Below are 55,247 nucleotides of genomic sequence, written 5' to 3'. Positions count from 1 at the left end.
CTCTGCCGGAGCCTGGACATTCCCTTCCCGGGCACCGTGGTCCACGACTGCGCGGACCACGCCGACATCGAAGCTCTGCCAGCGCGCCTGGCCGAGGCCAGCGTTCCGCTGCCCGCCATCGTCAAGCCCTCCGACGGGGTTGCCTGGGGCCAGCTTGAATTCGCCGGCAAGAAGAAGGTCCACACCGTCGCAACGGAAGCCGAGCTGAAGGACCTGATCTCCAAGGCCACGGAGGCCGGGTACGCGGGAACACTGGTCATCCAGGACCTCATCCCCGGCGGGGACAGCGGCATGCACATCGCCACGTTCTTCAGCGACCAGGACGGCAAGGTGCGCTTTGCCTCCTGCGGGCGGGTCATCGTCGAGGAGCACGCGCCGGGTGCACTGGGGAACTCAGCGGCCATCGTGGCGCAGCCCAACGACGTGGCGATCGAGGCCGGAACGAAAATGCTCAACGAGCTCGGGTGGACCGGGTTCTCCATGTTCGACATGAAGCTGGATCCGCGCGATGGCAGCTACAAGTTCTTTGAACTGAACCCGCGGCTAGGGCGCAACCACTTCTACATCTCCGCGGCCGGGGCAAACGTCTCGCGCTTCTACGTGCAGGAGTTCCTTCAGGACGGACTGCCGGAGGAGCCGGAATTCGAGGAGTTCCAGAACGAGCACCTCTACACCATCCTGCCGCTGCGTTTGCTGCGCCGCTATGTCCCCGAGGACATGAAAGAGAAGGTGGAGAGGCTCATTTCCTCGAAGTCCTACAGCCACCCGCTGTTCTACCGCAAGGAAACCGACCCGCGCCGCTGGTACTACATCCTGGTCAGCACCATGAACCACTACCGGAAGTTCAAGCGCCACTACCCGGCACCCTAGGGTTCGCCTCGCCGGAGGCTTCCCCTCGGCGAGTGAGGAACTTCAGCCCCGCGTGAGGTAGTTCAACGGGCGGGCCACCGGCCGCATTTGGGTGTCACCTCGGCACCGTTCCCCGGCGGGCGGGGCGCAACCGGTACTCGGTTGTTGAGTCCTGCGCCGTCCCGGTTTCCAGGAAGTTGACGAGCGTCCTGACCGCGAGCTTTCCGGGGCTGACCTCATCCGTGGACTCAATGTAGTTCACGCGTGGATCTTGCTTGGCCTGTGTTGACGTGGCCGCCGAGGAAAGGATTACGTCCTCGGGAATCCCCAGGCCAAGCGCGGATGCCGCGTCAATGACCGCGGTTGAGTAACTTTCGTTGAGGCAGTAGACCGCCTCCGGCCTGTTTTCCGCAAGGATGCGCCGGGCCACGTCGTTGACATCGTCTCCCGGGCTTACCGCGGTGGAACGTGGCAGGATCTGGTTTTCTTCGCACCATTCGGTGAAAACCCTGCCGGTATCGGCCGTGTATCGGTCGATGACGGAGCCGGTGAACAACCGGATGTCCGCGAGTTTCCTGCCGGTGCGCTCGTGAAATTGGCGGGACGTCTCATCAAGGATTTCCCGAAGGTAGACCTCGACGTTGCCGCGGATCGCGATTTGTTTTTCGCCGCGTTTTTCGCCGACAAACCCGCCATCCGCGACGAGTGGAATGCCGCGGGCAGCGCAATATTCGACGATGACGTCGTCTTGAATCGGGTCAACGACGATCACTCCGTCAAGGTTTGCCAGCGCTCCTTCGAGGTTGCGACTCCCCGGTGCTGCTGCGGCCACTGAGTACCCGTGTTCCATGGCTTCGATGGCTGCGTCGGCGATGATCTCGCGGTAGTAGGGGAGGTAGGTTTCCTGCCAAACGGGGGAGTCCCGGTAGCTGACGAGTACGCCAAGAATCCGGCTTTGACCTGTGCGGAGTGCCCGACCCAGCGGGTTGGCCCGATATCCCAGGTTCTTTCCTGTCTCCAGGACCTTCCTGCGCGTTTCCGGGGCGACTTCGCCCTTGTTGTTGTAGACGAGGGATACCGTCGCCGGCGAAACTCCCGCCGCTGAAGCCACGTCCTTGATGCGAACCGCTTTGGCCCGAGTGGGTGAGTTTTTTTGATCCGGCATGTGCTCGAGGTCTCTCCCTTGTGTGACGTACTTGACACAATCCTACTGGTGCGTCGTAGAATTCCATCCTAGCCGCCTAAATCGATTTAGGTAATGTTGAAAGGATCCACATGCGCCACACTCGCTTTGTCGCAACCGCCGGTGTAATCGCCCTGGCCATGGGTTTGACCGCCTGTGGTTCAGGCGGAAAAGACTCCCCGGCCGCGAAGGCCGATTCCGCTCCATTTGGGGATTGCGTGATCACGGGTGAAGCCGGCAGCCACCCGCTGGAACTCATCAAAGACGGGGTCGTAACGGTCAAGGCCGATCTCCCGTCTCCGGGTTGGTACAACGGCGACACCGTCGAGAGCATCAAGAGTGGATTCGATTACTGCCTGCTGGCCAACATTGCCCACCGCGGCGGAGCCAAAGGCCTGGACCTGCAGAATTCCTCGTTTGACGGCCTGGTTGCCGGCAAGTCGGGGTCGTTCGACTTGACCCTCAACCAGATCACCATCACCCCGGAGCGCACGAGCGTGATGGACTTCTCGAAGCCCTACTACGAGTCGACGGCAGGCGTCATGGTCAAGAAGGGGACGGCCATGACCCAGGGCGACCTCGCGAATTCGCACCTCGGGGTTAAGCAGGGCACCGTGGGCCAGATGCTGGTTGCCAAGACCATTAAGCCTGCCAAGGATCCGTCGGTGTTCCCGGGTGACCCTGAGCAGCAGGCGGCCGTGGCGGCGGGCCGCATCGATGCCGGAATCCAGGACCTGAGCATCGTCCTCGGAGCTGCGGCAAAGTCTAAGGGCGCGCTCGAGGTTGTCGGCCAGATTCCGACCAATGAATCCTACGGCGTGATGATGCCCAAGGGGTCGGCCAACGTCAAGGTCGTCAATGCGATGCTTGACGAAATGAAAAAGGACGGCACCCTGGACAAGCTCAGCTCGGCCTACCTGACCGACGCCTACGGAATTGACCCGACCACGATTCCGGTTTGGAACTTCTAATGGCAGACCTTCTCACCACCAAGCCGTCGGTGCCCGTCAGCGGCAAACCAAACACCGGTGAACACCCCGACGCAACCAAGACGGTGCTCCTGGCCGCCACGATTGTCTTTGCCCTCACGCTTAGCCTGACGATCTACACGGGCACGTTGCTCGTCGTTGCGGCCAACCCCGGCGTATGGACAATCCTGCTGGGTAGCGTGGCCGTACTGCTCGTGCTCATGTCGCTGGGCACGGCCGTCCCGCTCATCAAGGGATTCAATGCCGCCCGGGCCGGCGACGAAGCACTCAAGGCGGGCAACACCGTCGAAAGCCGGCGCCTGCGTTTCCGCGGAGCGAACTCCGGATGGATCACGCTGGGCTCGTCGTTGCCGATCAGCATCCTGTCGGTGTTCGTGCTCTTCCTGCTGGCAAACAACCACGCGGTGCAGACCACGTTCTTCGACGTTTCCTTCATGGCCAAGAGCCTGGGGGACGTGGCGAAGGCCTTTACCAACAACATCATCATTGCCGTCACGGCAGAGCTGTTCGTGCTGGTGTTCGGTCTGGTCATTGCGATTGCACGCATGGCGCCGGGCGCGGCCGGCAGGCCAATCCGTTGGCTGGCAACGACCTATGTGGACATCTTCCGCGCCGTTCCCTCGATCATCGTGATCTACCTGGTGGGCTTTGGCCTGCCGCTGGCAAACGTGCCGGTCCTCAGCGAGATGAGCCCGATGTGGGCGGCCATCTTCGCCCTGACGTTGACCTACAGCGCCTATGTCGCGGAGGTGTACCGGGCCGGAATCTCCAGCATCCACTGGTCCCAGGTCTCGGCTGCGCGCTCGTTGGGTCTCAGCTACGGCAAGACGATGCGCTACGTGGTGGTTCCCCAGGCGTTCCGCCGTGTTTCGCCGCCTCTCCTCAACGACTTCATTGGCCTGCAGAAGGACACGGCATTGGTGACCATCATCGGAACCGTCGATGCCTTCACCCAGGCAAAGACGTACGCGAGCAACTACTTCAATCTCTCTTCCGTCACCGTCGTGGCCCTCCTGTTCATCCTGATCACGATTCCGCAGACCAGATTCGTTGACCGGCTGCTGGAAAACGACGAGAAGAAGCAAAGGCTACAAGGCTAACCATGTCATTTCTTGAACTGAACAACGTGACCAAGTCCTACGGATCAAACACGGTCCTGCGCGGCATCAACCTGCACGTTGAAAAGCACGAAGTCGTTTGCCTGATTGGTGCCTCCGGTTGCGGCAAGTCAACATTGCTGCGCACCGTAAACGCCCTGGAGCCAATCAACGGCGGCGATATCCGTCTGGAGGACGACGTCGTTTCCGGCGAAGGCGTCAACGTCAACGCACTGAGGCAGAAGGTCGGGATCGTCTTCCAGAGCTTCAACCTCTTCCCCCACATGACGGTTCTTCAGAACGTCACGTTGTCGCCGGTGAAGGTCTTGGGGATTGCGAAGGTCGAGGCCGAAGAGCGCGCGATGGCACTGCTGACGCGAGTGGGGCTTGACCACAAGGCCGCGGCATTCCCCGACCAGCTCTCGGGCGGACAGCAGCAGCGTGTGGCAATCGTGCGCGCTCTGGCAATGAACCCCGAGGTGCTGTTGCTGGATGAGATCACCTCTGCGCTCGACCCGGAGTTGGTGGCCGAGGTCCTGAACATCGTGCGTGAACTTGCGCAGGAGGGCCTGACGATTCTCATGGCCACCCATGAAATGTCCTTTGCGCGCGAGGTCTCGAACCGCGTTGCGTTCCTTCACGAGGGGCGTGTGCTGGAAATTGGCGAGCCGGAGCAGATCTTCGGCAACCCACAGGAAGAACGAACCCAAGAGTTCTTGCAGAAGATTGTTGCGGCAGGAAGGCTCTAAAAAGTGACACTGAATCAGGAAAATGCAGGGTTGCGGGTTCTCGTCGTTGAACACGAACGCACGGCCGACGCCGCGTTGGTGGGCGAGCAGCTGGATGCCGCGAACATCGACTACACCGTGGTTGGCCCCGAAATCGGGGTCCAGGTTCCCGACTCCCTTGAAGGTTTCGACGGGCTGATCGTGCTTGGCGGGTCCCCGGGGCCTATGGAAGACGACGCGGCTCCTTGGCTGCCCGGCGTGCGGGCCTTGATTGCGAACGCGCTAAACATCCAGATGCCGTACCTCGGGATATGCCTTGGCGCCCAGATGTTGGCACATGTCGCGGGTGGAAACGTTGAAACCATGGAGGCCGGTCCGGAGATCGGGTTGGTTGACATGAAGCTGACCGAGGCGGGCCGCCGGGATGAACTTCTTGGCGGTCTCGATGGGGATTTGTCGGCCCTCCAGTGGCACTGGCTCGAAATCGTTGCCCTTCCTGCCGGCTCCGTGACATTGTGCTCAAGCGAGAACTGCGCGAACCAGGCATTCAAGGTCGGTCCGAATGCCTGGGGGGTGCAGTTCCACATGGAAGCCGTGGCCCGCACCGCGCGCCAATGGTGCGATGAAAGCGTTGACCGGCTTGCCGAGCTGAAGATCGATCCGCAAACGGACATTATTGATCCCTTCGACGGCATCGAGCCAAGCTTGAAGAGCCGGTGGTCGATGGTCACGAACCGCTGGATCGACGTGGTCAGGGAAAATTCCCGAATCCCCGTCTAGCCGTGCGGAAGATGGGATCGCCTCACTGGCCCTGTCAGCAGGCGGTCCCGTCGGCCCACGGCCCAACTTCGCGTAGTTGGTTTGGCAGGCTTTTCCCCGGCGACGACCGTTCATGTGTGCGGGCGCAACAAAAGCCGGTGCATTGGCTCGGGACCCTAGAGTTCCCCCGGCGCCCCGGCGTAGAGTGTTGCTACCGCCGTCGGGGAACGCTAAGGAGAACGCCATGGGCGAGTACAAGATGTACACGGATGCACAGAAGGCCACGTACCTGGCTCCTGCCTGCGAACGCTGCGGCCAGCACCGGCATATTGTCTGGGAGGACCGCGGCGAGGGCGAAGCCCACTGGTCGCCGAGGGATGCAGGTTGTTCCAACGAGGCCTGCACCTCCTGACTTAAGCAACCAATACGCACGCCAAAAGTGCGCCGGGGGATTCAAGAATCTTGAATCCCCCGGCGCACTTTTGCGTGGTGCAGAGTCGCGACGCCGAGCCTGGCTTGCCGAGTGGCGGCTTGTTGCTCCATCCGGATGCACGGGCTGCGAGCGATTTTTTCTCCGGAGCATTTCTCGGGGTGATTCTCCGCCCGGCGCGCCCGATCTGACCCTGGTTGCGGGCCCGGCAGGATCACGGCGGGCAATGTTCAAACTTAACTATGTTTGGGATGTTGAAAGACCGCTTCACAATGTCAGCTGCCGGGCATTCCCGGAAGTCGATTTTCCTGCCGGATCTAGCCACTTTGATGGAGGAAATAGCGACGCGCGGGCCCTGACGAAAGCTGCGCGTGGGCGAGCCCGGGTAATGTGATCTTGATTGCTCAAAAGTATAGACAAGTTTATCCATTCAAGTTTATGCTGACTGAAATGCCCCACCCGGACCTAGGAAGGAATTTCAACTCGTGAGCAATCTGCTGAAAAAGGGCGCCCGTCGCCGCAGTCTTCTCGTTGCCGGCGGCATTGCCGCGGCGCTTTCACTGAGCGCCTGCGGCGGTGGTGCACCCGCTGCGACGAAGCCATCCAATGCCGAGACGGTCCTCGACGACGCGGCCTGCCAACGCAACAAGGACGCCGGAAAGATCACCTACATTTCCGGATACGGCTACTCGGCCAGCGCCGGCCAGCTGGACGTATTCCTTGCGAAGGAACTCGGCTACTTTGACGCATTGTGCCTCGACGTTGAGATCAATGCCTCCGGGGCCAACGGCCAGCAGCTGGTCTCCTCGGGCCAGGCCCAGTTCACCGCGCTTGGCTCCGCCTCGGACGTGATGCTCGCGGCGGCGAACAGCAAGAACCTGACGGCCGTCGCCACCTACGGCAGCGTCTCCCCGTTCTCGATCTTCGCCAATGAAAAGGTCGCCAGCCTCAAGGACCTCGAGGGCAAGAAGCTCGGCTACTTCATCAACCTCACCCCGATCGCCTCCGCCATGCTCGACGCCGCAGGCGTGGATGTTTCCAAGGTCGAACTGATCAAGATGACCAACTACGACCCCACCGTCGTGACTCGCGGCCAGGTCGATGCGATCGTTGGCTACGCCTCCAACCAGCCGCAGACGCTCAAGGCCATGAACCTTCCGTTCAAGGAATTCCTCCCCGCGGACCTCAACGTCAAGGGCACCTACAACGTGATGGAAGCCAACACCGAGTTCCTGACCAAGCACCGCGAAACCGCCTCCGACTTCATGCGCGCCTCGCTCAAGGCCCTGGACTACTGCCTTGAGAACGATGCCGACTGCCTGGATAGGATCAGCAAGCTTGCGGCGGACAACAACCAAGGCTCGGCCTTCCCGCGCGAGCAGCTCGAGCGCACCTGGAACGTCGAATCCACGTGGGTCAAGAGCGATCCGGCGCTGAGTCCCGGCATGCAGACCGCCGACCAATGGTCCTCGGAGTACGAACTGGTGAAGAAGTACGGAAAGGTCGCGGCAGTTCCGCCGGTCACCGACATGATGGACACCACCTTGGTCGCGGACCTCTACAAGGACGGCAAGCTGGTCTGGCCGGCCGAGAAGGCCGCGTCGTGAGCCTCGCGCCAGGGACCCCCGAGCACGCGGGCGTGCAGATCAGCAACGTCTCCAAGAGCTTCGGCGCCGTGGGATCCAAGACCCTGGTGCTGGACGACGTCAGCATCACCATCAAGAAGGGCGAATTCGTCTCGGTGATCGGCCCCAGCGGCTGCGGCAAGTCGACGCTGCTGAAGATGATCGCCGGCCTGGGCGAGGCCGACTCCGGCGACGTCCTGGTGGACGGAACCTCCATCAAGGCCGCCACCAAGAACAAGATGATCGGCCTGGTCCCGCAGTCCCCGGCCCTGCTGCCGTGGCGCACCGTGCTGGACAACGTCACCCTGCCGATGTCCGTGAACCGCAAGGCCAACGCGGGGCGCACGCTGCGCGACCCCAAGGAAATCCTTGACTCGTTCGGGCTGGGGCACGCGCTGCACAAGTACCCCTCGCAGCTCTCCGGCGGCATGCAGCAGCGCGTCGCGATCGCCCGGGCCTTCGTCTTCGACCCGAGCGTGCTGCTCATGGACGAGCCGTTCTCCGCGCTCGACGAGATGAACCGCGACCAGCAGCGGCTGGGCCTGCTGGATTTCTGGCAGTCCAACCGCAAGACCGTGCTCTTCGTGACCCACTCGGTGCCCGAGGCCATCATGCTCTCGGACCGCATCATCGTGATGCAGGCCCACCCGGGCCGCATCGCCGAGGTCATCGACGTGGACCTGCCCCGCCCGCGGGATGCCCACGTCTACGCCACCGACGAGTTCCGCGACCTCGAGGGCCGCGTCCGCTCAACCCTGCACAACGTCATGGAGGTTGCCCGTGTCTGATGTACATACGGCCCCGGCCGCAACGAGAAGCGCGCCCCCGCTCTCCGAAGGCGCGCGCGCCGGAATCCTGAAGGCCGACCCGCAGGCCGGGCATCCGTCCGCCGGCGCGAGGTTCTCCAAGGCGAGCAGGTGGCGGCTGTGGGTCCCGCCGGCCATCACCTTCGTGGTGGTCGGGGTGCTCTGGCAGGTCGTCGCGCTGGCCAACCCCTACGTCATCCCGACCATCGGCGACATCTGGGCCAGCCTGGCCGGCGACCCGGAGATGTACTGGAGCAACATGCTGGTCACGCTCCAGGAGGTTGTCGTGGGCGCCGCGGCCGGCATCCTGATCGGCTTTGCCATCGCCGTGGTGATGGCCGAGTTCGAGATCATGGAACGCGCCGTCATGCCGCTCTTCGTGGTCATCATGGTCACCCCGATCGTGGCGATCGCCCCGGCGCTGGTGGTGGCCTTCGGCTTCGGCATGACGCCGAAGTACATCGTCACGGCCCTGGTGGTCTTCTTCCCGATGCTCGTCAACGCGCTGGCCGGCCTGCGCGACGTGGATCCGCGGACCATGGACGTCATGCGCACCCTGCACGCCAGCCGCTGGGAGATCTTCCGCGACCTGCGCCTGCCCGGCTGCATGCCGTTCGTCTTCGCCGGGCTGCGCGTGGCGCTGCCGCTGGCGATCGTGGGCGCCGCGGTGGCCGAGTTCGTGGCCGCCGGACAGCAGGCGGGCCTCGGCTCGCTGGTGACGATCTCCGCAGCACAGGCCAACCTGCCGGTCGTCTGGGCCAGCATCGCGCTGCTCTGCCTCATGGGCGTCGGGCTGGTCGCCGTCCTGGCATTGGTGCGCAAGAAGGTCCTGTGGTGGAGCGACGGGAACGTCATCGCCCGCTAGGAACCATAACCCGCTAGACCACCCCCTCTTTAGAAAACACCCCCCTATAGAGCGCCGCCCGGCAGAACTTCATCTGCCAGGGTTCCCTTCCCGTGCCATCGGGATCCAACAAATTTCTTGATGAAGGGTAATGACATGAAACAGCTTCGCTTCGGCCTGTTCGAAAACGCCCAGGCCAACGACTCCGGAACGGCCACCTGGCGGCACCCGGAGAACGAGCGCGACCACTTCGACAACCTGGACTACTGGAAGAACATCGCCCGCATCTGCGAGGAGGCCCGGCTGGACTTCGTCTTCCTGGCCGACGCGTGGGGCTGGTCGGAGGTCAACGGCGAACGCCCGGAGATCTGCACCGTCGAATCCCTGGACCTGCCGCGGCTGGATCCGGCGATCGTCGCCGCCGCCATGGTCTCGGCCACCACGGAGCTGGGCTTCGTGATCACCGGTTCGACGCTGATCGAACAGCCGTATTCCTTCGCCCGCCGCATGTCCAGCCTGGACCAGCTCTCCAACGGGCGGCTGGGCTGGAACGTCGTCACCACCGGCACCGCGGAGACCGCCGCCGCCGCGTTCGGCATCCCCATGGTCGCCCACGACGACCGCTACGACATGGCCGACGACTTCATGGAGGTCGTCTACAAGCTGTGGGAGGGCAGCTGGGAGCCCGACGCGCTGGAGCGGGACAAGGCCGGCCGCTTCGCCGACCCGGCCAAGGTCCACCGGATCAGCCACGAGGGGCCGTACTTCAGCTCCGAGGGCTACGGGAACACCTCCTATTCCCCGCAGGGCACCCCGGTGCTTTTCCAGGCCGGGTCCTCCGACCGCGGCCGCCAGTTCGGCGGGCGCCACGGCGAATGCATCTTCCTGGGCGGGTCCTCCGCGGCCAAGATGGCAGGCCAGGTCAAGGCGATCCGCGACGAGGCCGTGGCCTCGGGCCGCAAGGCGGATTCGGTGAAGCTGATGGCCGCGTTCTCCTGCGTCGTCGCACCCACCCGCGAGGAGGCGCAGGCCAAGTACGAGTCGGTGCTCGCGGCCCAGGATCCCGCCGTCGCGGTGGCCTCCTACGCCATGTTCACCGGCCTGGACCTGTCCGCCTACGCCCCGGAAACCCCGATGGCGGAGCTGCGCACCGAGCTGTCGCAGACCCAGATCTCCCGCTTCGCCGACCTCACGGTGGGCGACGTGCTCAAGGACTGGCACGCCCACGGCGTGCGCAGCACCCCAGTCGTCGGGTCCCCGGAGGACGTGGCGGACGCGATCTGCGCGCTGGCCGAGACCGCAGACCTCGACGGGTTCCTGCTCACCCCGGTGATCCAGCCCGGGTCGACGCTCGACTTCGTCGAACTGGTCCTGCCGATCCTGCGCGAACGCGGCGTCGCCGCCTCCGAGTACGGGGGCTCCACGCTGCGCGAGCGCCTCTTCGGGACCGACACCCCGGTACTGGGCGCGAACCACCCGGCCGCGGGCCACCGCGTGCAGCCGGCCGACGCGCTGAACGGCTAGGGGGAGCACGGCGTGGGAGTGGTGTGCGTGGTCGGCAGCATCAACCTCGACGTGATGGTGCGGGTCGACCGCAACCCCGAGGTCGGGGAGACGGTGCTCGGCGAGGCAGTCGCCCGGCTCCCCGGCGGCAAGGGCTTCAACCAAGCCGTCGCCGCCGGGCGCAGCGGCGCCGAAACGCTTTTTTGCGGGAGCGTGGGCGAGGACCCCGACGGCGCTTTCCTGCGCCGGGCGCTGCTCGGTGCCGGGCTTGGCGACGCGCTCCTGTCGGTGAGCAAGGACCTCCCGACGGGCATGGCCCACGTGGCCATGCTGCCCGAGTCGGGGAACTCGATCATCGTCTCGCAGGGGGCCAACGCCGCGCTGTCCGCCCGTGCCGCGGCAACCGCCGTCGACGGCGCGGACGTGGTGCTGGCCCAGCTCGAGGTTCCCGCGTCGACGGTGGAGGCGGCGCTGGCCGCCGGCCGCGCGGCCGGCGCGCTGACGATCCTGAATGCGGCGCCGACCAACGCCTTCGCCGAGTCCCTGCTGGCGCATGTGGATGTGTTGGTGGTCAACGAGACGGAAGCCGCGGCGCTGGGCGGCGTCGATGCGCTGCTGGACGCGGGCCCGCGGTCGGTCATCGTGACCCTGGGATCCCGGGGGTCCCGGTGGAAAAGCCGGGCGGGCGACGACCTGCGGGTGCCGGCGTTCGCCGTCGACGCCGTGGACACCACCGGGGCCGGGGATGCCTTCTGCGGCGCACTGGCTGCGGCCCTCGGCGACGGGGCCTCGATGCCGGAGGCCATGGAGCGGGCCTCGGCCGCCGGGGCGCTGGTGGCCATGGACCTGGGCGCACAGACGGATCGGCTGAGCGTCGAATCGCTCGCCGAACTGGTGGCGACCCGCTAGCCAGGGGGCGTTGTGAAGGATCCTAGGCGGGTCCGTTGCACAGCAGAAATGCCGGGGTTGCCGCTTCGAGAAGTGAAGCGGCAAGCCCGGCATTTTTGGCTGCCGAGGCGGCCAAGCCTGTGGTTCCCTAGGAAGTTGCGTCCGCGGGCTCCGGGGAAGCGTCCCCGGCCGGAGCTTCCTTGGGCTGAACGACCTTGGGCTTTTTGGTCTCCCCGGCGAAGGTGTACTCACCCGCGCGCATGCGTTCGGAGAGTCCCCGGACCCACGTCTGTTCCCCGCGGAGCCGGCTGATGGAGAGCTCGAAGATCTCCCGGACGTAGGCGGGGGTGGACGTCGACCGGTGGACATCCTCGATGCTGTATTTGTTGCTGGCGATTTTTGCGTCGATCTCACGCACGCGGTGGTCCAGCGCCGCCAGGACTTCCTCGCGGCTGAGCGCATACATGAACGACGTCAGCGCCATGACCGGGCCGATGTCGAAGGTTTCGACCGTCCACAAGGCCCCGCGGAGCAGGCGCAGGAACTCGACCTCGCCCTCCGGGGTGATGCTGTAGGTGGTGCGCTCCGGCCGCTTGCCCTCGGACTCGGTCCCGGTTTCCTCGACGTAGCCGTCCTTCTTCAGGGAGCGCAAGGCGTTGTAGATCGACCCCGGCTGGATGTTCGCCCACTCGTCCACATGCCACGTGAGCAACTCACGTCGTAGGAAGTAGCCATGCACTGGTTGGAACTGGTGCACCGCACCCAGCACCAGGAGACGCGTTGTGGTTGACATGGCTCCCATCGTAGTCAAAAAAGAAGCCAAAAAACATCGAAGGCGCACTTGTTAGGACGACAAATGCACAATAGTATTTTTCTAACTAGTCAAACTTGAATACGAGTCCCGAGCATTCGTTGGATCGAGAAGGAGCCAGAAAATGTCAATACAGACAAACACCGAGGGCGCACCCGACCAGCTTGCCCTGCGACAGGCATTCTCGCTCTTCCCGACGGGTGTCGTTGCCGTCTGCTCGGTCGTCGACGAAACCCCGGTGGGCATCGCGGTCAACTCCTTCACTTCCGTTTCGCTCGACCCGCCCCTGGTGGGGATCTGCGTTGCCAAGTCCTCCGCAACCTGGCCGGTCCTTGCCGACAGCAACCGACTGGGCCTCAGCGTGCTCGGTTCGCACCAGGGGAAGCTGTGCCGGAGCCTGGCCTCGCGCAACACCGACAGGTTCCTTGAGGCACCGTGGCGCGCCACCGACGCCGGGGCCGTGGTCATGGAGGGAGCTGCGCTTTGGCTCGAATGCGAGGTGCGCTCGACCTTCGACGGGGGAGACCACGTGGTCGTCCTGCTGGAGGTCGTCAAGTCCGACCTGTTCCCCGACGTCACCCCACTGGTGTTCCACCAGAGCAAGTTCCGCGAGCTGCAGATTGCCGAATGACCTTCCAGACTCCGCCGCAGCGCGGGATGCGGCAGTGAACCGGATGCTTGCCGCCCCGGCCGGCGTGCCGACCCGGTTCGCCGGGGTCGTGGTCGGCGGCAACAGGCGCGGCCGGGTTTTGGGTTTCCCCACCGCGAACATTGAGGTGGATTCCTTGGCGGGGGAGCTGGAGGACGGCGTCTATGCCTGCCTCGTCTCCTTCCCGCCAACGACCGAGACGTTCGGGGCAACCGTCAGCGTGGGGAACAACCCCACGTTTGGCGACGTCACAGAAAAGCGCGTGGAAGCATACATCCACGACTTCGACGCGGATCTCTACGGCCGAAGAATCGGCGTTCATGTTGTCGCGTTCCTGCGCGCCATGGAGCGATTCGACACCGTGGAGGAGCTAATCAGGCAGACAAGCGACGACGTCGAGTGCGCGCGATCCTTCCTTGCGAACCTGCCGGAACGCTAGACGAGGGAACGCCAACGTGGCGGTGGACAGGGCGATGCCCGGGGCCCGGGAAGTTTGCCGGTGGTTCCGCACCCCTCGAAACCACCGGCGCCCCCCAACCACGCGGGAAAGCGCCTCCGCTACTCCCCGTCAGCGCCAAAGGCCGACATGTCCATCCAGCCGACCTCCCACTCGTGCCCGTCGGGATCCAGGAACGCCACCGAGTACATGCCGGGGAATTCCTCGGAAGCCTCTCTGTAAATCGTGCCGCCGTGCGCGAGCGCAAGGCTGGCGAATTCGTCAACCTCGGCGCGGCTCTCGCCACTGATGGCGTTGAGCACTTCGCGCCCGCCCGCACCGAACGCGGGGGTGTCGCCGTTGCGCAGGAACGATTCGTAGAACCCGGTCGTCAGAATCATGATCCAGCTGGTTTCCGTGATCATCCACGCGCTGGCCATGTCATTCGAAAAATCGTCATTCTTCTTGAAGCCGAGGCCGGAGTAAAAGGCATCCGAGGCCGCGAGATCCTTCGTTGGAAGATTGATGAAAACCATGCGGTCCATACGACCGTTCCCTTCTGTCAGGCTTGTGCCCTCGGCCGGGCAGCAAAGTGGCCCGACACATACTCTGGCATGCGGGCGGGTCGCTGCCAAGGGTTCAAATGGGCGGGGATCTCACCTAGGCTGGGCTAAACATTGCGATGGAATCGTGTTGACCTTGTCTCCAGACGACCGCCATGAACCCTGCCTCGAAAGGTAGAGAATGCCGCTGATTTCCCCGGCTTCGCAGTCGCACCAGCGGCATGCGATGAAAGCCCATGAAATTTTGGGTAAGAACGACCTTCGAAATTCCGTCTATCAATTGCGTGACGTGGTCAGGGATTCGTGGCTGCGCTCCATAGGGTTCCAAGCGGACTCGAGATCCAATGAACACACGGTGCTGGCCGACGGGGACCTGCAGCAATTGCGCTCCGACTCCCCGATTCGTCTGATACTTCCCGTATTTGACAGGCTTTTGCTGGAACCCGCCAAGGACGCGGGGTTGATCCTTGCCGTCGGGGACCATGCCGGGCGACTGCTCTGGGTCAAGGGTGAAAGCCAAGTGCTTCGGCAAGCCGAATCCATGGCCTTTGTTCCGGGGGCAGACTGGTCCGAGCGCACGGTGGGAACTTCCGCCCCTGGAACGGCACTGGCCACGGGCGAGGGCGTGCAGGTCTCGGGCGCCGAACATTTCAACGAAATTGCCCACACATGGAGTTGCTCCGCCGTTCCCATCCGCGCGCCCGGCACCGGTGAAGTGATCGGGGTAGTCGACCTGACCGGCGGGGAGGAAGCTGTTGCCCCTTACTCGCTGGCCTTGCTCAAGGCCGCCGTTGCCGCCGCGGAATCCGAGCTTCGCTGGCAGCAGGAAAGGCAGGAAAGGACTGAGCCGCCCGCCGCAAGACGTAGCATTTTCGCTGCCCCGAACCGGCGCGCCCGTGGTGATGACGATTCCCTGCTGCGACTCATGCCGGCCACCGGCCCCGTGGCGGTTCGCGGGGCCAAGCAGTTGGAGCTCAGCACCAGGCATGCGGAACTCCTGACCTTGCTGAGCTGGCATCCACGAGGACTCACCGGCGAAGAACTCGTGGACCTGCTGCATGTGAACCCGGATGCCGCAGACCTTGGAACCCTGCGCGCGGAACTGGTGCGGTTGCGCAAGGCGCTTTCCGGTTTTGACGATTCCCTGGTGCCGCTCTCACGCCCGTATCGCTTGGCGAGGGTCCCGCGCAGCGACGCACGCGAAGTGCTTAAGGCCATCGAGTCCGGCGACCTGGACGCCGCCCTAGCGCACTACGGGGGACCGGTGCTTGAGCGTTCGAGCGCGCCGGGCATCGAGGCGATCCGCGTGGAAGTTTTTGCCGCGCTGCGGCAGGCGATGCTGCAGGACGGCAACGAGGAGCAATTGCTGCAATTCCTGCAGACCCCCGAAACAAGCGGTGACGAAGAGTTGCTGAGCACCACCTTGCAGGTGTTGCCGGCCCGATCGCCACACCGCGCCCTGATCGTTGCCTCGCTCGAGCGATTGGAAGCGAACGGGTAGCTGTCCGTGGTGCGCCACCGGGGAACCCTCGGACAATGCCTTTTAGAGGTAGGTCAACCCGTCGCTGACCAGCACAACGCCCAGCACCAGCAGTACGACGCCGACAACGGTTGACTGGTGGCGCAACAACCACCTCTGGGCCGACCCCAGAATGCTTTGGGCACGCTCGGGAGCGACGAGGTGCATCAGAACCGGTGCCAGGACGGTGGTGCCTGCAATGAATACATAAAGCAGACCCAAAACAACGATGGCCCCGGGCTGTTGGTGGGCGGCACCGATTGAAATGGCGGCGCCCAGAGTGAACGCCAGCTCCTTCGGGTTGATGGCAGTCACCAGAAGCCCCAGGCCGAAGGCGCGCGGGGTTGAGATCGTGTCGAGCCCCGCTACCCAACCGGGCATCGGGGGTTCGGTTTCCCCCTGCGGCCGTTTGCGCCATTTGCGCACCGCAACGTAAACCAGTCCAAGGCCCAACAGGATCTTGATAAGCCCGCCCAACACCGTGGTTTCCCGCGTTTCCGGCATGGCCTCGGCGGCAAACGTCAGTACGGTCAGCATCACCGCGATACCCAGCAAGCGCCCGGCCATGAAGCCTACGCTGCGGCCGGTCCCGTTGGCCGAGAGCACCAGGAAGACGATGGCGATCAGCGGCAGCGGACTAAGAGCCGTGCCGAGTGCCAGGGGCAGGAATTCGCCGATTGCGGCAAGCATGTATGGCGCTTCGCTTTCATTGTCCGGTTTGAAGGTGACTCTTGATGATCCACCCGTGGCGGGTGGAGTACAAGCCGAGGTTGCACAGCGATACGAAGTGGCGTGTCCGTCGAGACGCGAGGCCCCCTTCGGCACTTCGATTCACGGCAGGCATCCAGTCACGGCAGCGTTGCAACCTTGCCCGCGAAGGCATGCAACGTTGCCGCAACGTCGGTGTGAGTAGGCTCACACATGGTAGTGAAAACCCCCGAAATCCAAGGAGACACCATGACTGTCTACGTAAACCCGAACACCGAAGGATCCCTCGTTCACTTCAAGACCCGATACGACCACTACATCGGTGGGCAGTGGGTGGCCCCGATCAAGGGGCAGTATTTCGAAAACGTCACCCCGGTCACCGGGAAGGGGTTCTGCGAGGTCGGCCGCGGCACCGCGGAGGACATCGAGGCGGCAATCGACGCGGCAGAGGCAGCGGCGGGCCCGTGGGGCAAGACCAGCCCGGCCGCCCGCGCGGTGATCCTGAACAAGATCGCCGACCGCATCGAGGAAAACCTGGAAATGCTCGCCGTCGCCGAAACCTGGGACAACGGCAAGGCGGTGCGCGAAACCATCAACGCCGACCTCCCGCTGGCCATCGACCACTTCCGCTACTTCGCCGGCGCCATCCGCGCCCAGGAAGGCGGCCTGTCCCAGCTCGACGACAACACCACCTCGTACCACTTCCACGAGCCGCTCGGCGTGGTCGGCCAGATCATCCCGTGGAACTTCCCAATCCTCATGGCCGTCTGGAAGCTCGCCCCGGCGCTCGCCGCGGGCAACGCCATCGTCCTGAAGCCGGCCGAACAGACCCCCGTCTCCATCCTGGTCCTCATGGAACTGATCGGCGACCTGATCCCGGCCGGCGTGCTGAACGTCGTCAACGGCTTCGGCGTGGAGGCGGGCAAGCCGCTGGCCTCCAACAAGCGCATCCGCAAGATCGCGTTCACCGGCGAAACCACCACGGGCCGCCTGATCATGCAGTACGCCTCCGAGAACCTCATCCCGGTCACCCTGGAGCTGGGCGGCAAGTCCCCGAACATCTTCTTCGAGGACATCGCGGCCAAGGACGACGCGTTCTACGACAAGGCCCAGGAGGGCTTCACCATGTTCGCGCTGAACCAGGGCGAGGTCTGCACCTGCCCGTCGCGCGCGCTGGTGCAGGACTCCATCTACGACACGTTCCTGCCCGACGTCATCAAGCGCACCGAGGCCATCAAGCAGGGCAACCCGCTGGACACCGACACCATGATGGGCGCCCAGGCCTCCAACGACCAGCTGGAAAAGATCCTGTCCTACCTGGACATCGGCAAGGCCGAGGGCGCCAAGGTGCTCACCGGCGGCGGCCGCGCCGAACTCGGCGGGGACCTGGAGGGCGGCTACTACGTGCAGCCGACCATCTTCGAGGGCCACAACAAGATGCGCATCTTCCAGGAGGAGATCTTCGGACCCGTCGTCTCGGTGGCCCGCTTCACCGACTACGACCACGCCATCGAGATCGCCAACGACACCCTCTACGGGCTGGGCTCGGGCGTGTGGAGCCGCAACGGCAACACCGCCTACCGCGCGGGCCGCGACATCCAGGCCGGCCGCGTCTGGGTCAACCAGTACCACGCCTACCCGGCGCACTCGGCGTTCGGCGGCTACAAGTCCTCGGGCATCGGACGTGAGAACCACAAGATGATGCTCGACCACTACCAGCAGACCAAGAACCTGCTCGTCTCCTACTCCGAGGACAAGCTCGGATTCTTCTAAACCGCAATTTTCCCCCGGACGCAGGCCAACAACCTCATCCCTTGCCCGCCTGCGTCCCGGGGGACCACACGCCATTTTCCGATCCACACCCTCAAGACCACCGGGCGCGACGCCGGCGCAACGACGCTTCCCCTGGCGCGCCCGAAAACGACAACGACTCGAGCAAAGGAACATCTCTATGGGCACCATGCGAGCAGCCATCGTCAACACGTTCGGCGAAGAACTTGAAGTCGGCACCGCGCCGATCCCGGAGCCGGGCCCGGGCCAGGCACTGGTCAAGGTCATCGCCTCCGGCGTCTGCCACACCGACCTGCACGCCGCGCACGGCGACTGGCCGGTCAAGCCGTCCCTTCCTCTGATCCCTGGCCACGAGGGCGTGGGCAACGTGGTCAAGATCGGCCCGGGCGTCACCGAGGTGAAGGTCGGCGACCTGGTGGGCAACGCCTGGCTTGCCAGCGCCTGCGGCAGCTGCGAATTTTGCCGCACCGGCTGGGAAACGCTTTGCGAGTCCCAGCAGAACGGCGGCTACTCGGTCGACGGCTCCTTCGGCGAGTACATGCTGGTCGACGCAAAGTTCGCCGCCCACATCCCGGAGGGTGCCGACCCGTACGAGATCGCCCCGGTGCTCTGCGCCGGCGTGACCGTCTACAAGGGGCTCAAGCAGACGGAAGTGAAGCCGGGCCAGTGGGTTGTCATCTCCGGCATCGGAGGCCTGGGCCACATCGCCGTGCAGTACGCGGTGGCGATGGGCATGCGCGTTGCCGCCGTCGACGTGGCCGACGAGAAGCTCGACCTGGCCCGCTCCCACGGCGCCGAGGTCACCGTCAACGCGTTCGCCGAGGACCCGGCCGAGGCCATCCAGAAGGCGACGGGCGGCGCCCACGGCGTGCTGGTCACCGCCGTGCACCCGGCGGCGTTCGGCCAGGCCATCAACATGACCCGGCGCGGCGGGACCATCGTGTTCAACGGCCTGCCGCCGGGGGAGTTCCCGGCGCCGATCTTCGACATCGTGCTCAAGGGCCTGACGATCCGCGGATCGATCGTCGGCACCCGCCAGGACATGATCGAGGCACTGGACTTCTACGCCCGGGGCAAGATCAAGCCGACCATCCAGACCCGCCCGCTCGAGGACGTCAATGCGGTCTTCGACGAGATGCTCCACGCAAAGATCGACGGCCGCGTGGTCATCGACTACGTCGGGCAAAAGTAGGACACTTGGCCTGACACGGGCCGAGCCACCAGGTCAGCATCGAGGTCCGGCACCACCGTCATGGAGCGGCGCCGGGCCTCGGTGCTTGGGAATGCCGTTCCGCCTCGGCGGACACAAGGGAGCACATCATGGAAACCGTCATCGAATCAGCGGCGGCCATCCCCGGGGAGGAATTCTCCCGGGTGGCAATGAACGAGGAAGCCGCGGACCTCCTGCGCCTGCTGTGGCACCGGCACGGGCCGCTGATGTTCCACCAGTCCGGAGGCTGCTGCGACGGCTCCTCGCCCATGTGCTTCCCGGCCGGCGAATTCAAGACGGGGGATTCGGACATCCTGCTGGGCGTCTTCACGCTGCCCGATGCCGACGGCAGCGCGCTGGGCACCCTGGACTTCTGGATGAGCAGGGAACAATTCGAGTACTGGAAACACACCAAGCTGACCATCGACGTGGTGCCCGGGCGCGGATCCGGCTTCTCCGTGGAGGCGCCGGAGGGCAAGCGCTTCCTGATCCGCAGTGAGATCATCGAGTTCCCTGCCGTCTAGTTCGCGGGTCGTTCCCAAGACTCGATGTCCCCGGGAGCCGCCACGAAGAGCGGGTGCAGGGTCGGCGGATTGTCGTCTTCCAGCACTGCCTCGCGCTGCGGGTCGCGCATCGCGAGCTTGGCCAGCAGGTGCTCCCGCTCGTAGGCAACCTGGCCGACGGTCACGGCAAGCGTGGGTTCTTCGCATCCAGCCGGCGGGCGCAGGATCAGGCCCCGGTTGAAGTTGTAGCCCCGCGCATCGGCCTCCAGCGCCAGATGCGCCAAATAGATTCCGACGGTCGCCAGCGGGTCGGCCGTGGCGCGGAAGCGCTGCAGCTGCGGGTGGTTCCGGTATCCGGTGGTCCCGCCGTCCAGCACTTTTTGTGCCAGCAGGGTTTCCCGCCAACAGGCCAGCAGCCCCTTGGTGTCGAGGTAACGCGGGTGCAGGCTCCAAAGACGCATCTGCCCAGCCTATCGGCGCGATGCGGCCGCCACGTGCTTAATCTACTGCGCGCTTGGCCCCGGCTCTGGTGCAATGGGGTTCATGAGTGAAAACAACCCCGCGGGCGCCGGAGTGCCCATCGACATGGAATTGCAGTTGCGCTGGTCCGACGAGGACGCGCTGGGGCACGTGAACAACGCCCGCGTCGTCACGCTGATGGAGGAGGCCCGCATCCGCTGGACCCAGCCCCGGGGCAAGTCCGGCCGCTTCCCCTTCGGCACCGTCGTTGCCTCGCTGCAGCTGAACTACTTGCGCCCGCTTCACTACCAGCCGACCATGACCATCCGGCTTTCCGTGGTGCGCATCGGCACCAAGTCGTTCTCCCTGCGCCACGTGGGGATCCAGGACGGTCAGCCGGTCTTCGACGGCACCTCGGTGATGGTGCCGCTGGCCGAGGACAAGGTCTCCAGCCGTGCGCTCAACGAGCTCGAACGCGCCTGGCTCGAGGGTGCGTTTGTTGAGGTCGAGGCCAAGGCCCGGGCCTAGCCCGGATCAGCCCAGGTGCCCGGCCATGCGTTCGTGCATGGCGGCACTTGCCTCGTTCATCCCGACGATGTCGACCGTCTTGCCGCGGCCCGCGTACTTGGCGGTGATCGCCTCCAGCGCGGCGATCGTCGAGACGTCCCACAGGTGGGATTCCTTCATGTCGATCACGACGTTCGCCGGATCCAGCGCGTACTCGAACTGCGTGTAGAGGTCGTTGGACGAGGCGAAGAACAGCTCGCCGTGGATCTTGTAGGTGACGGTGTCGCCGCTCGGATCCAGGCGGCGCTCCACCGTGGCGAAGTGGGCGACGCGGCGGGCGAAGAGCACCATCGCGGAGAGCACGCCCAGGCCCACGCCGATAGCCAGGTTGTGCGAGAAGACGGTCGCCACCACGGTGATGACCATGACCGCGGTTTCGCTCTTGGGCATGCGGCGCAGGCTCGAGGGCCGGATGCCGTGCCAGTCGAAGGTCGCCACCGACACGAAGATCATCACGGCCACCAGCGCGGCCATGGGAATCAGCGAGACCACGTCGCCGAACACCACCACAAGCACCAGCAGGAAGACGCCGGCCAGGAACGTGGAGATGCGCGTCCGCGCCCCGGAGCCCTTCACGTTGACCATGGTCTGGCCGATCATCGCGCAGCCGCCCATGCCGCCGAAGAACCCGGTGACCAGGTTTGCCACGCCCTGGCCCCAGGCCTCGCGGGTCTTGTTCGAGCGCGTGTCGGTCACGTCGTCGACGAGTTTCGCCGTCATCAGGGATTCCAGCAGCCCCACGAAGGCCACGGCCAGCGCGTAGGGGGCGACCACCTGGAGGGTCTCGAAGTCGATCGGGATCCGGGGCAGGAAGAGGGATGGCAGGCTGCCCGGCAGCGACCCCTTGTCCCCGACCGTGGGAACCACGGCGCCGCTGAGCACCGTGATGAGCGTGAGCACCACGATCGCCACCAGCGGTGCCGGGACCGCGGTGGTCAGCCTCGGCAGCCCGAAGATGATGGCCAGCGCCAGGGCAAGCAGCGGGTAGACCAGCCACGGGACTCCCACCAGCTCGGGGAGCTGGGCGATGAACACCAGGATCGCGAGCGCGTTGACGAAGCCGACCATGACCTGGCGCGGGATGAAGCGCATGAGCTTGGCGACGCCGAGGACCGCCAGCAGGATCTGGAAGACCCCGGCCAGCAGGATCGCGGCCACCAGGTAGTGGATGCCGTGGCTTGCCACCAGCGGGGCGATGACCAGGGCGACGGCACCGGTCGCCGCGGAAATCATTGCGGGGCGGCCGCCGGTGAAGGCAATGGTCACGGCCATGGTGAACGCCGAGAACAGCCCCACCCGCGGGTCGACCCCGGCAATGACGGAAAACGCGATGGCCTCGGGTATCAGCGCGAGCGCCACCACCAGCCCGCCCAGTACCTCGATGCCGAGCAGCCTGGGGTGGCGCAGCGTGCGCAGCACCGACTGGCGTTCCTCGGGCGTCGGCGCGGCCGCGATCTGGGAAGGCATGAGTGATGTCCGTTCGAAAATTGGTTGCTTCGCGTGGTCGCCGGCTGCGGGGCCTCGTCCGCGAGAAGTGTGGGCGGGATTCCGGGCACGGACGCGCTGCGGGGGGTCAGCCCAATTCTAGGGGAGCCGGGTGCGTCGCGGGCGGTCAATGTGTCGGATCGGATAGTCCGGATGAAGACCGAAACCGGGACCTGTCGCTTAGGATGAGGATTCAATTGCCCGCCGCCCTGTTGGTGCGGGTGGCGTCCTTGGAAGGCCGGCCGCAGCCGGCGCCTCGCCGCAGCGGGGAATGTGCAACGTGAACGAGGGGGAGGACGGCATGGGGGCCGCATCCGGTCGACAGGTCACGCATCCAACCCTGGCGAGATTCCTGGCCTGGGACGACGGAACCTGCAGGCTGCTGTTTATCCGCGCTGCCGCGGGCACTGGCCGCGGAAATTTTGCGCGCTCGTGGATCGGCGAACGGACCGGGGAAGTGCTGGATTGGTCCGGGGGGGGAATCAACGAGGAAACCGAGGTGGACCTGCTGGTCCAACGGCTTCGCGCGGAAGCCGGGCTGCACCTGGCCGTCATCCTCGCGCCGGCCGCCTCCCTCTGGGACCTGGCGTCCAGAACCCCGTGCCTGGTGGCAAAACACCGCGATCTTCTGCTGGATGCCGGGGAGACGGCGCAGTTTGTTGGCCCCGGCCCGAACCCCGAGCGGGACGATGCGCGTCGCATCCACGAGTTGTCCGGCGGGTGGCTCGCGGCGACCCAGGCCCTGGCGGCCGACCCGAAGGCCCGCGTCCGTGCCCAGCAAATCATCCGCAACGGCCTGGCGGTCTGGCTGGCCCACCGCGACCCCGACGGGGCGTTGTCCGAGGCAGGATTCCTGCCCGCCTTCGACACGCGCACCGTCGAGGCCTTCTACGGGGAATTTTCCCCGGTGGTGCACACCCTGGAGGAGCTCGTCGAGGCGGGCCTGGTGCAGGCGGATGGCCGCGGCGGGTGGATGATGCCGGCGATGGTGCGGCAGGTCCTGGTGGAACGGGTCGGGCTCCGCGGTCGCGAGCCCGTCGCCGTCCTGGAACTGGCCGCCGTCAACGCGATGGCCGTGACCCGCGGGGTGGGAGAGGCGGCGGATTCGGCCGTGGCACGCCGCAGCTGGCCGGCCCTGCTGAACCTGCTGCTTGATCGCTGGGCGGACATCCTTCTCGACAATCCCCGGCAATTGGCCGTTGTTGCGGCCAAGGTCCCGCGCTTCATTGCCGAGCAGACCGAGTACATGCGCGTCGGCATGCGGCTCCTCGGGCAGGCGGACCGTGACGGGATGACCCTCCAGCTCCCGGGATTTGAACCCGACTACGCCAGGAACCACACGGCCCGGCAGCTGCGGCGGGACACGGAGAGGCTCTACGCCAAACCCAACACCCACGCCCTGACCGTGGGCATGCTGGAGATGCTCCACCTGCGGCAGTCGGGGCTCTACCCGGAGGCCGCGGACGCCGCCCACCGTCTCCGTGAGGCGCTGCACCGCGCCCTTGATGCCCAGAGGATCAACCCGACCCTGGCGTCGCTGATCGAACTCCAGGCCGGCATTTCGCTGTACCTGGCCGGCCACGATGCCGAGGCGCGCCAGGCCTACGAACGGGGATTCCACTGGGCGCAGGCCTCGGGCAAGGCCTTCCTGCTGGCGGACGTGGCCGGAAAGATGGCCCTGATGGAAGTCCTGGAAGGCGACAGTGCCGCCGCATTGCGCTGGATGGCCGCGCACGATGCCGCCATCGGGGAAGTGGTGTGGGGCCGGAGCATGGTGGAGCGCACCGCCGCGATGGCACGTGCCTACCTGGCCCTGGCCAGGCTCGACTACCCCGGCTTCAATGAGGCCATGGAAGCGTTGCCTCCGAAACCGGACAACGACGAATTCTGGTGCGTGCATGCCCACCTGCTGGCGCTGCAGAAGATCAATGCCGGCATCTTCGATGCGGCGACGACGATGATCGCATCACTACGCCGGGAGCGCCGCTTTGCGGCGGCTGCACCCCTGGCGCAGAGGCTGTTCGACGACATTCTCATGCTGGCCGAGATCCTGGAACGAGGCTCCATGCGAATCGGAACCGGGGTCGAAAACAGGGATCCGCTGCTGCTTGCACTCGGACACCTGCTCAACGGGAATCCCGACGCCGCGCTGGCCGCCCTTCAGGACATCCAGCTCACCGGTGGCCTGCGTCGGCGTGGCAACGTGGCGCTGTATTTGGATCTCGCCGCCCGGAACCCCCTGGGCCCGACTCCGGAAACCTTGCGGCGCGTGCAGCTGATGCATCGGGACTCGGGGGTTTTGTACGACCTCGCGATCCTGGGCATGGTTCCCGGGTGGTCCGAGGTGGGCATGACCCTGGACCTTGAGCCCGAGGAATTCCAGCGACTCGGGTTCGTGCTGGACCTGGCGCCCGCCACGTTGCCCAGGCGCCCGGTGCTCAGTGCGCGCGAGCAGCAGGTGTTGCGGCAATTGCGTGCCGGAATGACCCGTCGCCAGATTGCCGAGACGGACTTCCGGTCCGAAAACACCGTCAAGTCCCAGATGCGCAGCCTCTACCGAAAGCTGGAAGCCTCGGACATGGACCAGGCGCTGGAGAACGCGCGGGCTTGGGGGCTTTGAGCCCGGGAAGTCATCCCTACAGTTGCCTGCCGGTTTCCAGTTCCGTGCCGATCAGTCGTGCCGCGCGGGCAACTTTCTCCCCGAAGTCCCTGCCGGGGGATGCCTCAACCCGGCTGAGCGGCATGGCCAGGCAGAGCGTGGCGATCATTTGGTCGCGGAGCATGACTGGTGCGCTGACCGATCCCAGCCCGGGGGTACGCCGTCCCACCGATTCAACCCACCCGTGTTTCGACACGGATTCCAGTGCCTCGGGGTCATGGGAAAGTAGCCGGCCGCTCGAACCGTTGGGCAGCTCCAAAGCCGAACCCGCCGGAAGCGTTGCCTTCAATTCGTGCTGGCTGTCCATCGTCAGTCGGCAAATGCGCCGTTCTCCCCGTCGGATCCACAATTGGGCAGTCTCCCCGGTGGCATTGCGCAGCTCGGTCAGGATCGGCTGGGCAACAGATTCCAGTGCGGTGCGCACGAAGCGGTGGCCCAGCTTGAAATCTCCGTCATCATTGCGGCGCAGAAAGCCATACTCCGCCATGGACAGGGCCAACCGGTGGACAGTCGACACCGATAGGCCCGTGCGCCGTGACAGCTCGCTGGCCGAAGCCGAGGAATCATCCACGGCGTCAAGGACCAGGGCGACCCGTTCTAACATGCGGTTGCTGGTGGATGCCGCCTCTGTCATGACTGTTTCCTTCGAGTTCGATTAAGCGAGATGTATCCGGGCCCATGTTATGTGACGCGCACTTCGGCGAAGCAAAACCGCTTTCTGACGTTGTGGTTCGCAGCCTGGCAGAGCGCGAGGAGAGGTCCAGGCGAGAATCCCGCCCCCCAGACCCCTTGCTGTGGGCTGGATCACTTGCTATGGTCTTCCTGCCCACAGGGAATCATATCCCACCTGGTGGGAAATCTTGATCGAGTCACCGAAAAAAGGGCCTAGAACATGACTGAAAATCTCCACCTCCCGGGCAGCACGCTGCCGCTCGAGGGAATCCGCGTGCTGGAACTGGGAAGCTTCATCGCCGCCCCGTTCGCGGCACGGCTATTCGGTGACTTCGGGGCCGAGGTCATCAAGATCGAAAAGCCCGAGGGCGGCGACGAACTGCGCGACTGGCGCAAGACCCGCGGCACCACCTCGATGCTCTTCCGCACCATGGGCAGGAACAAGAAGTCCGTTGCCTTGGACCTGCGCAGCGAGCTGGGCCGCGAGGCCGTCCTGCGGATCGTGGCCAAGACCGACGTCGTGATCGAGAACTTCCGCCCGGGGACGCTGGAAAAGTGGGGATTGGGTCCCGAGGAGCTGCACGCTGCAAACCCGAATCTGGTCATGGTCCGCATTTCCGGTTACGGCCAGACCGGTCCGTACAAGAACCGTGCCGGGTTCGGCAGCTCCGCCGAGTCCTTCGCCGGCCTGCGCTACATCACCGGCGAACCGGACCGCCCGGCTGGCCGCGCGGCAGCCAGCGTCGGGGACACCGTCTCGGGCCTCTACGGCGTGATCGGCGCGCTGATGCTGATGTTCCAAAAGGCGCAGGGCGTGAAGAGCGAGGGCCCGCAGATCGTCGACGTCGCGCTCTACGAGGGCGTCTTCTCCCTGCTCGAGTCCCTGGTCCCCGACTATGATGCCTATGGCATGATCCGCAAGCGCACCGGTGGAGCGCTGCCGGGTGTCGTGCCCACCGGTTCCTACCTGTGCGGGGACGATCTGGAGGTCGTGATCGGCGGCAACTCCAACTCCGTTTTCATCCGGCTCATGAAGGCCATTGGCCGTGAGGACCTCGCTGCCGACGAAACCCTGCTGGCCACCGAGGGACGCAGCGCCCGGGAGGAGGAGCTCAACGGAGCCATCGCCGGCTGGACCGGCGCGATGCCGTTGGCCGACGTGCTCACGGCGTTGGATGCCGCCGGCGTCCCCGCCGGACCGGTCTACGACGCACCCTCGATCGCCAATGACGAGCACTACCTGGCCCGCGACATGATCCAGACCCACGAGGTCATCATCGAGGACGAGCCGGAACTGATCCGCTTCCCGGGCGTGGTTCCCAAGCTCCCGGGCCATGAGGGCCGCGTGAACTGGGTCGGCCCGGAACTCGGGGAACACACCGACGAGGTGCTCAGGGACCTGGCGGGCCTGAGTGCCGAGGAAATCCACTCACTCGGCGTCAGGGAGGCCAAGTAACATGCGGATCCAGATCACCGATGTCTTCCTGCGCGACGGCCTGCAGGACGAAAACGTCATCGTCTCCACGCCCGACAAGCTGGCCATCGCCGGTGCCCTGATGGAAGCCGGAGTGGCCCGGATCGAGGTCGCCTCCTTCGTGAACCCGGCCCGCGTGCCGCAGATGGGCGACGCGGTCAAGGTCCTGGCAGGCCTCCCCACCGACACCGGCGCGACCTTCACCTCCCTGGTGCTGAACGGCAAGGGAATCGTGCGGGCCGTGGCGGCCGGTGCCACCGACATCCAGGTGGTGACATCCGCCAGCCAGGCACACAGCAGCGCAAACGCCGGAAGTAGCATCGAGCAGGCGCTCGCATCCCTCGCAGCGGACGTGGCACTGCACCCCGAAACCAACTTCTTCGCCGGCATCTCCACCGCCTTCACCTGCCCCTTCGAGGGCGAGATCGAGCCGGACCACCTGGTGCGCGTGGTCCGTGGATTCAAGGCCATGGGAATCACCCAGATCGGTCTGGCCGACACGCTGGGCACCACTCCCACTGAACGCCTCATGGCCAGCCTGCGCCATGTTCAGGACGCGGAACCCGACCTGACCTACTACCTGCACCTGCACAACGCCCACGGCCAGGCGCTTGCGACGGTTGATGCCGCCATTGCCGCGGGGATCACGCGCTTCGACAGCGCCCTGGGCGGCTACGGCGGATGCCCCTTCGCACCGGGGGCCGCCGGAAACCTCGCCACCGAGGAACTCGTGGCGCACCTGCACGCGGCGGGCCACGAAACGGGCATCGACGAACCCGTGCTCAACCGGGCCGTAATGCTGGCCCGGAAAGCCGTCTCCAACTCACCGGCCTTGCCTGCCGGCGCCCTGACCGGGCACTAGATCCACCTGCCACCCCATCCACCGCACGCCGGGAAGCCTCCGCATGGAGCCGGTGCGCCCCATCATTCTGTGAGGACGAAGATGTCTCAGATTGAAAACCCCACGACCCTTGACGACGAGCGAAACGACGATCCAGGCACCCTGCGCCGCGTCGAACCCGGCGTCGGCAAGCTACGCGGCACGCATTTCCCCGGCCCCCGCGGCACCCGGATCGCCAGCCTGCCCGCGGCGCTCTTCCTGGTGCTCGCCGCCATGGTGTTCATTGCCGCGCTGACCGGAAACCTGCCCGATTCGATGCTTTCGGGCTTCGCTGTCACGATCCTCTTCGGAGGCGTGCTGATCTGGATCGGCAACCTGTTCCCGGTGGTGCGCGACTTCGGCCTGCCCACGGTCCTGTGCACCTTCATCCCCGCCACCCTCATGTCCTTCGGACTGCTGCCGGCGAACCTCGTGGAGGTCGTGCAGAACTTCGTCAAGGGCCACGGCTTCCTGGACTTCTTTGTCATCACCATCATTGCCGGTTCCATCCTGGGCATGCCGCGCGCCCTGCTGTTGAAGGCCGGGCCGCGCTTCGCGGTTCCCATGGTCGGCTGCCTGGTGGCGACGTTCGGGCTGGTCGGCCTGCTGGGCGCCGCCACCGGATTCGGGTTCATGGAAGGCATCTTGTTCATTGCCGCCCCGATCATGGCCGGCGGCCTGGGCGTGGGTGCGCTGCCGATGTCGGAGATGTACGCCTCCCGCACCGGCCAGGACTCGGCGACGTTCATGGGCGATTTGATGTCGGCGGTCGTGGTGGCCAACATCGTGTGCATCATCATCGCCGGCATCTACAACGGCCTGGGCAAGACCGGAAAACAGTTCTTCGTCGGGTTCAACGGCCACGGCGAGCTGATGCGCATCAAGGGCAAGAAGTCGGAACTGTCGCTGCCGCCCAAGCGCGAGGCCTCCTCGTTCATTGCCCTGGGCAAGGGGCTGCTCTTCGCCGGCGCATTGTTCATCTTCGGGCAACTGGTCGGATCCTACATCGAGGTCCTCCACCCCTACGCCTGGACCATCATCGCCGCGGCCGCGGTGAAGATCTTCGGCTGGCTGCCCAAGGACATCGAGGAATCCACCGCCGACTGGGGCGACCTGGTGGGCGCCACCATGGTCCCGGCGCTGCTGGTCGGGGTGAGCATCAGTTACATCAACATGGAAGAGGTCGTGACCTCGCTGAGCAACCCGAAGTTCATCATGTTGACAGTTGCCACGGTGCTGATCGCCACCCTGACCTCCGGCATCCTGGGCTGGCTCATGAAGTTCAACTTCGTCGAAGCGTCCATCACCCCGGGCCTGGTCATGGCCGACACCGGCGGCAGCGGCGACGTGGCGGTGCTCAGCGCCGCGAACCGGATGCACCTGATGCCATTTGCCGCGCTGACCAACCGGCTCGGCGGCGCCCTGGTGCTCTTCGTGACCTCGTTGCTGGTGCCGCTGCTGGCCATCGCATCCTGACCCCCTGGTCTTCACAACAACAGAAAGAACATCATGACCACCATCATTACCCTCGCCGGCAAGGCCCCCGCCATCGATGAATCGGCGTGGCTGGCGCCAACGGCCGCCATCGTCGGGAACGCATCCGTGGGCGCCGGCACCGGCGTCTTCTACGGTGCGGTCATTCGCGCCGACATGGAATCCATCGGCATGGGAGCGCACAGCAACCTCCAGGACAACGCGGTCCTCCATGCGGACCCGGGCTTCCCCGCCCGCATCGGCGACTTCGTGAGCATCGGCCACGGAGCCGTGCTCCACGGATGCACCGTGGGCGACGGCGCCCTCGTCGGAATGAACGCCACCATACTCAACGGCGCGGTGATCGGCGAGGGCTCGCTCATCGCGGCCAGCGCGCTGGTGCTCGAGGGGACCGTGGTTCCGCCGCGTTCGCTGGTTGCCGGGGTCCCGGCCAAGGTGCGACGCGAACTCACCATCACCGAGGTGCAGCATTGCCGCGCCAATGCCGAGACCTACGTGGAACTCACGAGGCAGCACGCCGCCGCGACCGCGGAGGCGCTCGCCGACCGCGCGTAGCCACAAAGCCGCCGGAGTCCGCCGGACGCCGATGCATGAAGGAGTCGGGCCGCCGCCGATCCCCGGGATCGGCGGCGGCCCGGTTCCTGGCTGTTTGTTCCAGGGGCGGGTAGATGAACATTCAGGTTTAAATTACTTGAAGCATCAACAAAATTGGTTTATGCTGGACCCATGACCACTTCAGCCGATCGCCCCCCGGTACTCTTCCTCTCCCACGGTGCGCCGCCGCTTGCCGACGACGCCACCTGGACCGCCGAGTTGGCGGCATGGTCGGGGGCCATGGAGAAGCCCAAGGACATCCTGATGATCTCCGCGCACTGGGAGAACGCGCCGGTGTCGCTGAGCGCCACCCACCGCAAGCAGGAGCTGGTCTACGACTTCTGGGGCTTCCCGCAGCACTACTACGACGTGCGCTACGACGCCCCGATGGCGCCCGAGCTGGCGGACGAGGTCGCACGGCTGACCGGCACGCACGGCCACCACGTGGAACGCGACGAGACCCGCGGCCTGGACCACGGCGCCTACGTCCCGCTCAAGGAGATGTTCCCCGATGCGGACGTGCCGGTGGTGCAGATGTCGATGCCAACGCTCGACCCCCAGGGCCTGTTCGAGCTCGGGCAGACGCTGGCCCCGTTGCGCGACCGCGGAACCATGATCATCGGCTCCGGCTTCACCACGCACAACCTGCGCTGGTTCAACCCCGCCGGGGGACCGGACACGGCTCCGCCGGCGGCATCCAGCGAATTCGACCACTGGGCACAGGAGGCCATGGCCCGAGGCGACGTGGATTCCATCCTGGACTTCCTGCACAAGGCCCCTGCCGCACGGGAGGCGCACCCGCGCTCGGAGCACTGGGCCCCGCTCTATGTCGCGCTTGGCGCCGCCCATGCATCGGGCGGCATCGAGGCCAAGACCGCGATCGACGGCTTCTGGTACGGGCTGTCCAAGCGCTCCTGGTCGCTCACCTAGACATTGCTAGGGTGCTCGCGAACGCCATCGCGGTGTCCCAACGGAAAAGCCCGCAAGCAACGATTCGTAGCTTGCGGGCTTTTCCGTAGTAGCCGGGCGCATGCCGGGCGCATACCGGGCATGGGTCGGGATCCTCGTGGCCTACTTGGCCAGGGCCGGTTCCGGCTGCGCGTCAATCTCGAGCGGGGCCCGCTTGGCAGCCGCGGGGATGCACGCGGCCACGATGGCGGCGACGATGGAGATGCCGGCGCCGAGAATCAGGGCAACGCGGAATCCGGATTCCGAGGGGACGGAAACCCCGCCGAAGTCGGTGGTCATCTGTGCCAGGACCAGGCCGATGACCGCGGCGCCGGTGGTGGTGCCCAGCGAACGCATCAGCGTGTTGAACCCGTTGGCTGCGGCGGTTTCACTGCGCGGAACGGCACCCATGATGATGGCCGGCATGGCGCCGTAGGCCAGGGCCACGCCGGCATTGATGACCAGGCCGGTCGCCAGCAGGCCCCACGTGCTGCCCATGCCCAGCAGTCCGACGCCGTAGCCGAGCGCGATGACCACAACGCCCAGCACCAGGGTGAACTTGGGGCCGCGTGCGTCGGTGAGCCGGCCGCCCACGGGGGAGAGCAGCAGCATCATGAGTCCCGCCGGGGCCATCCACAGGCCGGCGGCGAGGATTGACTGGCCCAGGCCGTAGCCGGTCTCCGCGGGGAGCTGCAGGATTTGCGGCATGACCAGCATGCTCGCGTACATTCCGAAACCGACAAAGATCGATGCGAGGTTTGTCAGCAGCACGCGGGGGATGACGGCTGTGCGCAGGTCGACCAGCGGATCCTCGGTGCGCGTCTCCCAGATGCCCCAGAGCAGGAGGGCGACCACCGCAAGGGCGAACATGCCCAGCGTCAACGGTGCGGACCAGCCCCACGAGGATCCCTTGGAAACGGCGAGGATGAGGGCGACCAGGCCGACGGTCAGCCCAATGGCGCCCAACCAGTCGAAGCGCTGGCCGGCTGCACCGGCGGGCAGTGCCGGAATGAATTTCCAGATCGCCAGCACGACGATCAGCGTGACGACCGCGCTGCCGAAGAACAGCGCCCGCCAGTTCGAAAATTCAACAACTGCCGCGGCAATCGGCATGCCGATCGCGCCGCCGACGCCCATCGTGGCGCTGACCGTGGCGATCGCCGCGGACAGCCGTTCCTTCGGAACGAGGTCGCGAAGCATGGCGATGCCCAGCGGCACCATGCCCGAACCCAGTCCCTGCATGGCACGGCCGACGATCATGACTTCCACCGTGGGGGCGATGGCGCACACGATGGCACCCAAAATCAGTGGCATGGCCAGGACCAGGATCATGCGGCGTTTGCCGAACAGGTCACCCAGGCGGCCCGAGATCGGCACCGCCACGGCGGCGGCCAGCAGTGTTGCCGTGATGATCCAGGCAGTGTTCGATGCCGAGGTGTTGAAGATGGTGGGGAGCTGGGGGATCAGCGGCGTGACCATGGTCTGGGTGATCGACGAGGCAATGCCGGCGGAGGCGAGGACGCCAACGACTAGACCCGAGCCCTTGGCGCCGGCCGATGTTTGTTTGGACACGAGGGCCTTTCAGAGCAAATGTGTAGAATACATATTATGTTCATAATACACATCGCGGTAAGATCATAGGATCCGAAAGGGAAAGTGAGCCAATGGAACGCCGCATCGCGGACATTGAATACGAGCAGATGCTGCTCAGTCGTTTTACGGTCGCCCAGCATCGGAATGGCGACGGGCTCGACCGTAGCGTCTACCTGTTGATGAGCCGCATCGACGGGCAGGGTCCCATGTCGATCGGCGAGCTGAGCACGGTCTTCCGCCTTGATCCCTCCACCTTGCAGCGCCAAACCACCGTGGCGGTCCGTGAAGGCTTCCTCGAGCGTGTTCTCGACCCGACCGGCAGCGTTGCGCGCAAATTGGCCCTGACGGCCCTGGGGAAAACGCGACTCGATGAGGTGCGAGATCACTCGGTGAGCGCCCTCGAAAGCATCCTGGCCGACTGGCCGGATGAAGACGTCAACACATTTGCGGAATTGATGCACCGGTTTAATGCCTCGATCGAGGAATACCGGGATTTGAAGGCCAAGTAGCAGTCGGGAGCCGGCCGAAGCCGCTGCAGCTCCCCGCAGGAGAACATCCGTGAGGTGTTCCCTGCGCGGAGCCGCGGCGGGAGAAATGCTGCTGTCGGGAAGAACCTAGGCTCCCTTGGTTGCCAAGTCGCTGGCCGCTGCCAGGATTGCCGCGCTCGGCGACGTGGCGGGTCGGCCAAGGGCGGTTGCCAGGTCGTTGCCCTCCACGAGGAGCTCGCCACGGGAGATGCCGCGATCGCTGTCGGCCAGGATCCGGGCGAAGGGCTCGGGCACGCCGGCGCCAGCCAGCAGTCGGGCGAAGTCTTCCTCCGGCAGGTCCTGGTAGGTCACGCTCTGGCCGGTGGCGGCGCTGACCTCGCGGGCCAGGTCCTCGAGGGACATCGCCTCGCCACCCAACTCGTGGACGGTGCCCGCCTGGCTGTCGGCCAGCAGGATCGCCGCGGCTGCCTCGGCCAGGTCCGCCCGGGTTGCGGCGCTGACACGACCCTCGCCCGCGCTGCCGAAGACCGAGCCGTGCTGCAGGTAGCCCCCGAGCTGGTCGGTGTAGTTCTCCAGGTACCAGCCGTTGCGCAGCATGGTGAAGGGAACCCCGGACTCGCGCAGTGCCTGCTCCGTGGCCTGGTGGTCGGCGGCGAGGGCCATGGTGCTGGTGTCCGCGTTGGCGATGCTGGTGTAGGCCAGAAGCTCGACACCCGCATCCTTGGCGGCCTCGATGACGTTCAGGTGCTGGGGGACCCGCTGCGAGCCGGGCTCGTTGCCGGAGACCAGCAGCACCTTGTCGATCCCGTCCATGGCCTCGCGCACGGATACCGGGTCGGAGTAGTCAATCGTGCGGGTCTGGACGCCCAGCCCGGCCAGTTCTTCGAGCTTGGCGACGTTTCGGCCTGCCGCCACGATCTGCCCGGCGGGGACGTTGCGCTCGAGCAGGGATTCAACGACGAGTCGGCCGAGCTGGCCGGTGGCACCTGTAATGAGGATGGTCATGGGGTATTCCTTTCGAGGATGAACTGAACTTCCTCTCATCACAACTGAGCGCCAATTCGATTACTTCCCAAAAGAGAGTACGCACTTTAAAGTAAGCTACTTTCATGTCGGTAACCAACACTCCCCAATCGTCGGCCGACCCGGCACCCGCCGCGGTTTTCGAGGCCGGTTGCCCGAGCCGGACGGTCCTTGACCACGTCACCAGCAAATGGGGCGTGTTGATCCTGGTGTCGTTGGCGCAAGGGCCGTTGCGCTGGAGCGAATTGCGCCGCCGGGCCGAGGGCATCAGTGAAAAGATGCTCGCGCAGACGCTGAAGACGCTCGAGGCCGACGGCTTCATCCACCGCGAGGCCCAGCCGGTGATCCCGCCACGCGTCGACTACAGCCTCACCGAACTGGGACAAGGGCTGGTACAGCAGCTGATGCCGCTGGTCGTCTGGATCAGCGAACACGCCGACGACATCGTAAACGGATAGAACTCCGCCGGCACGCGGGGCTCAGGCCAAGACGTTCACGGGTGCCCCGGCCGACCACGCGGCGATGTCCTCGACCGCGCCGGTGTAGAAGATCCGGAACTGGTCCTCCGTCACGTACCCCAGGTGCGGGGTGGCGATCACCCCGGGGGTTTGGAGCAGCCGGTTGTCAGCGGGCAGGGGTTCGACGTCGAACACGTCGAGTGCCGCCAACGCCGGTGCGCCGGCGCAGAGTGCCGCAACCAGCGCATCCTCGTCGACCATGGGGCTTCGCGAGGTGTTCACGAGGATCGACCCGGGTTTCATCAGCGCCAGTTGCTTCTCGCCGACCACCTTGGTGGTGCGCTCGGAGAGTTTCAGGTGGATGGAGAGCACGTCGCTTTCGGCGAAGAGCCCGTCCCGGTCGACCCATTCGACCCCGACCTCGGCGGCGCGGGCCGGAGTCAGGTTCTGGCTGTGGGCGATGACCCGCATCCCGAAGGCCTGGCCGATCCGGGCGACCTGGCTGCCCAGGTTTCCCAGGCCGTAGACGCCGAGGGTCTTTCCCGACAGCCCGATGCCGAGGGTCTTCTGCCATGGCTGGGAGGCAGTTCGCGGCCGGCCGGCCGAGAACATTTCCACGTCCAGGCGCCGGGCAGCTGCCAGGATCAGCGCCCAGGTGTGTTCGGCGGCGGCCGTCGGGCTGCCCGCGGTGCCGCACACCGTGATGCCCAGCTCCTGCGCCGCATCCAGGTCGATCGAGGCGTTGCGCATGCCGGTGGTGACCAGTAGCTTGAGATTCGGCAGGCTGCGCAGCCGGGCGCCGGTGAACGGTGTGCGTTCGCGCATCGCCACGATGACCTCAAAGTCCTGCAGGGCACGGCAGACGGCGTCGTCGCCATGACCGAGGAATTCGGTGAAGAACGTGGGCTCGCCGGGCAGCGAATCCCAGTCTGCCAAGGATCGGACGGCGTTCTGGTAGTCATCGAGGATCGCTATGCGCATGGCTTCATAGTAGGCGGGCCAGCCCATCAGCGACGAAGCGCTCCAGCCAAGATGCCAGCCACCAGCATCAACACGCGCGGCATCCCTGCACGATCAACCGTGAAGGGATGCCGCTCGTGGCGATGCTTCGGGTTCAGGAACCGGGGGGCTAGACGCCGAGCCTCTCGGAGTCGAGTTTCGTTGCTTGGCTCTTTGCCGCCTTGCCATGGCGGAAGTGCTGGATGGCGGTAATCAGCAGGGTCAGCGCGAGAAGTCCGTAGAGCACCAGGGTAACGGGGCTGTCGACCAGGGTGGATAAGTCTCCTTCGGAGACCGTCAGTGCACGGCGCAGTTCCGTTTCGGCCAGGGGGCCGAGGATCACGGCGATCAACACCGGAGCGATCGGGAACTTGTACCGGCGCATCATGAATCCCAGCATTCCGATGGCCAAAAGGATCCATAGGTCGATGATGGAGGAACTGATTGCGTACACGCCGAGCACCGACAGCACGGTGATCCCGGCGTAAAGGTAGTGCCGGGGAATGAGCAGAAGCTTGGCCCAGAGCACCGCAAACTGCATGTTCAGGATCAGCAGGATGACCAGGCCGATGAACAGCGAGGCGAGCAGGGTCCAGACCATCGGGCCGCTGCGTTCAAAGAGCAACGGGCCCGGCTGCATGCCGTACTGCTGGAAGGCAGCCAGCATGATGGCAGCGGTCGCGGAGGTGGGCAGGCCGAGTGCGAGCAGGGCGCCCATGGCCGTTCCGGCGGTGGCGTTGGCTGCCGCTTCCGGGGCCGCGACACCGCGGATCGAGCCGGTGGTGCCGAACTCGGTGTCGCCATTGCGGGCAGCGAGCTTCTTTTCCGTTCCGTAGGCAAGGAACGTGGGTACCTCGGACCCGCCTGCCGGGATGACGCCGAAGGGAACGCCGAAGGCCGTGCCGCGCAGCCAGGCCGGCATTGCCCTGCGGATATCGCTCAATTCCAGCCGGGGCTTGCCCTTGGAGGCGACTCGCACGGCCTGCTCGTCACGATGGATGCGTGATGCGATGTGCAGGACCTCGCCCAGCGCAAGCATTCCCACGGTAATCACGACAATCGACATGCCGTCAAAGAGCTCCGGCAGGCCCAGGGTGTAGCGGACGGTTCCGGAGGGTCCGTCAACGCCGACCAGGGCCAGGACCAGGCCAAGTCCCAGGGAAAGCAGGCCCTTGACCACGGAATCGGAGACCACGGAGGAAATCGCGAGGAAGGCGAAGACCGCCAGCGCGAAGTATTCGGCCGGACCAAATGCGGTTGCCATCTTCACGAGCAACGGGGCAAAGAAGACCACCACCGTTGTCGCGATGAGGCCACCGATGAAGGCGCCCGTGGCGGCCGTGGCCAAGGCCTTGGCGGCTCTGCCGTCCAGGGCCATGCGGTGGCCCTCGAAGGTGGAGGCGATGGCGGAAGAATTTCCGGGGGTGTTCAGCAGGATCCCGGAGGTCGAATCGCCGAAGAGACCGCCGTAGTACACGCCGGCGAACATGATGAACGCGGCAGTCGGGTCAAGCGAGAACGTGATCGGCAGCAACAGGGCCACGGCCATGGCCGAACCCAGGCCGGGCAATACGCCCACGGCGGTGCCGAGAATGGCCCCGATGAGTACCCACAACAGGTTCATGGGCGTCAGTGCAGCGGAAAAGCCCTCCATGAGCATGCTCAACTGTTCCATGTCAGATCAGTCCTTCCAAGAAACCGGCGGGCAGGTTGAGGCCGAGGGCCGCATTGAAGGCCAGTTGGATGGCCGAGGAGAACAGGATGGAAATGCTGAGGTCGAAGAGCGGACGTCGGCTTCCCAACGCGCGGCAGACGATCCAGAACAGGCCGGCGGCACTGAGGATCCACCCCAGGACGGGCAGGGCGAGGATGAACGCGGCCACTGCCCCGACCACCATGCCCAGCGTCTTGAAGTCCGAGTACGTCTTCCGCTTTCCGACGGCTGTGGGCGGCGCGCCAGGACCGTAGATGCTTTTGCCCTCGGTATCGGAGAGGTCTCCGAGCAGATCCGCGGAAAAATCCGGGCTCTGCCCCTCGCTGTCTTCATGTGGAAAACGCCGAGTGCGCAGGATCTGGATGGTGTGGATCGACGCCATCAGGAACAACAGAACGCAGACGATCGTGGGGAAGAACTGTGGGCCAGGAACGCTGGAGCCCGTCACCTTCATGGTGGCTGTCCCGTAGGACAGGAAACCTGCCAGTGCGAAGACCAACGCCGGAACGATCAGCTCGCTGCGCCCCGACCAGAAGCCGGTGATCCGCACGGCGTAAACGTCGGTTGCACCCGCACGGTCGGCGGGGGAAATTTCTTTTGTCTGGCTCACAGTCCCAGCCCTTCCACGATGTCCTTGGTGACGGTGACCTCGGAATCGATGAAGTCCTCGAATTCCTGCCCGGTCATGAAGCTGTCGGTCCAGCTGTTGCGTTTGAGCGCGTCCTGCCAATGCTTGGTCTGGCGGTATTCGGTGACGATGTCCACGAGCTCCTGCTCTTGTTCCTCGGTGATGCCCGGTGCAGCGGCGACGCCGCGCCAATTGGCCATTTCCGCGTCGACCCCCTGCTCCTTGAAGGTGGGAATCTCGACACCCGGGAGGCGTTCGCCCGCGGAAATCGCCAGTGCCCGCAGGGTTCCGGCTTCGATTTGATCGGCGACCTCGTTGTAGCCGGACATGCCGGCGACAGTGGTTCCCGAGAGCATCGAGGTCAGTGCCTCGCCGCCGCCCGAGTAGGCGATGTAGTTGGTGAGCTTCGGATCGATGCCGACCTTCTGAGCCACCAGGCCGGTCAGCAGGTGATCGATGGATCCCAGTGAGCCCCCGGAGATCGAGGTTCCGCCCGGGTCTTCCTGCCAGCGTTTGGTGAACTCATCCAACGTCGCGAATTCCGAGTCCGCGGGCACCACCAGCACCGCGTAGTCATCGGCAAGCCGGGCGATGGGCACGATGTCATCGAAGGTGGTCTCGGAATCGGCGAGCTCAATGGCGCCGACCATGACGCCGCCGGTCATCATCAACATGTCGTGGCGGCCCTTCATCTGAACGAATTGGCTCAGCCCGATGGTCCCGCCGGCCCCCGGGACGTTGACGACCTGGGCGTTGTTGACCACGCCGCCTGACTTCATCGCTTGCTGGGACTCGCGTGCAAATCCATCCCAACCACCGCCGGGCGCAGCCGGCGCCATGAGGACGAGTTTGGACCGCGCGGTGGTCTCGCCGCCGTTTGCGGCTGCATTGACCAATGCCAGACCCGTCACGACAGCGACGACGGTGCCGTATAGGGTCTTCTTGAATATGCTCTTACTCATGTTCATCCGTAATCTCATGGGGTGGTGGACGGGCGTCGTTGGCGTGTCCCTCGGCAATCAAGATGTCAGAGAAGTGATGTGGAGCACAGTAAAAACGTGCTTTAGGTCATAAGAACAATAAAGAAAACAAAGTCAACCAACAGGCGGAAGGGGACCGAGGCGAAGTGCGTTCCGAGTCGAAGTATCGTCGCCGGGCACAATTGCTGGCCTTGCAGCTGGGCATTGTGCTGGGCCTCATGAGCGCGGTGTCGGTCGTGATCCTGGTCTTTGAGGACCATCGGACCCAGGAGGTGGCCTTTGACCGGGTTCACACCGTGGCGGTGCAGATGGCGGCCGAGGAACGGGTGCGCAGCCACTTGGGTGGCCCCGACGCGACAACGGTGATCGCCCCGATAGCCAACCTTGCGACCTCCGTTTCCGGTGTCCAGTATGTGACGGTGGCGAACCGGGCCGGAATCCGGGTGGCCCATCCGGATCCGGAGCGTATCGGGGAGCGCGTGTCATCGGACCACGACCTGGTGCGTGCGGGGGAATCCTTCCGTGGCACGGAGGATGGCCCGCAGGGCGTGACGCTCAGGGCCAAGGAGCCGGTCTGGTTCGAGGGAGAGATCGTCGGAACAGTGTCCGTGGGCATCCTGCAGAGCGAGATTCGCGGCGAACTGCTGGAAATTGTCGGGACGGTGGCGCCCTGGATTCTTGGTGCGGCGGCCTTGGGGACCGTTGCCTCGGCGCTGGCCGGGCGCCTGGTCCGGCGAAGGATCTACGGGGTGGAGCCGGAGGCTGTGGCCGGCCTGCTGCAGTCGCAGCAGGCGCTGCTTTTCAGCGTGCACGACGGGGTTCTTGGTGTTGGTTCCGACGGGCGGCTCACCCTGGTCAACGACGAGGCGCGACGGTTGCTGGGGTTGGCCGGGGATGTCGTCGGCGCCAAGGCCGTGGATGTGCTGGATTCGAACGTCTACGCCCAACTCAACAGCGAGGCCCCCGAGGCCGAAGAGACCCAATACGTCCTCTCCGGGGAGCGCATCTTGGTCGCTACTCGTCGCGAAGCGCTGGCTGGCGGGAAGTCGTTGGGTCGGACCCTGACCCTTCAGGATCGGACCGAATTGGAGGCGACGTTGCGTGAGCTGAAGGGGCAACGCGGCCTTGCCGATGCCTTGAGCTCGCAGGCCCATGAATTCGCGAACCGGTTGCATGTGCTCTCGGGCTATCTATCGTTTGGGGAGCCGGGGGAAGCTGCGGCCTACCTGGAACGGATCAGCGGAGCGGCCCGTGAGGTCGAGATGGGCAACCTGAAGGACCCCGCACTTTCGGGGCTCGTGGGGGCCAATGCTGCCGTCGCCCGCGAATCCGGGGTGCGGCTGGTCGTGGATCCCGAATCGGATATCGCGCCGGGCTGGCGGGTTGATGAGGATATCCTGACCGTGGTGGGGAACCTGCTGAGCAATGCCATCGAGGCCGCCGGTGACGGGGGATCGGTGCGGCTGCTGGTCAACGCGGGCCCGGGCCATGTGCGTATTTGCGTGGAAGACAGCGGGCCGGGCATCGCACCGGACGAGGTGGAAATGGTATTCCGCCGCGGGGTGAGCAGCAAGGGCGGAGCCGGATTGAGGCATGGCATCGGCTTGGCACTGGTCGACCGGGTCATCCGGCGTCGTGAGGGGTCGGTGGTCGTTGCCACCGGGGACCTGGGCGGGGCATTGATCACCGCCCACTGGAAATGGTCGGGAGCAAGGACGCTGCCGGGAAATGTAGCGGGAGAACTGGCATGATCAAGACCCTGATTGTCGATGACGACCCGGATGTCGCCCTCCTGCACGCGCGCTACGTGGCCGCGCTCGAGGGCTTTGAGGTCGCCGGCGTGCTGCAACGCGGCGGGCCGGTCTTGGCCTTCCTCGAGGAAAACCAGGTCGACCTGGTGCTGCTGGATGTGCACCTTCCGGACATGAATGGGCTACAGGTGCTGGAGGATCTGCGCGGCAGCGGATACGACACGGGGGTCGTGATGATCACCGCCGCCAGTGAGCGCGACATGGTGCGCTTTGCCGTCGGTCGAGGCATTGATGACTATCTGGTCAAGCCCTTTACCGTGGCCGATTTCAACCAGCGGCTCGAGGCGTTTCGGGCCTCGAGATCACAATTGACCGCCCGGGTCGAGCCGAGGCTGGACCAGGGGGACATCGATTCGATGCTGCGTGCGGGAATCCCTGATCGGCATGTTGGCGTCACGGCCGCGCCCGCGGTGGTGGAGGCGGGTGCCGCAGGTGCTGGTGCGGGCGCGCCGAGCGCTGCGACCTGGACGGCCAACGTACCGCTTCCCAAGGGATTTTCCCTGCCGACGGTTGAGCTGGTGGGCCAGGCCCTGCGTGGGGCTGCGGGGCGGGGCGGCGCCGGGGACCTGTCGGCCAGCGAGGTCTCCGAAAGCTGCGGAATTTCCAGGGTGAGTGCCCGGCGGTACCTGGAGATGATGACCGAACGCGGGCTTGCCGAACTGCGACCCAAGTATGGTGCGCCCGGACGCCCGGAGCACCGCTACCGCCTGGTCGGGAAATAGCGGGACCCCGAGGGGCGGGAAATATCGAGAGGAACGACTCTCTGGCGCATTTTGTATATTTGTGTATACACTCGTATCCATAGGCACCGAGCAGGGTTTCGACGCAGGGAGATGCGAGATGAGCAGCACAGTAAACGAAGCAGGCACCGCCAACGTGGCAGACGTGATCGTCGTCGGCGGCGGAAACGCAGCCTTTACCGCGGCCCACGCCGCGGCCGAACGCGGACGCAAGGTCCTGCTGCTGGAGAAGGCCCCCCAGGAGCTCTTTGGCGGGAACAGCTACTACACCGCCGGCGCCACTCGCATCGCCCACGACGGGATCGAGGACCTGCGCGATTTCATCGAATTCGATGAACGCCACGCCGTCACCGAAGTCCCTCCATACTCCGCAGCCGAATACGCGGCCGACCTCGTGAAGGTCACCGAGGGACGCAACGACCCCGAACTCACCGAGGTCATGGTGAACGAAGCAGCACCGGGGTTGCGCTGGCTCCAGAGCCTGGGCCTGAAGTACCGACTGATGTACGAGCGCCAGGCCTATGAGCGCGAAGACGGCAGCTACCTCTTCTGGGGCGGGCTGCATGTCGGCAACGTCGGCGGCGGCGAGGGCCTGATGGCCGACCACGTCGCCGTCGCGCAAAAGCTTGGCACCGAGGTCCGCTATGGACAGGACGTCTTAGACCTCCTCCTTGAGGACGGCACCGTCAAGGGCGTCAAGGTTCGCACCGCGGACGGAAGCGTTCAGGAACTGCGCGCGGAATCAGTGATCCTCGGCGCCGGCGGTTTCGAGTCGAACCCAGAAATGCGTCGCGAGCACCTCGGTGAGGGCTGGGAAAACGCGAAGATCCGAGGCACGGCCTTCAACAAGGGCGAGATGATCATCGCCGGCCTGGCCGCCGGCGCTGCCAAGGGCGGGGACTGGGGAACCTGCCACTCGGTGCAGTGGGATGCGTTCACCGCCAAGAACGAGTCCAACCGCGAGCTGACCAACCGGTTGACCCGCCAGAGCTATCCGCTGGGCATCATCGTGAACAACCGCGGCGAACGCTTCCTGGATGAAGGCGAAGACTTCCGCAACTACACCTATGCCAAGTACGGCAAGGTCATCTTGCAGCAGCCCGATTCCGTCGCCTACCAGATCTTCGACGCCACGCTGCGCCCGATGCTGCGCACCGAGGAATACGACATGCCAGGGATTTCGGTGGAAACGGCAGACACCATCGAAGAGCTGGCAGTGAAGATCGGTGTGGATGCTGCATCCCTGTCCCGGACCATCACCACCTACAACGACTCGATTGATGTCTCCAAGACCTTTGATCCGACCGTCAAGGATGGCCGTGCGGCCGACACCGTCCCGCCGAAGTCGAACTGGGGACACCCGTTGGTCACCGCGCCGTACTACGCCTACGGTGTCACCTGCGGCATCACCTTTACCTTTGGCGGTTTGAAGTCCGATACCCACGGTCGGGTGTTGGATACCAGCGGTGAGCACCTGACCGGGCTTTATGTGTGCGGCGAAATGCTTGGAGGGCTCTTCTCCTCGAACTACCCGGGTGGTTCGGGGCTTGCCGCAGGAGTCGTGTTCGGGCGACGTGCCGGTACGCTGGCTTAGGCAGGAAATGACGGCGTAGCCCCGAAACGGGGCGGAGGTGGGGTTGAAATGGCGGCAAAAGTGGACTCGGAGACGATCCATGCCGAACTGCGTGCAGAAATATTGCACGGCTCCCACCGGCCGGGCACCGCGTTCAAGGAAGTTGCCCTGGCCGGCCGCTTCGGCGTCTCGCGCACCCCGGTGCGCGAGGCGCTGGGGCGTCTGCAGCAGGAGGGGCTGCTTGAACGCGGAACCCGTGGGCTCCAGGTCAGGGACATTACCCCGGAACAGCTCATGCAGGTCTATGACCTGCGGGTGCTGTTGGAGGGGCAGGCTGCGCTGGAAGCTGCAGCCGCACGGACCGAGATGGACCTCATTCGGCTTGAAGGGCTGGTCGAACGCGACAGGGCCCTGACGGATCCCGATGACCAGACACGCCTGTTGACCAATATCGAGTTCCATTCAGCACTCTGGACCGCGGCACACAACCCGATCCTGAAGGACCTGCTCGACCGCTTGGCGACGCATCAGATCCATGCCCCGTCATCAACCCTGTCCATCGGATCCAGGTGGTCCGAATCGCTGGACGAGCACGCCGAAACCGTCGGGTTCATCCGCAACCGCGACGGCGCCGCGGCGCAGGAGCTCATGCGTCGACACATGAGCGAGGCCCGCAGGATCCGACTGTCCCTCTTTGGCCAGATCGGCCTGCCCAACCGCTGACGTGCCCCCGGGGACCCTGTTCGGCCCCGGGTGGGCCCCGCATTCATGGCCTTCGCAATCCTCCTGCCCCGTCCGTGATCAGCGGCTCGGGGGACAGCCGGATTGCGGTGCTTAGGCCTGTTGCGGGGCCAAGGCTGCGGTTGCCGTATGCACCGCCTCACGCAGGGTCGGGGCCGGGCGTCCGAGGAGTGTTTCCAGGGCATTGCCCCCAACCAGCAATTCACCGCGGGCGATGCCACGATCGCTGTTGGCCGGGATCTCGGCGAAGGCCTCGGGCACGCCGGCACCCATGAACAGGTGAGAGAAGTCCTCCTCGGGAAGATCCTGGTGGTTCACGCTCTTGCCGGTGGCGTCGCTGACCTCCTGGGCAAAATATGTCAGGGAGAAGGATTTGCTGCCACCGGGTTCGTGCACGGTTCCGGTCTGGTCATCGGCCGGCAAAACGGCCGCCGCCGACCAAGGGCCAAAACGTGGGGCCCGGACGAAATGCGTCCGGGTCCCACGGGGTTGTGCAGATGGTAAGGGGCTTACTTGCCTTGCGCCGCGGCGTCCTGTGCGGTGTATTCGGCCAGCACGGCCTTGCCGATCTTGAACGCGGTGTTGGCCGCCGGAATCGAGCAGTAGATGGCGGACTGCAGGAAGACTTCCTTGATCTCGTCCGCGGTCATCCCGTTGCGCAGGGCCGCGTGCACGTGCATTTCCAGTTCTTCCCAGTAGCCGCCGGCGATCAACGCGGTCAGCGTGATGGCGCTGCGGGTGGTGCGCGGCAGCCCGTCGCGGGTCCAGATGGTGCCCCACGCGAAGCGGGTGATCATTTCCTGGAACTCGTCGGTGAAATCGGTGGAGTTCGCGGTGGCGCGGGCAACGTGTTCGGTGCCGAGCACCTGCTTGCGGACCTCGAGGCCGGCGTCGTAGGTGTCGCCGGGCAGACGGGATGAGTCGGTCATGCGATTTTCTCCTGGGAAATGGAAGCGAAGAATTCAACGAGCAGTGCGGCGGTTGCCGCGGGGTCCTCGGCCGGGGCCAGGTGCGCGACGGTGTCGATGACGGCCGCGCGTGCGTTGGGGGCGTGCTCGGCGATGAACTCGGCGTCGGCCGGCGGGCACACCTGGTCATGGGCCCCGGCGATGGCCAGCAGCGGGTCGGCGAGGGATCCGAGCGCCCCGCTGAGGTCGAAACCGCCCAACGCGGCGCAGGCGTGGGCGTAGGAGAAGCGATCGGCGTCCTGCAGGTTGTGCAGCAGGTTGGTGGAGGCGACGGGGTTGGCCTCGATGAAGCCGGGGGCGAACCAGCGTTCGGCCGAACCGGTCATCACCACGGGGGTGCCGGCCTTGGCGACCAGTTCCGCGCGTTCGGCCCAGCCCTCCGGCGTGCCGATCTTGGCCGCGGAGCAGATGACCGAAAGCCCGGCGAAGGTGCCCGGGAAGTCGTGGGCCAGCTGCAGCGCGGTGGCGCCGCCGATCGAGACGCCCGCATAGAAGAGCGTTGAATCCTCCGCGACGATGCCGTCGACGCGCAGCGCATCGATCATCGAGATGACGCCCGCGGCGAGCTCGCCCATGGAGAAGTCCCCGGTGGACGGCGCGGATTCCCCGTGGCCGGGAAGGTCCCAGGCCACGAGCTGGAAATGCTCCGTCAGGTAGGGGACCGCCGGGCCCCAGAGGGCCAGCGATCCGGTGCCCAGCGAGGGGCCCAGGATGAGCGTCGGGCGCTGCGGCGCGGAGTTGAAGAGGGACGGTGTCAGCACGGGGATGCTCATGATTCCTTCCAGGCCGAGAAATCGGCGCAAATGCGGTTGATGATGCTGCCTGTTGCACCCAGGTATTCCAGCGGGTCAAGCAGCGAAGCCAATTGGGTGTCGGAGAAGTCCTCGACGGGAACCGCGGCGCGCAGCAGGGAGCGCAGGGATTCGCCGGTGCCCAGCGAGGAACGCACGAGCGCCTGGACCCGGTCCTTGCCCAGCAGCGGTGCCAGCACCGTGGAGATGCGCTCGGTAACCAGCAGTTCGCCGGAGAGCGCCATGTTCCGGGCCAGCGCGTCCGGGTGGACCTGCAGGCCCTCGGTCAGGGTTGCTGCGTGTGCGGCCGCGCCCCCGGCCAGACGGAGCAGTTCGCGCAGGGCGGCCCACTCGGTGTGCCAGCCGCCGTCGGGGCGTTCGTCCACGGCGGTTCCGGCCGCCAGGAAGAGCGAGGAAACATGCGCGGGTGCGGCGAGTGCGGCGTTGCGCAGCAGCACCGAAAGCACGGGGTTCTGTTTCTGCGGCATGGCCGAGGAACCGCCCTTGCCCTCCTCTCGGGGTTCGGACACCTCGGCGATCTCGGGGCGGGAGGCGGTGAGCACGTCGGCGCCCATGGAACCGAGTGCCGCGACGAGTGCGGCGAGCGTGGAACCGAGTTCCACCACCGGGGTGCGGTTGGTGTGCCAGGGTGCAAGGGGTGCCGTGAGACCCAGTTCCACCGCCAGGTCCGCGGTGAGCGCGTGGATCTTGGCGTCCAGCTCGGTGCCGGTTGCCTGCGGGTCCAGCTCGCCGAGCTTCTGCTTCAGGGAGGCCAGGGTTCCCACGGCGCCGCCCCACTGCAGCGGAAGGGAAACCTGCTCGAGGCTGCGGGCGGAGGCGGTGAGTGCCGAAAGCCAGTTCGCCGCGCGCAGCCCGAAGGTGGTTGGCAGCGCGTGCTGGGTCAGCGAGCGTGCGACGGCCGGGGTCATGGCGTGGTCGGTGGCCAGCCGCGCGAGCGCGGTTCCGGCCCGGCGCGCATCGGCCAGCACCAGCGTGCGGGTGCGGGTGGCCATCAACTGCAGGGCGCTGTCGATCACGTCCTGGCTGGTGGCTCCGCGGTGCAGTGCCGCGGATGCCGAAGCAGGGGCGCCCGCATCGGTGAGTTGCTTGCGCATCATGCCCAGCAACGGGATCAGCGCGTTGGCTCCGTCGGGCCCGCGCTCGGCCAGGGCGGCCAGGTCGTAGAGCTCCACCCGGGCGACGGTGGTGATGGCCGCGGCGTCCTCGGCGGTGCAGAGCCCTGCCTTGGCCTGGACGCGCGCCCAGGCGGCCTCGACGTCCAGCATGGCCTGGGCGAATGCCGCGTCGGAGGCGGTGGTGGCGGCGGGAGTTGCCGCCCAGGCGGGGTTCAGTAGACCGAAGTCGGCCGGTTGCATGGGGTGGGTGTGCCCTTCCGTGGGAGAACCTGTGGGGGAGAAGCGGTTAACCGCCGAGCCCCCGGAGCCACAACCCACGCTACCCTTCGCCCCAACGGGGGGGAGAGAGGTGCGCGCGGGCCGTGGCTCCGGGGTGGTGTTGCTAGGACTCGCGCGGGTAGGCGAGGAAGACGGTCTCGTCCTCGCCCTGCAGCGACACGTCGAAGCGCAATCCGCCGTCTTCCTCGCGGGTGGCGATCAGCGTCCTGCGGCGGTCCTCGGGCAGCGAGGCCAGCAGCGGGTCGGCCGCCAGCGCCGCGGTGTCCTCCGGCAGGTAGATGCGGGTGAACAGGCGGTTGAGCAGGCCGCGGGCGAACACCGTGAGCATGATGAACGGAGCCTTGCCTTCCTCGGGGGCTCCCGGGTTCAGAGTGGTGAACGTGTAGTGCCCGACGTTGTCCACCGCGGTGCGGCCCCAGCCGGTGAAGGTGTAGCCGTCGCGGACCAGCGAGCCGTCCTTGGAGACCACGTTGCCGGCCTCGTCGGCCTGCCAGATTTCCAGCAGCGCGTCGGGGATGACGGTGCCGTTGCCGTCGGTGACGACTCCGTGCAGGCGTATGGACCCGGCGCGGGCCTGGTTGACCAGCTCGTTGTCCTTCTCGAAGGGCAGTGCGTAGCCGTAGAACGGGCCGATGGTCTGCCCCGGGGTGGGGGTGAGCTTCAGCGCCGGGGCCGCGGTGTTCGCCGCGACGGCGTTGGATGTCGCAGTCATTAGTGGTCTCCCTCTTCGTCTTCCATCCAGGTGCGGTTGGATCCGGTGAGCACGATGTCCCAGTTGTAGCCGGTGGCCCATTCGTGGCTGGTGATCGAGTGGTCGTAGGTGGCGACCAGGCGGTCGCGGGCTTCCTTGTCCGTGATGGCCTGGTAGATCGGGTCCAGGGAGAACAGCGGGTCGCCCGGGAAGTACATCTGGGTGATCATGCGCTGGGTGAAGTCGGTGCCGAAGAGCGAGAAATGGATGTGCGCCGGGCGCCACGCGTTGTGGTGGTTCTTCCACGGGTAGGGTGCCGGCTTGATGGTGGTGAACTTGTACTCGCCGTTGGGCCCGGTGATCGCCCGGCCCACGCCGGTGAAGTTCGGGTCGATCGGGGCGGGGTGCTGGTCGCGCTTGTGGATGTAGCGTCCGGCGGCGTTGGCCTGCCAGATCTCGACCAGCTGGCCGGCCACGGGGCGGCCGTCGCCGTCGAGCACGCGCCCCTGGACCACGATGCGCTCGCCGATCGGCTCGCCGTTGTGCTGGATGGTCAGGTCCGATTCCAGGGCGTGCACGTCGCGCTCGCCGAAGGCTGGGGAGTGCAGCTCGATGGTCTCGGGGTCCACGTGGTGCAGGTTCTTGGTGGGGTGGCGCAGCAGGGACGAGCGGTACGGCGCGAAGTCGATGCGCGGCTGCGTCTCGGCCTTGGCCCCGTCGACGACCGACTGGCGGTAGGCGGCGTGGATGTCGGTGATTTCCGCGGAAATCGCTTCCTGCGACAGCGCGGTGGCTGCGGGGTCCAGCACGTGCGAATCGTTGAAGGACTCGTTCAGGGTGGTTTCGGTGCTCACGTCGTGCTCCTTTCGGTGTGGCATGCGGGTTAAGTGGGGGGCAGAAACGGGGGCCTAGCCGTGCGGCCAGCCGGTGTAGGACTCGGCCAGGTACTGCTGGCCGAAGCGCGAGGACGTGACGGTCTCCAGTTCGCCCAGCGCGCGCTTGGCCATGAACGGGTCCCCGCCGACCGGGGTGTGCAGCATGGAGGTCATCCAGTAGGAGAAGTTCTGTGCCTTCCACACGCGCTTCAGCGCCTTGTCCGAGTAGCCGTGCAGCAGCGTGTCGTTCCTGGTTGCGTAGAAGGAGTCCAGCGCCTCGAACAGCACCTTGACGTCGGCGAATGCCAGGTTCAGGCCCTTGGCGCCGGTCGGCGGGACCGTGTGCCCGGCGTCTCCGATCAGGAAGAGTCGGCCGTGGGAGAGCGGTTCGCGCACGAACGAGCGGAACTTCAAGACTGTTTTGTCGAAGATCGGCCCGGTCTTCAGCTGGAAGTTGTCCGGTCCGTCGACGCGGCGCTGCAGCTCGGTCCAGATGCGGTCCTCGCTCCAGTCGTCGGTGTTTTCGTTCGGGTCGCACTGGAAGTACATGCGCTGCACGGTCTCGGAGCGCTGGGAGACCAGAGCGAAGCCGTGCGGGGAGTTCGCGTAGATGAGTTCGGGGGAGGACTTGGGCGCCTCGGTGAGGATGCCGAACCAGGCGAACGGGTACTCGATCTTGAAGTCCCGGCGGTTGGTCTCCGGGATCTGCCGGCGGCAGAAGGAACGCGAGCCGTCGGCGCCGACCAGCACGTCGCAGTGCACCTCGAACTCGGCGCCCTCGGCGTCGGTGAAGCGGAACTTCGGGGTATCGGTCTCCAGGTCCAGCAGCTCGGTGACCTCTGCGGAGAAGCGCACGTCGCCGCCGTCGAGTTCGCGGGCCGCGGCGAGGTCGACGAAGACCTCGTTCTGCGCGTAGAGGGTGACGGTGGCGTCCACGAGCTCGGTGAAGTCCAGCGGGTGCGATTCGCCGTTGAAGCGCAGGTCGATCCCGGCATGCTCGTCACCGTGGGTGAGCACGCGTCCGTTGACGCCCGATTCGACGAGCATCTTCACGGCCTGGGCCTCGAGGATGCCCGCTCGGTGGGTGTTGCGGATCGTCTCGTGGTCGCGCATTTCCACGACGAGGTTCTCGATCCCGGTCTTGGCGAGCAGGTGCGAGAGCATCAGGCCGGCGGGTCCGCCGCCGACGATGCCGACCTGGGTCTTGATGATGGTGCGGGTAGCGGTCATGGCTGGCCGTTCCTTCGTGCTGGGCAGGAATACTGGAAGTCTTGGACCAGTCTGTGGTGCCCGCCACCCCGAATGCATGTCGATTCTCATTGAATGAGAAGTTCGAGCTATCTGCCGACAGGGCTCGTTGCGCAGGGCTGGTCAAACCTCTCGGTCGGAGCCCGCTCCCCGTTGCCAGCCCTTTGGAATCAGCACCTCGCCCTCGAGCCCGTCCGGATCCCGGAAGAACACGCTGAGCACGGGGCCGAAGTCGTTCACCGCGCCGTCGCTGGCGCCGGACTCGACGAGCCTGGCGCGGATGGTTTCGAATGCGTCGGTCGAAGCAGCGGCGAGGCCGAAGTGGTCGAGGCGGCCGCGACCCCACATCGGGGTCTGCCGGTCCGTTTCGGTGTTGCCTTCGATTGCGAATACGTTGAGTTCCGTCGACGGCCCGATCTTGATGTTTGTCATGGTTTCGCCGGGGCCGTGGCCCCGGGTGGGGCCGACCTCTGCGTCAAACACCGTCCGGTAGAACTCGCCTAATTTCGCGACGTCTTTCGAGATCAGTGCAATGTGGTTGATGCCGTCCAGCAACATTGAAGTGCATCCCTTCGTCGGTGAAGAGCCGGGTGTTCCACGGCCATTCAGCCGCATGGGCCGCCCGAATTCAAGGCCGATGCGATGCCTTTTCGCCCGCGCCCGGGGTTGCCGTGCCTACTGGTTGAGCTTGTCGATCAACTTCAGCCCGCGGTTGGCCCAGGCGACTTCGGCCTCCGCCTGGGCGATCAGCCCTTCGTAGGTGAACCGCTTGTAGGCGACGGTTTTTTCCCTGTCCACTTCCGGGGTGTGGGCCAGTCGTCGGGTCAGCATGGGGCTGGTGCCCTCGTCGATTTCCCTGACCTTTTCATGCCACTGTTCCAGCAGCCCGCTGTGGTGCTTGATGTGGGCGCGCATCTGTTCGCGCGCGGCCTCCGGTTCCGCCCATTCGAGGTATGCGGCCTTGAGGTGTGCGGGCTCGCGAATGCGGGCGTATTCCAGGGTGGTGTTCATCCAGTTCTGGAAGGCCAGGAGGCCGGCCGCGGTCACGTGGTACTGGCGCTTTTTCCCGCGCGGGCCCCAGGGGATTTCCTCGCCCTCGAGCAGGCCCTCGGCCTCCATGCGCCGCAATTCAGGGTAGATCTGCGAGTCGGGGGCGTGCCACACGTGCCCCACCGACGTTTCGAATTCCTTGAACAAGTCGTACCCCGTCATGGGCTCGACGTTCAGCAGTGCGAGCAGGGCGTAGCGGAGACTCATTGGCGACTTTCTTTCAAAACGTGTTGCCAATCACTATATCCGTAGTTACTCTGGAGCAACGCAACTCACTATGTCGATAGGTAGTTGAGCGGTTGCTCGACACATGCCTTTCGCCTGGTCCACCGTCCCCATGCGATGTTGCCTCGGGGCGGGCGCAACAGCCCCGGAAGGAAAGCCATGACTGTCGTTTCATCCACCAGTTCCACGACCAACAAGGTCCTGCCACATCCGCTGAACGCCTGGTACGTCGCCGCCTGGGACCACGAGGTCACCCGCAAGCCGATGTCCCGCCGCATCGCCAACCGCCCGGTGGCCATGTACCGCACCGAGGACGGCAGGGCCGTCGCGCTGGCCGACGCCTGCTGGCACCGGTTGGCGCCGCTTTCCATGGGCAAGACCATGGAAAAAGACACCATCCAGTGCCCGTACCACGGCATCGTCTACAACTTCGCGGGACGCTGCGTCTCCATGCCCGCCCAGGAAACCATCAACCCCAGTGCCACGGTTCCGTCCTTCCCGGTCGTCGAGCGCTACCGCTACCTCTGGATCTGGATGGGCGACCCGACGCTGGCCGACCCGGACCTGATTCCGGACATGCACCAGATGAGCTCCGAGCAGTGGGCAGGCGACGGGCTGACCATCCATGCCGCCTGCAACTTCCAGCTGGTCCTGGACAACCTGATGGACCTGACCCACGAGGAATTCGTCCACTCCTCCACGATCGGCCAGGAGGAGCTCAGCGAGTCCGACTTCGTCACGGTCCGGACGGGCAACAAGGTGACTGTCACCCGCTGGATGCTCAACATCGACGCCCCGCCGTTCTGGCTGAAGAACATGCGCGACAAGTTCCCCGGCTTCGAGGGCAAGGTCGACCGCTGGCAGATCATCAACTTCGAGGCGCCCGGCACCATCAACATCGACGTGGGCGTGGCCAAGGCCGGCACCGGCGCCCCGGAGGGCGACCGCAGCCAGGGCGTCAACGGGTTTGTCATGAACACCGTCACCCCGGAGACCGACCGCTCCAGCCACTACTTCTGGGCCTTCATGCGCAACTACTGCCTGGACAGCCAGCTGATCACCACCCAGCTGCGCGACGGCGTGCACGGCGTGTTCGGCGAGGACGAGGAAATGCTCATGGCCCAGCAGGCAGCCATCGACGCCAACCCGGACTACGAGTTCTACAACCTCAATATCGACTCCGGCGGCATGTGGGTGCGCCGCATCCTCGAGGGCATGCTCGCCGCCGAAGGCCGTCTGGCCGTCTCCGCCTAGCGCGGCGGAACCGATCCCGAAAGGCTGAACAGCTCTCATGGCAGCAACAAACATCGAAGTCTGGCAATCGGCAACCGTCATCGAGACGGTGGCCGTGGCCGATGGCATCCTGCGCATCGTCCTGCAGCCGTCCCTGCCCAAGCAGGCCGAGCCCGGGGCTCACATCGACCTGAAGGTCTCCATCGGCGGCGAGGAAGCCAAGCGCTCGTACTCCGTGGTGGAATCCAACGACGACGGCACGCGCCTGGTCATCAGCGTGATGCGGGCACCGCTGTCCAGGGGCGGATCGATCTTCATGCACCGGCTGGTTCCGGGGCAGCGACTGGAAATCACCCAGCCGCTGCAGAACTTCCCGCTGCGTGTCGGCGCGCAACGCTACATCCTGCTGGCCGGCGGCATCGGCATCACCGCCATCGCCAACATGGCCGCGGTGCTCAAGCGGCTCAAGGCCGACTACACGCTGGTGTACGTGGGGCGCAGCCGCGAGGCCATGGCCTACCTGGGCCAGCTGACCGACCTGCACGGGGACAGGCTTCGGGTCCACGTCGACGCCGAGGGCACCTCGTTGAAGGTTCCCGAGCTGGTGGGGCTCGCGGACGCCGACACCGAGCTGTACATGTGCGGGCCCATCCGGCTGATGGATGCGGTGCGGCGCAACTGGGTGGAGCGCGAGCTTGATGCGCCGAACCTGCGCTACGAGACCTTCGGCAACAGCGGCTGGTACGACCCGGAGGAATTTATCGTCAGGGTGCCGAAGCTCGACTTGGAGGTCGCCGTCCCGCAGGGCCGCTCCATGCTCGAGGCGCTCGAGGACGCGGGGGCGGAGATGATGTTCGACTGCCGCAAGGGCGAGTGCGGGCTGTGCGAGGTGCGCATCCTTGACCTCCAGGGCGCCATCGACCACCGCGATGTGTTCTATTCCGAACGCCAGCAACGGCTCTCAACCAAGATGAACTGCTGCGTCTCGCGCGCGGTCACTTCAGTCACCGGAGCCAGGATCGACGCGGGCGTGGGCCCGGCAATCATCACCATCGAACCCAACTAAACAAACCTCACTAAGCAACCTCACTAAGCAACCTCGCTAAGCAACCTCGCTAAGCAACCTCGCTAAACAATCTCGCGGTATCCCTCGCGTCCGGCCGACGAAGCCGTCCGTGCGTGATTTGTCGCGCCCAAAAAGTGCAAGGAGTTTCGCCCGCATGAACATCAGAGAACGCATAGACGCCTCACCCATGTCGGCCTTCCAATGGGTGGTCGTCGGGGTCTGCACCTTCCTCAACGCCTTGGACGGGTTCGACGTTTTGGCCATGGCCTTCACCGCCAACCGAGTATCGACCGAGTTCGGGCTCAGTGGATCCCAGCTGGGAGTGTTGCTCAGCGCCGGCCTCTTCGGCATGGCGGCAGGTTCGCTGGTCCTTGCACCTTTTGCCGACGTCTTCGGTCGCCGGCCGATGTTGCTTTTCACCACGGGGCTCGCTGCAGCGGGCATGTTCCTCTCCGCCACCGCACACTCCGTGCTGGAACTCGGGTTGTGGCGCGTGGTCACGGGTCTTGGGGTGGGCGGCATCCTGGCCTGCACCAACGTCATCACCAGCGAGTACGCCAACAAGCGCTGGCGCGGCATGGCCGTGAGCATCTACACCGCCGGCTACGGCGTGGGCGCCACCCTCGGCGGCATGGCCGCGGTTTCCCTGCAGGCGTCCTACGGTTGGCGTTCGGTCTTCGTGTTTGGCGGCATTGTCAGCACCGTTGCGCTGCTCCTGCTGCTGGCCATCGTGCCCGAATCCGTGGACTTCCTCGTGAGCAAGAGGCCTGCGCGGGCCGAGGCCAGGCTCGCCGCCCTGGTGGGCAAGCTGCGGTTGGACCAGGACACGGTGCTTCTGCCTGAGTCCGCGGTGGGCGGGTCGGCCGGTGCGGCCAAGGACCGGCAGCTGGCCGCGCTGTTCGCTCCGGAGAACCGTCGATCCACGGCCCTGATCTGGATTGCTTTTTTCGCCACCATGTTCGGCTTCTACTTCGTCAACAGCTGGACACCTAAGCTGCTGGTGACGGCCGGCATGACCGAAAGCCAAGGCGTGGTCGGCGGGCTCATGCTGACCTTGGGCGGAACCTTCGGTTCACTGCTCTTTGGCGCACTGACCACCAAATGGGAGGCGCGCAAGGTGCTTGTGGTGTTCAGCGTGCTTTCCTCGGTCACCATGGTGCTGTTCATTTCCGTCGCGGGAATCCTGGCCCTCGCCTTTGCCATGGGAATCGTGGTGGGCATGCTCATCAACGGCTGCATCGCCGGTCTCTACACGCTGGCGCCAGCCTCCTATGCCCCGCAAAACCGTGGCACCGGCGTTGGATGGGCGATTGGCGTTGGACGCTTCGGCGCGATCCTGGCACCGTTGGCGGCGGGCGCCCTTCTGGATGCCGCATGGACCGCCGGGCAGCTGTACCTTGGCGTGGGCATCGTGGTGTTGGTCGCGGCCGCGGCCGTCGCCTTCATGCGCCCGTCCAAGGGAAACCTCCTCGGCGAGGCCGCCGAAAACGGTGTTCTTGAGGGCGCGGCTGCCGACAATTAGCCGGCTTCCCGGGCAGGTTTTGCGTCAGGCGCCGAGCGCGCGGGAAATCCCGCGCGCCGCGGTGCGCAGCGCCATGATCGCCGCCGGCAGGATCTCCGCGTCGCGGGGAACGACCACCGCCAACACCGCAAGTGCATGGCCTCGCTGGTCAAGGATCGGAACGGCCGCGCCGGTCGATTCGGTGTCGATGAATCCGTCGAGCGTCGCGTAGCCGTTGCGGCGGATCTCGGCCAATTCCCTGCGCAGCTGCGGGTGAGTGGCAAGCATGGTCTCGGCATGCCGCTCGAGGTAT

Annotated in this window: 56 protein-coding genes (2 of these 56 running past the window's edge); 33 read left to right on the top strand and 23 right to left on the bottom strand. The window is 65.5% G+C overall.

Annotated elements, in window-relative coordinates; all coding sequences use genetic code 11:
• Nucleotides 1-870 carry the 3' portion of a carbamoyl-phosphate synthase gene (locus ACFY5D_RS10980; protein ID WP_387529129.1) on the top strand. It extends 396 nt beyond the left edge of the window, so only the last 870 of its 1,266 coding nucleotides appear in the window; its start codon lies beyond the left edge, outside the window; it ends in the stop codon at nt 868-870.
• 94 nt (nt 871-964) lie between these two features.
• Here the strand turns inward: ACFY5D_RS10980 and ACFY5D_RS10975 are convergent, their stop codons facing one another.
• The gene (locus ACFY5D_RS10975) at nt 965-1,960 is read right to left on the bottom strand and encodes a LacI family DNA-binding transcriptional regulator (protein WP_387529127.1); all 996 of its coding nucleotides are present in this window, start codon (nt 1,958-1,960) and stop codon (nt 965-967) included.
• A gap of 164 nt (nt 1,961-2,124) precedes the next feature.
• Between ACFY5D_RS10975 and ACFY5D_RS10970 the strand changes: the two genes are divergently transcribed.
• The 10 genes from ACFY5D_RS10970 to ACFY5D_RS10925 all read left to right on the top strand — a co-directional run bounded on the left by ACFY5D_RS10970 (nt 2,125) and on the right by ACFY5D_RS10925 (nt 11,722).
• Nucleotides 2,125-3,003, top strand: coding sequence for a transporter substrate-binding domain-containing protein (locus ACFY5D_RS10970; RefSeq protein ID WP_387529124.1), 879 nt, complete (start codon nt 2,125-2,127; stop codon nt 3,001-3,003).
• Nucleotides 3,003-4,121 (top strand): amino acid ABC transporter permease, encoded by a 1,119-nt coding sequence (locus tag ACFY5D_RS10965; protein WP_387529121.1) that lies wholly within the window; start codon nt 3,003-3,005, stop codon nt 4,119-4,121. The genes ACFY5D_RS10970 and ACFY5D_RS10965 overlap by 1 nt, the downstream gene beginning before the upstream one ends.
• A 2-nt stretch (nt 4,122-4,123) precedes the next feature.
• Nucleotides 4,124-4,867, top strand: a complete 744-nt coding sequence (locus tag ACFY5D_RS10960) for an amino acid ABC transporter ATP-binding protein (protein ID WP_387529118.1) — start codon at nt 4,124-4,126, stop codon at nt 4,865-4,867.
• 3 nt (nt 4,868-4,870) lie between these two features.
• Complete coding sequence (locus ACFY5D_RS10955; protein ID WP_387529116.1) at nt 4,871-5,626, top strand: type 1 glutamine amidotransferase; 756 nt, start codon at nt 4,871-4,873, stop codon at nt 5,624-5,626.
• A gap of 223 nt (nt 5,627-5,849) precedes the next feature.
• On the top strand, nt 5,850-6,017 hold the full coding sequence (locus ACFY5D_RS10950) for a hypothetical protein (protein WP_387529113.1): 168 nt from the start codon (nt 5,850-5,852) through the stop codon (nt 6,015-6,017).
• 503 nt (nt 6,018-6,520) lie between these two features.
• The gene (locus tag ACFY5D_RS10945) at nt 6,521-7,642 is read left to right on the top strand and encodes an ABC transporter substrate-binding protein (RefSeq protein WP_387529110.1); all 1,122 of its coding nucleotides are present in this window, start codon (nt 6,521-6,523) and stop codon (nt 7,640-7,642) included.
• Nucleotides 7,639-8,448, top strand: a complete 810-nt coding sequence (locus tag ACFY5D_RS10940; RefSeq protein ID WP_387529108.1) for an ABC transporter ATP-binding protein — start codon at nt 7,639-7,641, stop codon at nt 8,446-8,448. Before ACFY5D_RS10945 ends, ACFY5D_RS10940 begins: the two co-directional genes overlap by 4 nt.
• Nucleotides 8,441-9,331, top strand: a complete 891-nt coding sequence (locus ACFY5D_RS10935) for an ABC transporter permease (protein ID WP_387529105.1) — start codon at nt 8,441-8,443, stop codon at nt 9,329-9,331. Before ACFY5D_RS10940 ends, ACFY5D_RS10935 begins: the two co-directional genes overlap by 8 nt.
• A gap of 135 nt (nt 9,332-9,466) precedes the next feature.
• Entirely contained in the window at nt 9,467-10,834 is a 1,368-nt protein-coding gene (locus ACFY5D_RS10930; protein ID WP_387529102.1) for an NtaA/DmoA family FMN-dependent monooxygenase, read from the top strand.
• A 27-nt stretch (nt 10,835-10,861) separates the two neighbouring features.
• A complete protein-coding gene (locus tag ACFY5D_RS10925) occupies nt 10,862-11,722 on the top strand; it encodes a ribokinase (protein ID WP_387529099.1) in 861 nt (286 codons plus the stop codon).
• 127 nt (nt 11,723-11,849) lie between these two features.
• Here the strand turns inward: ACFY5D_RS10925 and ACFY5D_RS10920 are convergent, their stop codons facing one another.
• Nucleotides 11,850-12,494 (bottom strand): PadR family transcriptional regulator, encoded by a 645-nt coding sequence (locus tag ACFY5D_RS10920; protein WP_387529096.1) that lies wholly within the window; start codon nt 12,492-12,494, stop codon nt 11,850-11,852.
• Between the two features lie 142 nt (nt 12,495-12,636).
• Here ACFY5D_RS10920 and ACFY5D_RS10915 point away from each other — a divergent pair, with 142 nt between their 5' ends.
• Nucleotides 12,637-13,143: a flavin reductase family protein gene (locus ACFY5D_RS10915; RefSeq protein WP_387529093.1), complete on the top strand. Its 507-nt coding sequence runs from the start codon at nt 12,637-12,639 to the stop codon at nt 13,141-13,143.
• A gap of 43 nt (nt 13,144-13,186) precedes the next feature.
• Complete coding sequence (locus tag ACFY5D_RS10910; protein ID WP_387529789.1) at nt 13,187-13,600, top strand: riboflavin kinase; 414 nt, start codon at nt 13,187-13,189, stop codon at nt 13,598-13,600.
• A 119-nt stretch (nt 13,601-13,719) separates the two neighbouring features.
• On the opposite strand, the gene ACFY5D_RS10905 is transcribed toward ACFY5D_RS10910, so the two are convergent.
• Nucleotides 13,720-14,142 carry a VOC family protein gene (locus ACFY5D_RS10905; RefSeq protein ID WP_387529090.1) on the bottom strand — a complete coding sequence of 141 codons (423 nt, stop codon included), beginning with the start codon at nt 14,140-14,142 and terminating at the stop codon, nt 13,720-13,722.
• Nucleotides 14,143-14,341: 199 nt separating this feature from the next.
• On the opposite strand from ACFY5D_RS10905, the gene ACFY5D_RS10900 reads away from it, so the two are divergent.
• Nucleotides 14,342-15,661, top strand: coding sequence for a GAF domain-containing protein (locus tag ACFY5D_RS10900; RefSeq protein ID WP_387529087.1), 1,320 nt, complete (start codon nt 14,342-14,344; stop codon nt 15,659-15,661).
• A gap of 42 nt (nt 15,662-15,703) precedes the next feature.
• Here ACFY5D_RS10900 and ACFY5D_RS10895 read toward each other — a convergent pair whose 3' ends face one another.
• Nucleotides 15,704-16,369 carry a GAP family protein gene (locus ACFY5D_RS10895; RefSeq protein ID WP_387529084.1) on the bottom strand — a complete coding sequence of 222 codons (666 nt, stop codon included), beginning with the start codon at nt 16,367-16,369 and terminating at the stop codon, nt 15,704-15,706.
• 267 nt (nt 16,370-16,636) lie between these two features.
• Here ACFY5D_RS10895 and ACFY5D_RS10890 point away from each other — a divergent pair, with 267 nt between their 5' ends.
• The 3 genes from ACFY5D_RS10890 (at nt 16,637) to ACFY5D_RS10880 (ending at nt 19,912) form a co-directional block, all read left to right on the top strand.
• Nucleotides 16,637-18,160 carry an aldehyde dehydrogenase family protein gene (locus ACFY5D_RS10890; RefSeq protein ID WP_387529081.1) on the top strand — a complete coding sequence of 508 codons (1,524 nt, stop codon included), beginning with the start codon at nt 16,637-16,639 and terminating at the stop codon, nt 18,158-18,160.
• Nucleotides 18,161-18,338: 178 nt separating this feature from the next.
• Complete coding sequence (adhP, locus tag ACFY5D_RS10885; protein WP_387529078.1) at nt 18,339-19,370, top strand: alcohol dehydrogenase AdhP; 1,032 nt, start codon at nt 18,339-18,341, stop codon at nt 19,368-19,370.
• 128 nt (nt 19,371-19,498) lie between these two features.
• Complete coding sequence (locus ACFY5D_RS10880; RefSeq protein ID WP_387529075.1) at nt 19,499-19,912, top strand: DUF779 domain-containing protein; 414 nt, start codon at nt 19,499-19,501, stop codon at nt 19,910-19,912.
• Here the strand turns inward: ACFY5D_RS10880 and ACFY5D_RS10875 are convergent.
• Entirely contained in the window at nt 19,909-20,352 is a 444-nt protein-coding gene (locus ACFY5D_RS10875) for a pyrimidine dimer DNA glycosylase/endonuclease V (protein WP_387529072.1), read from the bottom strand. The genes ACFY5D_RS10880 and ACFY5D_RS10875 overlap by 4 nt on opposite strands.
• 82 nt (nt 20,353-20,434) lie before the next feature.
• Between ACFY5D_RS10875 and ACFY5D_RS10870 the strand changes: the two genes are divergently transcribed.
• A complete protein-coding gene (locus ACFY5D_RS10870) occupies nt 20,435-20,878 on the top strand; it encodes an acyl-CoA thioesterase (protein ID WP_387529070.1) in 444 nt (147 codons plus the stop codon).
• Between the two features lie 6 nt (nt 20,879-20,884).
• Here ACFY5D_RS10870 and ACFY5D_RS10865 read toward each other — a convergent pair whose 3' ends face one another.
• Complete coding sequence (locus ACFY5D_RS10865) at nt 20,885-22,384, bottom strand: SulP family inorganic anion transporter (protein WP_387529067.1); 1,500 nt, start codon at nt 22,382-22,384, stop codon at nt 20,885-20,887.
• Nucleotides 22,385-22,682: 298 nt separating this feature from the next.
• On the opposite strand from ACFY5D_RS10865, the gene ACFY5D_RS10860 reads away from it, so the two are divergent.
• Nucleotides 22,683-25,022 carry a response regulator transcription factor gene (locus ACFY5D_RS10860; protein WP_387529064.1) on the top strand — a complete coding sequence of 780 codons (2,340 nt, stop codon included), beginning with the start codon at nt 22,683-22,685 and terminating at the stop codon, nt 25,020-25,022.
• A 16-nt stretch (nt 25,023-25,038) separates the two neighbouring features.
• Here the strand turns inward: ACFY5D_RS10860 and ACFY5D_RS10855 are convergent, their stop codons facing one another.
• Nucleotides 25,039-25,695 (bottom strand): IclR family transcriptional regulator, encoded by a 657-nt coding sequence (locus tag ACFY5D_RS10855; RefSeq protein ID WP_387529061.1) that lies wholly within the window; start codon nt 25,693-25,695, stop codon nt 25,039-25,041.
• A 258-nt stretch (nt 25,696-25,953) separates the two neighbouring features.
• On the opposite strand from ACFY5D_RS10855, the gene ACFY5D_RS10850 reads away from it, so the two are divergent.
• The 5 genes from ACFY5D_RS10850 to ACFY5D_RS10830 all read left to right on the top strand — a co-directional run bounded on the left by ACFY5D_RS10850 (nt 25,954) and on the right by ACFY5D_RS10830 (nt 31,105).
• Nucleotides 25,954-27,189 carry a CaiB/BaiF CoA transferase family protein gene (locus ACFY5D_RS10850; RefSeq protein ID WP_387529059.1) on the top strand — a complete coding sequence of 412 codons (1,236 nt, stop codon included), beginning with the start codon at nt 25,954-25,956 and terminating at the stop codon, nt 27,187-27,189.
• 1 nt (nt 27,190) lies between these two features.
• On the top strand, nt 27,191-28,069 hold the full coding sequence (locus ACFY5D_RS10845) for a hydroxymethylglutaryl-CoA lyase (protein ID WP_387529056.1): 879 nt from the start codon (nt 27,191-27,193) through the stop codon (nt 28,067-28,069).
• 81 nt (nt 28,070-28,150) lie between these two features.
• A complete protein-coding gene (locus ACFY5D_RS10840; RefSeq protein ID WP_387529053.1) occupies nt 28,151-29,563 on the top strand; it encodes a 2-hydroxycarboxylate transporter family protein in 1,413 nt (470 codons plus the stop codon).
• A 33-nt stretch (nt 29,564-29,596) separates the two neighbouring features.
• A complete protein-coding gene (locus ACFY5D_RS10835) occupies nt 29,597-30,136 on the top strand; it encodes a gamma carbonic anhydrase family protein (protein ID WP_387529050.1) in 540 nt (179 codons plus the stop codon).
• Nucleotides 30,137-30,307: 171 nt separating this feature from the next.
• Entirely contained in the window at nt 30,308-31,105 is a 798-nt protein-coding gene (locus ACFY5D_RS10830) for a dioxygenase (RefSeq protein WP_387529047.1), read from the top strand.
• A gap of 141 nt (nt 31,106-31,246) precedes the next feature.
• On the opposite strand, the gene ACFY5D_RS10825 is transcribed toward ACFY5D_RS10830, so the two are convergent.
• A complete protein-coding gene (locus tag ACFY5D_RS10825; protein ID WP_387529044.1) occupies nt 31,247-32,695 on the bottom strand; it encodes an MFS transporter in 1,449 nt (482 codons plus the stop codon).
• Between the two features lie 92 nt (nt 32,696-32,787).
• Here ACFY5D_RS10825 and ACFY5D_RS10820 point away from each other — a divergent pair, with 92 nt between their 5' ends.
• Nucleotides 32,788-33,225: a MarR family winged helix-turn-helix transcriptional regulator gene (locus tag ACFY5D_RS10820; RefSeq protein WP_387529041.1), complete on the top strand. Its 438-nt coding sequence runs from the start codon at nt 32,788-32,790 to the stop codon at nt 33,223-33,225.
• A 105-nt stretch (nt 33,226-33,330) separates the two neighbouring features.
• On the opposite strand, the gene ACFY5D_RS10815 is transcribed toward ACFY5D_RS10820, so the two are convergent.
• Complete coding sequence (locus tag ACFY5D_RS10815; RefSeq protein ID WP_387529038.1) at nt 33,331-34,209, bottom strand: SDR family oxidoreductase; 879 nt, start codon at nt 34,207-34,209, stop codon at nt 33,331-33,333.
• Nucleotides 34,210-34,313: 104 nt separating this feature from the next.
• On the opposite strand from ACFY5D_RS10815, the gene ACFY5D_RS10810 reads away from it, so the two are divergent.
• Complete coding sequence (locus tag ACFY5D_RS10810) at nt 34,314-34,685, top strand: winged helix-turn-helix transcriptional regulator (RefSeq protein WP_387529035.1); 372 nt, start codon at nt 34,314-34,316, stop codon at nt 34,683-34,685.
• A gap of 21 nt (nt 34,686-34,706) precedes the next feature.
• Here ACFY5D_RS10810 and ACFY5D_RS10805 read toward each other — a convergent pair whose 3' ends face one another.
• From ACFY5D_RS10805 to ACFY5D_RS10790, 4 genes are all read right to left on the bottom strand, one after another.
• Entirely contained in the window at nt 34,707-35,666 is a 960-nt protein-coding gene (locus ACFY5D_RS10805; protein ID WP_387529032.1) for a D-2-hydroxyacid dehydrogenase family protein, read from the bottom strand.
• 148 nt (nt 35,667-35,814) lie between these two features.
• Nucleotides 35,815-37,359 carry a tripartite tricarboxylate transporter permease gene (locus ACFY5D_RS10800; RefSeq protein ID WP_387529029.1) on the bottom strand — a complete coding sequence of 515 codons (1,545 nt, stop codon included), beginning with the start codon at nt 37,357-37,359 and terminating at the stop codon, nt 35,815-35,817.
• Between the two features lies 1 nt (nt 37,360).
• Nucleotides 37,361-38,008 (bottom strand): tripartite tricarboxylate transporter TctB family protein, encoded by a 648-nt coding sequence (locus tag ACFY5D_RS10795; RefSeq protein WP_387529026.1) that lies wholly within the window; start codon nt 38,006-38,008, stop codon nt 37,361-37,363.
• On the bottom strand, nt 38,005-38,988 hold the full coding sequence (locus ACFY5D_RS10790; protein WP_387529023.1) for a Bug family tripartite tricarboxylate transporter substrate binding protein: 984 nt from the start codon (nt 38,986-38,988) through the stop codon (nt 38,005-38,007). Before ACFY5D_RS10790 ends, ACFY5D_RS10795 begins: the two co-directional genes overlap by 4 nt.
• A 164-nt stretch (nt 38,989-39,152) precedes the next feature.
• Between ACFY5D_RS10790 and ACFY5D_RS10785 the strand changes: the two genes are divergently transcribed.
• From ACFY5D_RS10785 to ACFY5D_RS10770, 4 genes are all read left to right on the top strand, one after another.
• On the top strand, nt 39,153-40,757 hold the full coding sequence (locus ACFY5D_RS10785) for an ATP-binding protein (RefSeq protein ID WP_387529020.1): 1,605 nt from the start codon (nt 39,153-39,155) through the stop codon (nt 40,755-40,757).
• Nucleotides 40,754-41,539, top strand: a complete 786-nt coding sequence (locus ACFY5D_RS10780; protein ID WP_387529017.1) for a response regulator — start codon at nt 40,754-40,756, stop codon at nt 41,537-41,539. The genes ACFY5D_RS10785 and ACFY5D_RS10780 overlap by 4 nt, the downstream gene beginning before the upstream one ends.
• A 118-nt stretch (nt 41,540-41,657) precedes the next feature.
• A complete protein-coding gene (gene tcuA / locus ACFY5D_RS10775; RefSeq protein WP_387529014.1) occupies nt 41,658-43,151 on the top strand; it encodes an FAD-dependent tricarballylate dehydrogenase TcuA in 1,494 nt (497 codons plus the stop codon).
• Nucleotides 43,152-43,199: 48 nt separating this feature from the next.
• The gene (locus tag ACFY5D_RS10770) at nt 43,200-43,853 is read left to right on the top strand and encodes a GntR family transcriptional regulator (RefSeq protein ID WP_387529011.1); all 654 of its coding nucleotides are present in this window, start codon (nt 43,200-43,202) and stop codon (nt 43,851-43,853) included.
• A 111-nt stretch (nt 43,854-43,964) separates the two neighbouring features.
• Here the strand turns inward: ACFY5D_RS10770 and ACFY5D_RS10765 are convergent, their stop codons facing one another.
• From ACFY5D_RS10765 to ACFY5D_RS10725, 9 genes are all read right to left on the bottom strand, one after another.
• Entirely contained in the window at nt 43,965-44,267 is a 303-nt protein-coding gene (locus tag ACFY5D_RS10765; protein WP_387529009.1) for a hypothetical protein, read from the bottom strand.
• Nucleotides 44,268-44,380: 113 nt separating this feature from the next.
• A complete protein-coding gene (gene pcaC, locus ACFY5D_RS10760; protein ID WP_387529006.1) occupies nt 44,381-44,800 on the bottom strand; it encodes a 4-carboxymuconolactone decarboxylase in 420 nt (139 codons plus the stop codon).
• Nucleotides 44,797-45,612 carry an alpha/beta fold hydrolase gene (locus ACFY5D_RS10755; protein ID WP_387529003.1) on the bottom strand — a complete coding sequence of 272 codons (816 nt, stop codon included), beginning with the start codon at nt 45,610-45,612 and terminating at the stop codon, nt 44,797-44,799. Before ACFY5D_RS10755 ends, pcaC begins: the two co-directional genes overlap by 4 nt.
• Nucleotides 45,609-47,006: a lyase family protein gene (locus tag ACFY5D_RS10750; RefSeq protein WP_387529000.1), complete on the bottom strand. Its 1,398-nt coding sequence runs from the start codon at nt 47,004-47,006 to the stop codon at nt 45,609-45,611. The genes ACFY5D_RS10755 and ACFY5D_RS10750 overlap by 4 nt, the downstream gene beginning before the upstream one ends.
• Nucleotides 47,007-47,148: 142 nt before the next feature.
• On the bottom strand, nt 47,149-47,757 hold the full coding sequence (gene pcaG / locus ACFY5D_RS10745) for a protocatechuate 3,4-dioxygenase subunit alpha (protein ID WP_387528997.1): 609 nt from the start codon (nt 47,755-47,757) through the stop codon (nt 47,149-47,151).
• Nucleotides 47,757-48,590 (bottom strand): protocatechuate 3,4-dioxygenase subunit beta, encoded by an 834-nt coding sequence (gene pcaH / locus ACFY5D_RS10740; RefSeq protein ID WP_387528994.1) that lies wholly within the window; start codon nt 48,588-48,590, stop codon nt 47,757-47,759. Before pcaH ends, pcaG begins: the two co-directional genes overlap by 1 nt.
• 54 nt (nt 48,591-48,644) lie before the next feature.
• Nucleotides 48,645-49,841 (bottom strand): 4-hydroxybenzoate 3-monooxygenase, encoded by a 1,197-nt coding sequence (locus tag ACFY5D_RS10735; protein WP_387528991.1) that lies wholly within the window; start codon nt 49,839-49,841, stop codon nt 48,645-48,647.
• Between the two features lie 141 nt (nt 49,842-49,982).
• Entirely contained in the window at nt 49,983-50,417 is a 435-nt protein-coding gene (locus ACFY5D_RS10730) for a VOC family protein (protein ID WP_387528988.1), read from the bottom strand.
• Nucleotides 50,418-50,534: 117 nt separating this feature from the next.
• Nucleotides 50,535-51,116 (bottom strand): helix-turn-helix transcriptional regulator, encoded by a 582-nt coding sequence (locus tag ACFY5D_RS10725; RefSeq protein ID WP_387528985.1) that lies wholly within the window; start codon nt 51,114-51,116, stop codon nt 50,535-50,537.
• Nucleotides 51,117-51,293: 177 nt separating this feature from the next.
• Between ACFY5D_RS10725 and ACFY5D_RS10720 the strand changes: the two genes are divergently transcribed.
• The 3 genes from ACFY5D_RS10720 (at nt 51,294) to ACFY5D_RS10710 (ending at nt 54,955) form a co-directional block, all read left to right on the top strand.
• Complete coding sequence (locus ACFY5D_RS10720; RefSeq protein WP_387528983.1) at nt 51,294-52,388, top strand: aromatic ring-hydroxylating dioxygenase subunit alpha; 1,095 nt, start codon at nt 51,294-51,296, stop codon at nt 52,386-52,388.
• 37 nt (nt 52,389-52,425) lie between these two features.
• Nucleotides 52,426-53,433 (top strand): PDR/VanB family oxidoreductase, encoded by a 1,008-nt coding sequence (locus tag ACFY5D_RS10715; protein ID WP_387528980.1) that lies wholly within the window; start codon nt 52,426-52,428, stop codon nt 53,431-53,433.
• Nucleotides 53,434-53,587: 154 nt separating this feature from the next.
• Nucleotides 53,588-54,955, top strand: coding sequence for an MFS transporter (locus tag ACFY5D_RS10710; protein ID WP_387528979.1), 1,368 nt, complete (start codon nt 53,588-53,590; stop codon nt 54,953-54,955).
• 24 nt (nt 54,956-54,979) lie between these two features.
• Here the strand turns inward: ACFY5D_RS10710 and ACFY5D_RS10705 are convergent, their stop codons facing one another.
• A protein-coding gene (locus tag ACFY5D_RS10705) for an IclR family transcriptional regulator (protein ID WP_387528978.1) crosses the window boundary here: on the bottom strand, nt 54,980-55,247 show its end. The gene runs 470 nt beyond the window's last position; only the last 268 of its 738 coding nucleotides appear in the window; the start codon falls outside the window, past its right edge — the gene reads right to left on this strand; it ends in the stop codon at nt 54,980-54,982.

The organism is Paeniglutamicibacter sp. NPDC012692, from assembly GCF_042901625.1.
In the GTDB taxonomy this organism is placed as follows: domain Bacteria; phylum Actinomycetota; class Actinomycetes; order Actinomycetales; family Micrococcaceae; genus Paeniglutamicibacter.
This window is presented reverse-complemented; position numbering and strand designations above follow the sequence as displayed.

Bases quoted from the DNA above. Each gene is read 5' to 3' on its own strand.
- ACFY5D_RS10735 (WP_387528991.1), bottom strand. From the start codon at position 49,841: ATGACCGCTACCCGCACCATCATCAAGACCCAGGTCGGCATCGTCGGC.
- ACFY5D_RS10725 (WP_387528985.1), bottom strand. From the start codon at position 51,116: ATGAGTCTCCGCTACGCCCTGCTCGCACTGCTGAACGTCGAGCCCATG.
- ACFY5D_RS10970 (WP_387529124.1), top strand. From the start codon at position 2,125: ATGCGCCACACTCGCTTTGTCGCAACCGCCGGTGTAATCGCCCTGGCC.
- ACFY5D_RS10835 (WP_387529050.1), top strand. From the start codon at position 29,597: ATGACCACCATCATTACCCTCGCCGGCAAGGCCCCCGCCATCGATGAA.
- ACFY5D_RS10950 (WP_387529113.1), top strand. From the start codon at position 5,850: ATGGGCGAGTACAAGATGTACACGGATGCACAGAAGGCCACGTACCTG.
- ACFY5D_RS10805 (WP_387529032.1), bottom strand. From the start codon at position 35,666: ATGCGCATAGCGATCCTCGATGACTACCAGAACGCCGTCCGATCCTTG.
- pcaC (WP_387529006.1), bottom strand. From the start codon at position 44,800: ATGACCGACTCATCCCGTCTGCCCGGCGACACCTACGACGCCGGCCTC.
- ACFY5D_RS10830 (WP_387529047.1), top strand. From the start codon at position 30,308: ATGACCACTTCAGCCGATCGCCCCCCGGTACTCTTCCTCTCCCACGGT.
- ACFY5D_RS10710 (WP_387528979.1), top strand. From the start codon at position 53,588: ATGAACATCAGAGAACGCATAGACGCCTCACCCATGTCGGCCTTCCAA.
- ACFY5D_RS10715 (WP_387528980.1), top strand. From the start codon at position 52,426: ATGGCAGCAACAAACATCGAAGTCTGGCAATCGGCAACCGTCATCGAG.
- ACFY5D_RS10930 (WP_387529102.1), top strand. From the start codon at position 9,467: ATGAAACAGCTTCGCTTCGGCCTGTTCGAAAACGCCCAGGCCAACGAC.
- ACFY5D_RS10900 (WP_387529087.1), top strand. From the start codon at position 14,342: ATGCCGCTGATTTCCCCGGCTTCGCAGTCGCACCAGCGGCATGCGATG.
- ACFY5D_RS10880 (WP_387529075.1), top strand. From the start codon at position 19,499: ATGGAAACCGTCATCGAATCAGCGGCGGCCATCCCCGGGGAGGAATTC.
- ACFY5D_RS10965 (WP_387529121.1), top strand. From the start codon at position 3,003: ATGGCAGACCTTCTCACCACCAAGCCGTCGGTGCCCGTCAGCGGCAAA.
- adhP (WP_387529078.1), top strand. From the start codon at position 18,339: ATGGGCACCATGCGAGCAGCCATCGTCAACACGTTCGGCGAAGAACTT.
- pcaG (WP_387528997.1), bottom strand. From the start codon at position 47,757: ATGACTGCGACATCCAACGCCGTCGCGGCGAACACCGCGGCCCCGGCG.
- ACFY5D_RS10810 (WP_387529035.1), top strand. From the start codon at position 34,314: ATGTCGGTAACCAACACTCCCCAATCGTCGGCCGACCCGGCACCCGCC.
- ACFY5D_RS10800 (WP_387529029.1), bottom strand. From the start codon at position 37,359: ATGGAACAGTTGAGCATGCTCATGGAGGGCTTTTCCGCTGCACTGACG.
- ACFY5D_RS10815 (WP_387529038.1), bottom strand. From the start codon at position 34,209: ATGACCATCCTCATTACAGGTGCCACCGGCCAGCTCGGCCGACTCGTC.
- ACFY5D_RS10915 (WP_387529093.1), top strand. From the start codon at position 12,637: ATGTCAATACAGACAAACACCGAGGGCGCACCCGACCAGCTTGCCCTG.
- ACFY5D_RS10840 (WP_387529053.1), top strand. From the start codon at position 28,151: ATGTCTCAGATTGAAAACCCCACGACCCTTGACGACGAGCGAAACGAC.
- ACFY5D_RS10895 (WP_387529084.1), bottom strand. From the start codon at position 16,369: ATGCTTGCCGCAATCGGCGAATTCCTGCCCCTGGCACTCGGCACGGCT.
- ACFY5D_RS10865 (WP_387529067.1), bottom strand. From the start codon at position 22,384: ATGCCTTCCCAGATCGCGGCCGCGCCGACGCCCGAGGAACGCCAGTCG.
- ACFY5D_RS10960 (WP_387529118.1), top strand. From the start codon at position 4,124: ATGTCATTTCTTGAACTGAACAACGTGACCAAGTCCTACGGATCAAAC.
- ACFY5D_RS10790 (WP_387529023.1), bottom strand. From the start codon at position 38,988: ATGAGTAAGAGCATATTCAAGAAGACCCTATACGGCACCGTCGTCGCT.
- ACFY5D_RS10905 (WP_387529090.1), bottom strand. From the start codon at position 14,142: ATGGACCGCATGGTTTTCATCAATCTTCCAACGAAGGATCTCGCGGCC.
- ACFY5D_RS10850 (WP_387529059.1), top strand. From the start codon at position 25,954: ATGACTGAAAATCTCCACCTCCCGGGCAGCACGCTGCCGCTCGAGGGA.
- ACFY5D_RS10845 (WP_387529056.1), top strand. From the start codon at position 27,191: ATGCGGATCCAGATCACCGATGTCTTCCTGCGCGACGGCCTGCAGGAC.
- ACFY5D_RS10730 (WP_387528988.1), bottom strand. From the start codon at position 50,417: ATGTTGCTGGACGGCATCAACCACATTGCACTGATCTCGAAAGACGTC.
- ACFY5D_RS10855 (WP_387529061.1), bottom strand. From the start codon at position 25,695: ATGACAGAGGCGGCATCCACCAGCAACCGCATGTTAGAACGGGTCGCC.
- ACFY5D_RS10750 (WP_387529000.1), bottom strand. From the start codon at position 47,006: ATGCAACCGGCCGACTTCGGTCTACTGAACCCCGCCTGGGCGGCAACT.
- ACFY5D_RS10920 (WP_387529096.1), bottom strand. From the start codon at position 12,494: ATGTCAACCACAACGCGTCTCCTGGTGCTGGGTGCGGTGCACCAGTTC.
- ACFY5D_RS10770 (WP_387529011.1), top strand. From the start codon at position 43,200: ATGGCGGCAAAAGTGGACTCGGAGACGATCCATGCCGAACTGCGTGCA.
- ACFY5D_RS10780 (WP_387529017.1), top strand. From the start codon at position 40,754: ATGATCAAGACCCTGATTGTCGATGACGACCCGGATGTCGCCCTCCTG.
- ACFY5D_RS10910 (WP_387529789.1), top strand. From the start codon at position 13,187: ATGCTTGCCGCCCCGGCCGGCGTGCCGACCCGGTTCGCCGGGGTCGTG.
- ACFY5D_RS10720 (WP_387528983.1), top strand. From the start codon at position 51,294: ATGACTGTCGTTTCATCCACCAGTTCCACGACCAACAAGGTCCTGCCA.
- ACFY5D_RS10870 (WP_387529070.1), top strand. From the start codon at position 20,435: ATGAGTGAAAACAACCCCGCGGGCGCCGGAGTGCCCATCGACATGGAA.
- tcuA (WP_387529014.1), top strand. From the start codon at position 41,658: ATGAGCAGCACAGTAAACGAAGCAGGCACCGCCAACGTGGCAGACGTG.
- ACFY5D_RS10755 (WP_387529003.1), bottom strand. From the start codon at position 45,612: ATGAGCATCCCCGTGCTGACACCGTCCCTCTTCAACTCCGCGCCGCAG.
- ACFY5D_RS10890 (WP_387529081.1), top strand. From the start codon at position 16,637: ATGACTGTCTACGTAAACCCGAACACCGAAGGATCCCTCGTTCACTTC.
- ACFY5D_RS10875 (WP_387529072.1), bottom strand. From the start codon at position 20,352: ATGCGTCTTTGGAGCCTGCACCCGCGTTACCTCGACACCAAGGGGCTG.
- ACFY5D_RS10820 (WP_387529041.1), top strand. From the start codon at position 32,788: ATGGAACGCCGCATCGCGGACATTGAATACGAGCAGATGCTGCTCAGT.